The following is a 54,544-nucleotide window of genomic DNA, read 5'->3' as shown; positions in this document are numbered from 1 at the left end:
AAGAAAGGACAGCCAGATAACCCATCGTCCCTGGCTGCGATATCGACTCAATTCTGGCCTCCGCGTGAGCGGGAAGCGGACCCTTGTGGGTTGCTTTCGCTACTGCCAGAAGCAGGCGTGGTGGTCTGGGTAGCAGGTGCAGGCGGGCCCATTTCACCCGCGGGAGGCAGAACCTGCGGCATCATCTGCATCAGGCGTTCATTAGCGACCCGGTGGACTTCGTCAGGTGCCATCGGCATATCACCGTTGTGATCCGCGCCCCACAGTAGCAACAGGTAACGCAGACGTTGCAGACCTGCGGTTGGATGTGCCTGGATGACCGTGTACGCGCGTTGCGTATCGACCTTAACCGATGAAACCACTCCTACCGGATAGCCCTCAGGGAAACGCCCACCTAAGCCCGACGTCACCAGTACGTCACCGACACGAATATCGGTATTGCCTGGCAAGTGTTCCAGTTGCAGATCTTCCGTACACCCGTTGCCTGCCGCGATCACACGAATATCATTACGCAGTACCTGGATAGGCAGCGCATGTGATGCGTCACAAATCAACAGTACACGACTGGTAAACTGGCCGACGGCGATGACCTGGCCCACGACACCTTTATCACTGATAACCGGCTGGCCTTCGTAAACACCGTTAGCACTGCCTTTATCGATAACCACTTGATCGGTGTAGGGATCGGTACCGGTGGAGATAACCTGAGTCACCATCTTATGCTCGTCCTGACGCAGCGGGGAACCCAGCAGCTCGCGCAGGCGCGCGTTCTCCTGCTTGTATTGCCCCAGCATAAGCAGGTCGCTGTTCTTCAGAAAAAGCTCTCGACGTAACGCTTTATTTTCCAGTTCGAGCTGCTGGCGAGAAGCCAGCGTGTCTGACACGCCATCAAGAAGCTGGCGCGGCCCATTGGCCAGGAAGTAAAACGGACTGACCGACGTGTCCAGATAGTTGCGTATTTGAGTAAATGAACTCACGCGACTATCAGCGATGATAATGGCAATCGCCACAATCACCGCCAAAAATAGACGCAATTGCAGAGAAGGCCCTCTGCTAAAAATCGGCTTCATATAATCTGCGTGTTCCTCGACTACAAGGTAAGAAAGTACGGGCGAGCCGCACTTTCCTGGGCTGGTCACATCATACCGATGCGTGCAGCGCCGGTTTACACGCTACTCCCTGCGCACTGTTACAACGATTCCAGCCGGTTGAGGCAATTATTCTTCGCTGAATAAATCGCCGCCATGCATGTCGATCATTTCCAACGCTTTTCCGCCACCGCGCGCAACGCAGGTCAGTGGATCTTCAGCGACGACAACAGGAATACCCGTTTCTTCCATCAGCAGGCGATCCAGGTTACGCAGTAATGCGCCGCCACCGGTCAGGACCATGCCGCGCTCAGAAATATCAGACGCCAGTTCCGGTGGGCACTGTTCCAGCGCAACCATTACCGCACTTACGATACCGGTCAGTGGCTCTTGCAGGGCTTCGAGAATTTCATTGGAGTTGAGTGTAAAGCCGCGTGGCACACCTTCCGCCAGGTTACGACCACGCACTTCAATTTCACGCACTTCATCACCCGGATAAGCCGAGCCGATTTCATGCTTGATACGTTCTGCTGTCGCTTCACCAATCAATGAACCGTAGTTACGGCGCACATAATTAATAATGGCTTCGTCAAAACGGTCACCGCCGATACGAACGGATGAAGAGTACACAACGCCATTCAGGGAAATCACGGCAACTTCAGTGGTACCACCACCGATATCCACGACCATTGAGCCCGTGGCTTCAGAAACCGGTAAACCTGCACCAATCGCGGCCGCCATTGGCTCTTCAATCAGGAAAACTTCTCGTGCGCCCGCGCCTTGAGCCGATTCACGAATCGCGCGGCGTTCAACCTGGGTTGCGCCTACAGGCACACAGACCAGCACGCGCGGACTTGGGCGCATGAAGCTGTTGCTGTGAACCTGTTTGATGAAGTGCTGCAACATTTTTTCAGTCACAAAGAAATCGGCAATAACGCCGTCTTTCATTGGACGAATAGCTGCGATATTGCCTGGCGTACGGCCAAGCATCTGTTTGGCGTCATGACCCACAGCCGCCACGCTTTTCGGTGAACCTGCACGATCCTGGCGGATAGCAACCACGGAAGGCTCGTTCAGCACGATGCCTTGTCCTTTTACATAAATCAGGGTGTTCGCGGTACCCAGGTCAATGGACAAGTCATTTGAAAACATGCCACGAAATTTTTTAAACATACTAAAGGATAATCCTGCAAGCTGGAGGCGGAAAATAAAATCCGCTTACTTTACCAACCACACGAAGCTGCCACAAGGCGCAAAAACGTTCTGCTTCGGTGAAAAAATAGACGGCATTCGTTTTACATCATTTAAGCCTGTTACGCATACGAGCGGAACAGCGATATCACGGCATCAGAGCAGCATGTTAAAGAATTTTCTTAACTTTACTCCGACATAAAATCTAACATTTCAGGCGACGTATTCTGCACGTTTATCGTTCCATATTCATCAAAAGCTGAGGCGAAGAACGTAAAACCGGTCAAACGGTTAAAAACGGTAACGCTGGGAGTACTTTTTTACGTTACTGTTAACCGGCTGTGAAGGTGAAAAAAAGTCACCCTGTCCACCTTCTACCCCTAATCCTACCAGGGTTTGCCACTCTGCATTGGTGCGCACGCCCGCGGCATACAGCTGCGTCCCGGTGGGCTTACAGACGTCCAGCAAGCTTCGCACAAACAGCTGGTTTTCCGTACGCCGCTCAATGTTGCGCACCAGTCCTGCATCCAGCTTGATTAATTCAACCGGTAACTGCCGGATGTAAGCACTGCTGACCACCGTCAGACCGGCCTGATTAACCGCGATACGACAGCCAAATGCCTGCAATGAGTGGAAGATCGGAATCAAATCGCTGATGTGTTGACAGACATCCCCTTCCGCAAGTTCAAATAAAAATCGCTTTCTTTGAGATTTTGGGCACTGCAGCAACATATTGTACAACCAGACAATAAACGGACGTTTCAGCAGCGAGTCGATATTAATGGGGATGACCAGTGTCTCTTCTGGCCACAGTTCAGATAAGGCGGCAACGCGTAATACCATCTGGCGGTCCCAGCTTTCGGCCATGCCGAGCTGCTGCACCAATGGCATATATTCAGCCGACAGCACCTCTTTGTCCCCATCATAAATGCGCGTGAGCAGTACCCGATGTCGCACCTTACCCTCTTTGTCCACCGCAGGCTTCTGATATAAACGTGGTCCGCCGCGACTTAAGGTATTTTCCAGCAAGGTCCGCCAACGAACGCTGCCGCGTCCTGCATCCAGAGGGTTTCCTGCGCCATTAGACCAGTTATTGCCGCCTGACAATGTCGCGCGGCGCGTGGCCATTTCGACATTTTCCATGACCTGCGGCACCGTCTGTCCGCTGTGCCAGGCACTGATGCCGATGTGAATAAAATCGTCGCGGTTAACCTTGCGCATAGGCGGCAACGCGTCAACCGCATTGATGAGGTGATCAGCGATACTGTTTGCCTCTTTCAGGCTACGATGCGGCAGTAATACCGCGAAATCACTGCGAAAATAGCGCGCCAGAAGTGCGCCAGGATAACGCATGACAAACGTGGACAGCATGTTGACGACGTTAAACAGGTACTCTTCGACCAGCACTGGCCCCAGTGAATCATCGTGGGTGTCGAGCTCAGGAAAACGTATCATCATGACCACGCCATGCGTCCCGACATCTTCCTGATCCTCAAGCAGCGTTGCCAGCTGACTATCGAAGAAAAGGCGGTTATTCAGCCCCGTCCGGCCATCCTGAGCCGCAAAGGTTCGAATCAGCGTATCGATGCGGACGCGCTGCTCGCCCGCTTCCTGTAAATCGGACAGTAACAGGTCGATCGCACGGCTGGCTCTGGGCGGCCACTCATCAGCATGCTTTTGCCGACAATGCCGACGTTCTCCACCAAGTATTAATGCTGAGCGGCTTTCCAGTTGCTCCATCCCGCGCCATTGACGTACCAGCCAACGATGAGTAATGGACAGCATAACGGCCACGATCAGTACGACCAACAGCAGCGCGGCAAGCGTATATGTCGCAGGAATAGAGTGCAGCCAGGTTTGTGCGGGATCGAGTATCGTCAGTTGCAATCGCATACCCGGCTGGTGCATCAGCGCAATGTCAAAATGGATATAGCGATTTTTTTGATGCTGCAGCATTTGGTTTTCATGGCGGGAAAGCGTGAAAACAGTCTGCCGACCATTATATAAGGAGAGCTGTTCGGCGTTAATCACGGGCAATACCGGCGTAAGCCAGGCTTCCAGCGCTTCGGGAGGCTGTTTCAGCAGGACTTTATCCACTTCGGTTGCCAAAACCTGTACCCGATTTTCTACACGCTGATGGGTGAGCCAGAAAACACTAAAAGCACAGCCCACCAGCATTAAAACCATTGCCAGTACGCTAATAAATGTAATAAATGCAGAAAGTTTGGTAGTTAATCGCATCCCTGTGCCTGTTTCACTACGGTTGCCGCCGGATCACGCCGCCTCTCTGCACGTTAGCCGGAAGAATTTTGAGCAAAATAACACAAATTGTTTCCGGCAACAGCGAGGTCATACGCGAAGCCGCAGTATAACGTTGAGAAAGGCGCAGAGCGCTTAATTATCCTTTTTTCAGCGCATTCTCATTGGAAGCTTCAGCCAGGAAATTTCACATTTTTGCAGCAAAATTCGCCAGCTTAAGCAATAGTCATCATGCTGATTGTGAAAATCGAGCTGGAGAAGAGACGATGAAGCCGACAAAACGCCTGACCGAAGCAGATGTAACGCCAGAAAGCATCTTTAATATGAATCGTCGTCGGGTGCTTCAGACCCTGGGACTGGGGGCTGCTGCAATCAGCGTCCCGGGCATGGCCAACGCCGATATTCTGAGTTGGTTCAAAGGTAATGACCGCCCGCCCGCGCCGGCGGGTCGGGCGCTGGACTTTACCAAGCCCGCACAATATCAGGCCAACCTGCCGTTAACGCCTGCGGATAAGGTTTCCGGCTATAACAATTTCTACGAATTTGGCCTGGATAAAGCCGATCCGGCAGCGAACGCGGGAACGTTAAAAACCGATCCCTGGAAGCTGACGATAGAAGGCGAAGTGGCAAAGCCCGTGACGTTAGACATGGATGATATTTTTAAACGCTTTGCCATGGAGCAACGTATCTACCGGATGCGTTGCGTTGAAGCCTGGTCGATGGTGGTGCCGTGGATAGGTTTTGAACTCAATAAACTCCTGAAGCTGGCGGAACCCACCAGCAAAGCGCGCTTTGTTGCTTTTCAGACACTTTATGCCCCCGATCAGATGCCGGGTCAAAAGGACCGCTTTATCGGGGGTGGGCTAAATTATCCTTATGTAGAAGGCTTACGGCTGGATGAAGCCATGCATCCCCTGACCATTCTGACGACGGGCGTTTACGGTAAAGCCCTGCCGCCACAGAACGGTGCGCCAATTCGGCTTACCGTACCCTGGAAATATGGCTTTAAGGGCATTAAGTCTATTGTGAAAATTACGCTGACGCACGACCAGCCGCCTACCACATGGAACCAGATTGCGGATAATGAGTACGGCTTCTATGCCAACGTGAACCCGCATGTGAATCATCCTCGCTGGTCGCAGGCCACCGAACGTTTTATTGGTCCGGGTAGTGCTTTTAATGTTGATCGTCAGCCCACATTACTGTTCAACGGTTATGCCGATCAGGTTGCATCACTCTATCGCGGTATGGATTTGCGGGAGAATTATTGAGTGCGCCTGTCAATAAAGCAGATCGGCTGGCTTAAAGTGCTACTGCATCTGGCGGCTTTCTTACCGCTGGTTTACTTGATTATGGCCGCGATGCAGGGAGGACTCAGCGCCGATCCTGCCAAAGATATCCAGCATTTTACCGGCCGTATGGCGCTGAAACTGCTGTTAGCAACCTTGCTTGTCTCGCCGTTAACACGCGTGGCCAGGCAACCGCTGCTCATTCGGACCCGTCGCCTGTTGGGTATCTGGACTTTTTTCTGGGCCAGCCTGCATCTAACCAGTTACTACCTGTTGGAGCTGGGCGTGAATAACCTCGGCCTGCTCGGAAGCGAATTGATTTCACGTCCTTATCTGACACTGGGCATTATTTGCTGGTTTATTCTGCTGGCGCTGGCGATCACCTCTTTTCAACGCATGCAGCGCAAACTGGGCAGGCGCTGGCAAACCTTGCATAACTTTATCTATCTGGTCGCTATTTTGGCGCCGATTCACTATATGTGGTCGGTAAAAATCCTGTCTCCCCAACCGATCATTTATGCGCTTTTAGCCCTGATATTGTTAGCCTGGCGCTATAAAAAGTTCATTAAATGGTGGCCGCGCTAGTCTCTTCTTATTGCCGATCGTCTGCGAAAAATGCGGCCTGCGAGCCGCATCCGATCAACTTCGCAGATAAGACCAGTATTTTGCTGCGAAATGCCACGAAACGGATATAATGCCCGGCTTTATTGCGATGTGACGCTTCTTTTTCACTGTGACGGGTGACAAATGGAAAGCGGCAAGGTATTTTACGCGATGCCTCAATGATTGCGGGAGATGGCAGCAAGATGGCCGATAAATTACATATTCTGCTTTTGAACGGTCCCAACCTTAACCTGTTAGGGACGCGTGAGCCTGATAAATACGGGGATGTTACCCTGGATCAGATTGTTTCCAGTCTGAGCCATCAGGCAGACCAGTTGAATGTAAGGTTAAGCCATTTGCAATCCAATGCTGAGTATCAGCTCATTGATCGCATTCATGAGGCAAAAGGCAATGTGGATTATATCATTATCAATCCTGCCGCGTTTACGCATACCAGCGTAGCAATGCGTGATGCTCTGTTAGCGGTGAACATTCCATTTATTGAAGTTCACCTGTCAAATGTGCACAGCCGCGAGCCTTTTCGCCATCACTCCTATTTTTCTGATGTCTCTGCTGGCGTCATTTGTGGGCTTGGCGCTGACGGTTACTCGTGGGCATTACAAACGGCAGTGAAGCGCCTGTCTCATACTAATTAATCAAACTGAGTACGGAACCCCATTCATGGATATTCGTAAAATTAAAAAACTGATCGAACTGGTTGAAGAATCTGGCATTTCTGAGCTGGAGATCTCCGAAGGCGAAGAGTCTGTTCGTATCAGTCGTGCACCTGCAAATACTGGTTATCCGATGATGCAACAGGCTTATGCTGCGCCCATCGCTCAGCAGCCTGCTCTGGCGAACGCCGTCGCACCTGTTGCCGCCGTCGCAGAAGCCGCGCCTGCTGAAATCAGTGGCCACATCGTACGTTCACCTATGGTAGGGACCTTCTATCGCACACCAAGCCCGGATGCGAAAGCATTTGTGGAAGTGGGCCAGAAAGTCAATGCAGGTGACACACTGTGCATTGTTGAAGCCATGAAAATGATGAACCAGATTGAAGCCGATAAATCTGGCGTAGTTAAAGCCATTCTGGTGGAAAGTGGTCAGCCGGTAGAATTTGACGAGCCACTTGTTGTCATCGAATAACGGGGCGAACCATGCTGGATAAAATTGTTATTGCTAACCGCGGTGAGATTGCGCTGCGCATTCTGCGTGCCTGTAAAGAACTGGGCATTAAGACTGTTGCGGTTCACTCAAGCGCGGATCGTGACCTTAAGCACGTGCTGCTGGCAGACGAAACAGTTTGCATCGGCCCGGCGCAGTCGGTCAAAAGTTACCTTAATATCCCGGCGCTGATTTCTGCCGCCGAGATCACCGGCGCGGTGGCGATTCACCCCGGTTACGGCTTCCTTTCTGAGAATGCCGATTTCGCCGAGCAGGTTGAACGCTCTGGCTTTATCTTTGTTGGTCCAAAAGCCGACACCATTCGCCTGATGGGCGATAAAGTGTCCGCGATTACGGCGATGAAGAAAGCCGGTGTGCCTACCGTTCCCGGCTCCGATGGCTCACTGACCGATGACATGGAAAAGAACCGTGCTTTCGCCAAGCGCATCGGCTATCCGGTCATCATCAAAGCCTCTGGCGGCGGCGGCGGTCGCGGCATGCGCGTTGTGCGCAGCGATAAAGATCTGGAACAGTCCATCAACATGACGAAAGCGGAAGCCAAAGCGGCTTTCAACAACGACATGGTTTACATGGAAAAGTATCTGGAGAATCCTCGCCACATTGAGATTCAGGTACTGGCAGACGGTCAGGGCAATGCCATCTATCTGGGCGAACGTGACTGTTCAATGCAGCGTCGTCACCAGAAAGTGGTGGAAGAAGCGCCAGCACCGGGCATCACGCCAGAATTACGTGGATTTATCGGTGAGCGTTGTACCCGCGCCTGTATTGATATCGGCTATCGCGGTGCAGGTACCTTTGAGTTCCTGTACGAAAACGGCGAGTTCTATTTCATTGAAATGAACACCCGTATTCAGGTTGAGCATCCGGTTACCGAGATGATCACGGGCGTTGACCTGATTAAAGAGCAGTTGCGCATTGCTGCGGGTCAACCGCTGTCGATTAAACAGGAAGACGTGGTCATTCGTGGTCATGCGGTCGAGTGCCGTATCAACGCAGAAGATCCGGTGAGCTTCCTGCCAAGTCCTGGTAAGATTACCCGCTTTCATGCGCCGGGTGGTTTTGGCGTACGTTGGGAGTCCCATATTTATGCCGGCTACAGCGTGCCGCCTTATTATGACTCCATGATCGGCAAGTTAATCACCTACGGTGAAACCCGTGATATCGCCATTGCACGTATGAAAAATGCCCTGGCGGAGCTGATTATCGACGGGATTAAAACCAACATCGAACTGCAGATGCGAATCATGTCCGATGAGAACTTCCAGCAGGGTGGAACCAATATCCACTATCTGGAGAAAAAGCTCGGCCTGCACGAGAAGTAATCGCAACGCTGAGTCAGTTTGAGGCCGGATATTCCGGCCTTTTTCTTTTCCCGCAGGCGTTAAGGTCACACTATGGACGCGCGTTATTTACAGGCTCACAAAGAAGCTCGCTGGTCACTCTATCTGACACTGGCATGGTTAGCCGTCTGGGGCGGTTCGGCCTGGTTAGGGGGAAATGCGATGGGCATAACCGGCTTGCCGCGCTGGTTTGAGCTCTCCTGTATTTTTGCTCCTCTGCTGTTCATTTTTTTATGCTGGATGATGGTGCGTAAGGTCTTCCGGAATATGTCGCTGGAGGATGACAATGAACACTGAAATCATTCTTCCGCTACTGGCTTATTTGGCCGTCATTGCTGGCTTGTCCGTGTTTGCGATGCGCAAACAACGCAAAGGCAACTTTCTGACCGAGTATTTCCTGGGCAGCCGCTCAATGGGCGGATTTGTCCTGGCAATGACCATCACGACCACCTATATCAGCGCCAGCTCGTTTATAGGCGGCCCGGGTGCGGCCTATAAATACGGTTTGGGCTGGGTGTTGCTGGCAATGGTGCAGGTTCCCGCGGTCTGGCTGTCGTTGGGCGTACTGGGTAAAAAGTTTGCCATTCTGGCACGCAAGCACAATGCGGTAACACTCAACGATATGCTCTATGCACGCTATGGCAGCACGCTGCTGGTCTGGTTAGCCAGCCTGAGCCTACTGATTGCCTTTGTGGGCGCGATGGCCGTGCAGTTTATTGGTGGCGCACGTCTGCTGGAAACCGCTGCCGGCATCCCTTACGATACCGGACTGCTTATTTTTGGTGGCACTATCGCACTCTATACCGCCTTTGGCGGCTTCCGTGCCAGTGTCCTCAATGATGCGATGCAGGGCATTGTGATGCTGATAGGCACCTTCTTACTGCTGTTTGCCGTCATTCATCACGCTGGCGGTATTCATTCGGCCGTAGACAAGCTGCACGCGATCGACCCCAAACTGCTGTCTCCTGAGGGCCCGGGCGATATTATTACGCCGACGTTCCTGAGCTCGTTTATTGTGCTGGTCTGCTTTGGCGTCATCGGCCTGCCCCATACGGCGGTGCGCTGTATCTCCTATAAGGACAGTAAAGCGCTGCATCGGGCCATTATTCTTGGCACCATTGTTGTTGTGCTCCTGATGCTGGGGATGCACCTGGCTGGCGCACTCGGTCGGGCGATATTACCGAATCTGACCGTGCCGGACAGCGTCATCCCCACACTGATGATCACCGTGTTACCGCCTCTGGCTGCAGGGCTGTTTTTAGCGGCACCGATGGCGGCGATTATGTCCACCATCAACGCCCAGCTGTTGCAGGCCTCCGCTACGCTGGTCAAAGACCTGTATCTGCGCATCGCCCCGCAGCAAAGTGATAATGAGCCACGCCTGCGGATTTTATCGGGAACGGTGACCTTTTTGCTCGGGATCATACTGCTTTTCGTCGCCTGGCATCCGCCAGACATGATTATCTGGCTCAACCTGCTGGCTTTTGGCGGTCTGGAAGCGGTTTTCCTCTGGCCACTGGTTCTGGGTTTATATTGGGCGCGCGCCAATGCGGTCGGTGCGCTCAGCGGCATGGTGGTGGGCGGAGGCTGCTATGCCGTTCTGGCGACCCTGGGTCTGCAACTGTTGGGTTTTCATCCCATTGTGCCTTCATTATTGTTAAGTCTGCTGGCGTTCCTGGTCGGCAACCTGTTTGGGCGTTTACCGCATGCGGTCAGCGCACCACAACACTGAATTAAGAGAGACGTTATGCCGTGGATTCAAATCAAAATTAACAGTTCTGGCGCAAACGCTGAAGAACTAAGCGATGCGTTAATGGAAACAGGTGCCGTATCTGTCACCTTCCAGGATACGCACGATACACCGGTCTATGAACCTATGCCGGGCGAAACCCGCCTGTGGGGCGATACCGACGTTATCGGGTTATTCGACGCGGAAAGCGACATGGAGGGCGTAATTGCTGAACTTTCTCAGCATCCTCTTCTTGGTGAGAATTTCCGTCACAAGATCGAACAGATCGAGGACAAAGACTGGGAACGTGAGTGGATGGCAAACTTCCATCCTATGCGTTTTGGTGAGCGCCTGTGGATCTGCCCGAGCTGGCGCGATGTGCCCGATCCGGATGCCGTCAATGTGATGCTCGATCCCGGACTTGCTTTCGGTACCGGTACTCACCCTACCACCTCGCTTTGCCTGACCTGGCTCGATGGTCTGGATCTGGCCAGTAAAACCGTGATCGATTTTGGCTGCGGTTCAGGAATACTTGCGATCGCGGCGCTTAAGCTCGGCGCGGCACAGGCGATCGGTATTGATATCGATCCTCAGGCGATCCAGGCCAGCCGTGACAATGCAGAGCGTAATGGCGTTGCCGATCGTTTATCGCTGTTCCTGCCGCACCAGCAGCCGGAAAACCTTCAGGCCGATGTTGTGGTGGCTAATATCCTTGCCGGGCCGCTACGTGAGTTGGCACCGCTTATCAGCGTGCTGCCTAAATCGGGCGGGCATCTTGGTCTATCCGGCGTGCTGGAGAGCCAGGCCGAGAGCGTCTGTGAAGCCTACGTGGCGCACTTTGCACTCGATCCTGTTGCGGTCAAGGAAGAGTGGTGTCGTATTACGGGCGTCAAAACCGCCTAGTCTTTAAGACGTTGCCCGTCACAGAAGCAGTCCTGCCAGTTCGACAGGACTGCCTGAATGTCTGTGCCGTCGGTTCCGCGTTTCGCTTACAGCCGTTACCGACAGCACCGAAGGCTGTAACACTCAGCAGCACAGCTTTTGCCGTCGCTTAAGCCGTTGCTTGTATCGTTAATCACGGTATGTGACGTTTTTTATCTGGCAAATGCCGAATCTTCGTCGGAAAAACCTTTGTTCACAAAATAAACACAAATGTTTAAACTACTGATTTATAGATAAATTAATTCATATGTCCGCGATAAGATGAGGGCGAAAGCCGTTTTCTTATGAATTGTTCAAAGTTTGGCCTTTCATCTTCCTAAAAAAATGCGTAATATACGCCGCCTTGCAGATACAGTATGGCATTACGACTTCATGCGCATTGGAAACCTCCAACTGAGAAATCGACTGATTGCAGCGCCGATGGCCGGTATTACTGACAGGCCTTTCAGAACGCTTTGTCACGAGATGGGTGCAGGAATGGCGGTTTCTGAGATGTTGTCATCGAATCCCGAAGTCTGGGCCAGTGACAAATCTCGTTTACGCATGGTGCACAGTGATGAACCCGGCATTCGTGCCGTCCAGATTGCAGGGTGCGATCCCAGTGAGATGGCCCAGGCTGCGCGTATTAATGTCGATGCTGGTGCACAGGTTATTGATATTAATATGGGTTGCCCGGCAAAAAAGGTGAACCGCAAAATGGCGGGTTCCGCCTTATTGCAGTATCCCGCAGTAGTGGAGTCTATTCTCTCTGCCGTGGTGAATGCCGTTGATGTTCCGGTAACATTAAAAATTCGTACCGGATGGGATCCAGAAAACAGAAACTGTGTCGCGATTGCCCAATTGGCTGAACGCTGTGGCATTCAGGCTTTGACGATACATGGCCGCACTCGTGCCTGCCTGTTCAACGGAGACGCTGAATACGACAGTATTCGGACAGTTAAGCAGAGTGTTTCTATTCCGATTATCGCGAATGGAGACATAACTGACCCGCATAAAGCCAGAGCAGTGCTCGACTACACCGGAGCCGATGCTCTGATGATAGGACGCGCTGCTCAGGGAAGACCGTGGATCTTCCGGGAAATCCAGCATTATCTGGACACTGGGGAGCTGCTTGCCCCGCTGCCACTGGCAGAGGTCAAGCGTTTGCTTGTTTCGCATATACGTGAGCTGCACGACTTTTACGGTTCAGGCAAGGGATACCGTATAGCGCGAAAGCACGTCTCCTGGTATCTCCAGGAACATGCCCCAAATGACCAGTTTCGGCGCACATTCAACGCCATTGAGGATGCCAGCGAACAGCTGGAGGCGTTGGAGGCATACTTCGAAAATCTTGCGTAACGAAATAAAGAGCTGAAAGAACTATGTTCGAACAACGCGTAAATTCTGACGTACTGACCGTTTCTACCGTTAACTCACAGGATCAGGTAACTCAAAAACCTTTGCGTGATTCGGTTAAACAGGCACTGAAGAACTATTTTGCTCAACTGAATGGTCAGGATGTGAGTGACCTGTATGAGCTGGTTTTGGCTGAAGTCGAGCAGCCTCTGTTGGACATGGTGATGCAGTATACCCGTGGCAACCAGACCCGTGCTGCCCTGATGATGGGTATCAACCGCGGTACGCTGCGTAAGAAACTGAAAAAATACGGCATGAACTGATTCAGTTCAGACCGTTAATCTCGCCAGCCTCAGGGCTGGCGTTTTTATTTGTGCGCTAACGCGCAAATTGTTTTAAATCCTGTGAAACAGTTGCGTCAAATATGGTAACTGTAGTTGCAGTCGCCAGCGTGATTTTTACAGGCCGTCCTTTTTAAACTGTCTCCCGCTACACGCTCATCTTTTTCTGATCGCCTGCCTTTCAACCCTGTCATAACAGCCTTTTGTGAGCCTGATTAACATTTTACGCAACACCTCAATCGCTTACAGCCACCACCTGCCATGCAGCTCACAATGTTGCTAAATAGTGAAACAATTTGCACTAAATGTGATCCCTTCGACTCGAAATGCTTCCTTTTGGTGCGTCATATTATTGCAGCCCTCCAGATGATTCAGATTATTACCCGATCTTTCAGGTGACTTCAGGATTATGCAAACCTGGCACTGGCTTTGCAAAGTCGTGGATGGCCGATCGCCACAGACAGGAACGCACATCAAAGTGCGCAATACATAACAACACAACACGACATGCCACACAGGATGCTTTATGAAAAAGATGATGCTCTCTACTCTGGTTGCTGCGGCTTCTCTGCTTGCCGTTGCTCAGCAGGCTCATGCAGGTACCACACTTGATGCGATTAAAAAGAAAGGGTTCGTTCAATGTGGTATCAGCGATGGCCTGCCGGGTTTCTCTTATGCAGATGCCAGCGGCAAATTTACCGGCCTTGATGTGGATATCTGTCGTGCAGCCGCCGCCGCCGTGTTTGGTGACGCAACAAAAGTGAAATATACCCCGCTGACCGCAAAAGAACGTTTTACCGCTTTGCAGTCAGGGGAAGTCGATATTCTTTCTCGTAACACCACCTGGACTTCATCACGTGACGGCGGCATGGGCTTCATGTTTACCGGCGTTAACTACTACGATGGCATTGGCTTCCTGACCCATAAGAAAGCCGGCCTGAAGAGTGCGAAAGAGCTGGATGGTGCGACCGTCTGTATCCAGGCTGGTACTGATACCGAGCTGAATGTGGCTGACTTCTTCAAAGCCAACAAAATGCAGTACACGCCGGTCACCTTTGACCGCTCGGATGAATCCGCCAAAGCACTGGATAGTGGCCGCTGCGATACGCTGGCATCTGACCAGTCTCAGCTGTACGCTCTGCGCATTAAATTAGGTAAACCAGATGACTTCATCGTCTTACCTGAAGTGATCTCTAAAGAGCCACTGGGCCCGGTTGTGCGTCGCGGTGATGATGACTGGTTCACCATCGTTAAATGGTCGCTTTTCGCCATGCTGAACGCAGAAGAAATGGGCATCAGCTCTAAAAACGTTGATGAGATGACGGCTAAACCTACCACACCTGATATGGCGCACCTGCTGGGCGCTGAAGGCGACTTTGGCAAAGATTTGAAGCTGGATAACAAATGGGCTTACAACATCATTAAACAGGTTGGTAACTATCAGGAAAGTTTTGATCGTAACGTCGGTAAAGACAGCCCGCTGAAAATTGCCCGTGGTCAGAATGCGCTCTGGAACAAAGGCGGCATTCAGTACGCACCACCGGTACGTTAATCACGCCTCACCCGTCGGGCACCGTTTTCTACGGTGCCCCAGCAAAGCTTTCGTTACTGAGGTTTAAACATGTCACAACGCCCAACCGTGAAAAGGGATTTTTCGTTCGGTAATCCCACGGTTCGAGCCTGGCTTTACCAGATAGTTGCGATCATTACCGTACTTGCTGTGGTGGGCTATCTCATCCACAACACCGTTATCAATCTCGCTAATCGCGGTATTACTTCCGGCTTTGGTTTTCTGGAACGCAATGCTGGTTTCGGCATTGTGCAGCATCTTATTGATTATACTGAAGGTGACACCTACGCACGCGTCTTTTTGGTGGGCCTGACTAACACGTTACTGGTGTCGGCACTCTGTATTGTTTTTGCTTCAATACTGGGGTTTTTTATTGGTCTGGCGCGTCTGTCCGATAACTGGTTACTGCGTAAAATCGCCAATATCTACATTGAAACCTTCCGCAATATTCCCCCTTTGCTGCAGATTTTCTTTTGGTACTTTGCGGTATTACGTAATCTGCCCGGTCCACGTCAGGCGCTTAACGCTTTTGATCTCGCCTTTGTCAGTAACCGCGGTCTGTACGTACCCTGGCCGACCTATGCGCCAGGCAGCTGGCCTTTTGTTATTGCCCTTGCACTGGCTGTTGTAGCGATTTACGGCCTGTTCCGTTTTAATCGTCAGCATCAGCTTAAAACCGGTCAATTACGTCGCACCTGGCCTGCCGCCATTGCGATGTTATTGGTGTTCCCTTTCATTGCACATCTGGGCTTTGGCGCAGCGATGCACTGGGATATACCTGAGTTACGCGGTTTCAACTTCAGGGGCGGCTTTGTCATGATTCCTGAACTGGCCGCCCTTACGTTGGCGCTGTCGATCTATACCTCCTCTTTTATTGCGGAAGTGATTCGCTCAGGTATCCAGGCCGTGCCCTATGGGCAGCATGAAGCGGCCCGCTCGCTGGGGCTGCCGAATCCCGTTACGCTGCGTCAGGTCATTATCCCGCAGGCCATGCGCGTAATTATTCCGCCCCTTACCAGCCAGTATCTGAATATTGTGAAGAACTCTTCACTGGCTGCTGCAATTGGTTATCCCGATATGGTGTCGTTGTTTGCCGGCACGGTGCTCAATCAGACCGGACAAGCCATTGAGACCATTGCTATCACCATGAGCGTTTACCTGATTATCAGCCTGCTGATTTCAATGTTGATGAACTTCTACAACCGCAAAATCGCGCTGGTTGAGCGTTAAGAGAACGGGATAATTATGTCTGTCACTGCACATGAAACACCGCTGATAGCCTCCTCGCCGTTGAATCGGGCATGGCGATGGGCACGCAAGAACCTGTTTTCAGGTTGGTTTAATACCTTATTGACCCTGTTCTGTATCTGGCTTATCTGGCATGTGATTCCACCTGCTCTGAACTGGCTGATCTTTGATGCGAACTGGTTTGGCACAACACGGGCTGACTGCACCAAAGAGGGCGCATGTTGGGTCTTCATTCATGCTCGCTTCGGTCAGTTTATGTATGGGCTCTATCCTCATGAACTGCGCTGGCGCATCAATCTTGCGCTGATCATTGGGCTCGCGTCTCTCGTTCCGATGTTTGTTAAACGTCTGCCTTACCGTGGGCGCTATATTGCCGCCTGGGCAGTATGTTATCCCCTCGTTGTCTGGTTTCTGTTGTATGGCGGCTTCTTAGGACTCGACCGGGTCGAAACCCGCCAATGGGGTGGGCTCACGCTGACGTTAATCATCGCGTCTGTTGGTATCTCGGGGGCATTACCTCTGGGTATTTTGCTGGCGCTGGGGCGACGCTCCCGGATGCCGGTGGTACGAACGCTGTCAGTGATTTTTATTGAGTTCTGGCGTGGCGTGCCGCTGATAACGGTGCTGTTTATGTCATCGGTTATGTTGCCGCTGTTTATGGCAGAAGGGACGACCATCGACAAACTGGTGCGCGCATTGGTTGGCGTCATTTTGTTCCAGTCGGCCTATGTGGCCGAAGTGGTACGTGGTGGGTTACAGGCGTTACCAAAAGGGCAGTTTGAAGCCGCTGAATCATTGGCGTTGGGATACTGGAAGACCCAGATGCTGGTCATCCTGCCGCAGGCATTAAAGCTGACTATTCCGGGACTGGTGAATACCATTATTGCGTTATTCAAAGATACCAGCCTGGTGATCATTATTGGTTTGTTCGATCTGTTTAGTAGCGTGCAACAGGCTACCGTCGATCCCGCCTGGTTAGGCATGTCTACTGAAGGCTATGTCTTTGCCGCGCTGGTCTACTGGATTTTCTGTTTTAGCATGTCGCGTTACAGCCAGTATCTGGAAAAACGTTTTCACACCGGGCGCAAATCGCACTGAGGTTTCTATGACACAAATAATAACTGATTCAACCAATGCGATGATTTCGCTTGAAAATGTGAACAAGTGGTACGGGCAATTTCACGTGCTGAAAGATATTAATCTGCAGGTAAAACCTCGTGAACGTATCGTGTTGTGTGGTCCCTCTGGTTCAGGTAAATCCACCACAATTCGCTGCATCAATCATCTTGAAGAGCATCAGAAGGGCCGTATTGTTGTAGATGGTATTCATTTGAATGAGGATGTGCGCAATATCGAGCGAGTTCGTACTGAGGTCGGTATGGTGTTTCAACACTTCAATCTTTTCCCTCATCTTACCGTTTTACAAAACTGTACGCTGGCACCGATGTGGGTTCGTAAGATTGCCAAAAAAGAGGCTGAAGAGCTTGCTATGCATTACCTGAAGCGGGTGCGTATTGAAGAGCATGCACATAAGTTCCCAGGTCAACTGTCTGGGGGACAGCAGCAGCGTGTCGCTATCGCACGTTCGTTATGTATGAAACCCAAGATCATGTTGTTTGACGAGCCGACATCTGCCCTGGATCCAGAGATGGTGAAAGAAGTACTCGATACGATGATTGGGCTGGCAGAAGACGGTATGACGATGTTGTGTGTGACACATGAAATGGGCTTTGCGCGTACGGTGGCCGACAGAGTGATCTTTATGGATCGCGGTGAGATCGTAGAAGTTGCGCCGCCGCAGGAGTTTTTTGCGAATCCCCGGTCAGAGCGCACCCGCGCTTTCCTGTCTCAGGTTATTCACTGACCCTGCTTCATCTCTCAGCACCTCCGTCATACGGAGGTGCTGTTCTGCCGCGCCTGACAACTGCATACAGCGCGTCTATTCCCCGTATATTCTCACTTCGCTAACGCTGATTACACAAAGCTTCAACTGCCAGAGTTGCCTGTCCGCAATCATACTTCATTGCGCCAGCGGTCCTTCTTCTGGCCGGTTACATAGCTTTTATTGGCCCTTTTACAGGTCAGGTGAGAGCCACCCGGCTGTTTTAAGTGCATCAACAGTGTTTGTGGTGACCCATATACGTTTAACAGAGACTTTTTACCGAATAACAGACGTAAAAAAGCCCTGAACTTTCGTTCAGGGCTTCTTCACTTGTTTGATGCCTGGCAGTTCCCTACTCTCGCATGGGGAGACCCCACACTACCATCGGCGCTACGGCGTTTCACTTCTGAGTTCGGCATGGGGTCAGGTGGGACCACCGCGCTACAGCCGCCAGGCAAATTCTTTATTTGCCGAACTCTAGCCATATATAACTGGTGCTGATACCCAGAGTCGAACTGGGGACCTCACCCTTACCAAGGGTGCGCTCTACCAACTGAGCCATATCAGCACGCAACAGGTACTCCCGGCACTTTTATGCTGATGCTCGGGTCTTTCAATTTGATGCCTGGCAGTTGATGAATCACGCGGTGATTCACCCTTCGGGCCGCTGCTCTGCAGCGTTCAAAAGCATTCGCTTTTGTCCTACTCTCTTTTGAGTAGAGAACTGCCCGAAGTAACGTGCAGGTTTTCAATTTGATGCCTGGCAGTTCCCTACTCTCGCATGGGGAGACCCCACACTACCATCGGCGCTACGGCGTTTCACTTCTGAGTTCGGCATGGGGTCAGGTGGGACCACCGCGCTACAGCCGCCAGGCAAATTCTTTGTGCACGAAACGACTCTTTTACGCCATGAACGCGTTGCATTCGCTCTGCCGCACCGGTCACATACTTCAGTATGCTCCCGCTGACGTCATCGCTCTGCGCCTTCTCATGCCGCAAAATCTGTCGTTTCCGCAAATTCTTTTCCGGTAAACAATGCTGAAAATTCAATCGTCTCTCAACCAAAACGCCTCTGGCGTTGTAAGGTTAAGCCTCACGGGTCATTAGTACCGGTAAGCTCAACGCATCGCTGCGCTTACACACCCGGCCTATCAACGTCGTCGTCTTCAACGTCCCTTCAGGACCCTTAAAGGGTCAGGGAGAACTCATCTCGGGGCAAGTTTCGTGCTTAGATGCTTTCAGCACTTATCTTTTCCGCACTTAGCTACCGGGCAGTGCCACTGGCGTGACAACCCGGACACCAGCGGTGCGTTCACTCCGGTCCTCTCGTACTAGGAGCAACCCCCCTCAATTCTCCAGCGCCCACGGCAGATAGGGACCGAACTGTCTCACGACGTTCTAAACCCAGCTCGCGTACCACTTTAAACGGCGAACAGCCGTACCCTTGGGACCTACTTCAGCCCCAGGATGTGATGAGCCGACATCGAGGTGCCAAACACCGCCGTCGATATGAACTCTTGGGCGGTATCAGCCTGTTATCCCCGGAGTACCTTTTATCCGTTGAGCGATGGCCCTTCCATTCAGAACCACCGGATCACTATGACCTGCTTTCGCACCTGCTCGAGCCGTCACTCTCGCAGTCAAGCTGGCTTATGCCATTGCACTAACCTCCTGATGTCCGACCAGGATTAGCCAACCTTCGTGCTCCTCCGTTACTCTTTAGGAGGAGACCGCCCCAGTCAAACTACCCACCAGACACTGTCCGCAGCCCGGATTACGGGCTTACGTTAGAACACCAAACATTAAAGGGTGGTATTTCAAGGATGGCTCCACGCAGACTGGCGTCCACGCTTCAAAGCCTCCCACCTATCCTACACATCAAGGCTCAGTGTTCAGTGTCAAGCTGTAGTAAAGGTTCACGGGGTCTTTCCGTCTTGCCGCGGGTACACTGCATCTTCACAGCGATTTCAATTTCACTGAGTCTCGGGTGGAGACAGCCTGGCCATCATTACGCCATTCGTGCAGGTCGGAACTTACCCGACAAGGAATTTCGCTACCTTAGGACCGTTATAGTTACGGCCGCCGTTTACCGGGGCTTCGATCAAGAGCTTCAGCTTGCGCTTAACCCCATCAATTAACCTTCCGGCACCGGGCAGGCGTCACACCGTATACGTCCACTTTCGTGTTTGCACAGTGCTGTGTTTTTAATAAACAGTTGCAGCCAGCTGGTATCTTCGACTGCCTTCGGCTCCGTCAGCAAGTGACTTCACCTGGTGGCAGCGTGCCTTCTCCCGAAGTTACGGCACCATTTTGCCTAGTTCCTTCACCCGAGTTCTCTCAAGCGCCTTGGTATTCTCTACCTGACCACCTGTGTCGGTTTGGGGTACGATTTTGTGTTACCTGATGCTTAGAGGCTTTTCCTGGAAGCAGGGCATTTATCACTTCAGCACCGTAGTGCCTCGTCGTCACGCCTCAGTGTAAAGTGAACCGGATTTGCCTGGAACACACACCTACACGCTTAAACCGGGACAACCGTCGCCCGGCTGATATAGCCTTCTCCGTCCCCCCTTCGCAGTAACACCAAGTACAGGAATATTAACCTGTTTCCCATCGACTACGCCTTTCGGCCTCGCCTTAGGGGTCGACTCACCCTGCTCCGATTAACGTTGAACAGGAACCCTTGGTCTTCCGGCGACAAGGTTTTTCACCTTGTTTATCGTTACTTATGTCAGCATTCGCACTTCTGATACCTCCAGCATGCCTCACAGCACACCTTCAACGGCTTACAGAACGCTCCCCTACCCAACAACACATAGTGTCGCTGCCGCAGCTTCGGTGCATGGTTTAGCCCCGTTACATCTTCCGCGCAGGCCGACTCGACCAGTGAGCTATTACGCTTTCTTTAAATGATGGCTGCTTCTAAGCCAACATCCTGGCTGTCTGTGCCTTCCCACATCGTTTCCCACTTAACCATGACTTTGGGACCTTAGCTGGCGGTCTGGGTTGTTTCCCTCTTCACGACGGACGTTAGCACCCGCCGTGTGTCTCCCGTGATAACATTCTCCGGTATTCGCAGTTTGCATCGGGTTGGTAAGCCGGGATGGCCCCCTAGCCGAAACAGTGCTCTACCCCCGGAGATGAGTTCACGAGGCGCTACCTAAATAGCTTTCGGGGAGAACCAGCTATCTCCCGGTTTGATTGGCCTTTCACCCCCAGCCACAGGTCATCCGCTAATTTTTCAACATTAGTCGGTTCGGTCCTCCAGTTAGTGTTACCCAACCTTCAACCTGCCCATGGCTAGATCACCGGGTTTCGGGTCTATACCCTGCAACTTAACGCCCAGTTAAGACTCGGTTTCCCTGCGGCTCCCCTATACGGTTAACCTTGCTACAGAATATAAGTCGCTGACCCATTATACAAAAGGTACGCAGTCACCCCCGTTAAGAAGGCTCCCACTGCTTGTACGTACACGGTTTCAGGTTCTGTTTCACTCCCCTCGCCGGGGTTCTTTTCGCCTTTCCCTCACGGTACTGGTTCACTATCGGTCAGTCAGGAGTATTTAGCCTTGGAGGATGGTCCCCCCATATTCAGACAGGATACCACGTGTCCCGCCTTACTCATCGAACTCACAACCTGTGCACCTTTGTGTACGGGAGTATCACCCTGTACCCTGCGACTTTCCAGACGCTTCCACTGATGCACAAGCTGATGATGGTTCTGGGCTCCTCCCCGTTCGCTCGCCGCTACTGGGGGAATCTCGGTTGATTTCTTTTCCTCGGGGTACTTAGATGTTTCAGTTCCCCCGGTTCGCCTCATGCAGCTATGTATTCACTGCATGATAGTGTGACGAGTCACACTGGGTTTCCCCATTCGGGTATCGCCGGTTATTGCGGTTCATATCACCTTACCGGCGCTTATCGCAGATTAGCACGCCCTTCATCGCCTCTGACTGCCAGGGCATCCACCGTGTACGCTTAGTCGCTTAACCTCACAACCCACAGGCGTTTTACGCTGCGTGTCATGAGCTTTTGAGAGACTCGATCACACGTCATCATTCTTTATTACGGAAGAATGCGACCATGTGTCGTTTCAAATTTTCAGCTTGTTCCGGATTGTTAAAGAGCAATATCTTAAACACGACTCGTAAGTCATCTTTAAGATATGTGGGCAACACCTTTCACCTGTCACCAAGCAAGTGGCGTCCCCTAGGGGATTCGAACCCCTGTTACCGCCGTGAAAGGGCGGTGTCCTGGGCCTCTAGACGAAGGGGACGTGAAATACTTGTGCAACAGACACGGGTAATTTCACGTGAAGGTGAGATTATATAATCAGGCGACAATAGTTATTGTTACCGCACCCCAACGCGTAGACGCTTTGCTCATTACTTTTCTATCAGACAATCTGTGTGAGCACTTCGCGGGAAAGTATCTTCAGGTAAGGAGGTGATCCAACCGCAGGTTCCCCTACGGTTACCTTGTTACGACTTCACCCCAGTCATGAATCACAAAGTGGTAAGCGCCCTCCCGAAGGTTAAGCTACCTACTTCTTTTGCAACCCACTCCCATGGTGTGACGGGCGGTGTGTACAAGGCCCGGGAACGTATTCACCGTGGCATTCTGATCCACGATTACTAGCGATTCCGACTTCACGGAGTCGAGTTGCAGACTCCGATCCGGACTACGACGCACTTTATGAGGTCCGCTTGCTCTCGCGAGGTCGCTTCTCTTTGTATGCGCCATTGTAGCACGTGTGTAGCCCTACTCGTAAGGGCCATGATGACTTGACGTCATCCCCACCTTCCTCCGGTTTATCACCGGCAGTCTCCTTTGAGTTCCCGACCGAATCGCTGGCAACAAAGGATAAGGGTTGCGCTCGTTGCGGGACTTAACCCAACATTTCACAACACGAGCTGACGACAGCCATGCAGCACCTGTCTCACGGTTCCCGAAGGCACTAAGGCATCTCTGCCGAATTCCGTGGATGTCAAGAGTAGGTAAGGTTCTTCGCGTTGCATCGAATTAAACCACATGCTCCACCGCTTGTGCGGGCCCCCGTCAATTCATTTGAGTTTTAACCTTGCGGCCGTACTCCCCAGGCGGTCGACTTAACGCGTTAGCTCCGGAAGCCACTCCTCAAGGGAACAACCTCCAAGTCGACATCGTTTACGGCGTGGACTACCAGGGTATCTAATCCTGTTTGCTCCCCACGCTTTCGCACCTGAGCGTCAGTCTTCGTCCAGGGGGCCGCCTTCGCCACCGGTATTCCTCCAGATCTCTACGCATTTCACCGCTACACCTGGAATTCTACCCCCCTCTACGAGACTCAAGCCTGCCAGTTTCAAATGCAGTTCCCAGGTTAAGCCCGGGGATTTCACATCTGACTTAACAGACCGCCTGCGTGCGCTTTACGCCCAGTAATTCCGATTAACGCTTGCACCCTCCGTATTACCGCGGCTGCTGGCACGGAGTTAGCCGGTGCTTCTTCTGCGGGTAACGTCAATCACTGCGGTTATTAACCACAATGCCTTCCTCCCCGCTGAAAGTACTTTACAACCCGAAGGCCTTCTTCATACACGCGGCATGGCTGCATCAGGCTTGCGCCCATTGTGCAATATTCCCCACTGCTGCCTCCCGTAGGAGTCTGGACCGTGTCTCAGTTCCAGTGTGGCTGGTCATCCTCTCAGACCAGCTAGGGATCGTCGCCTAGGTGGGCCGTTACCCCGCCTACTAGCTAATCCCATCTGGGTTCATCCGATAGTGAGAGGCCCGAAGGTCCCCCTCTTTGGTCTTGCGACGTTATGCGGTATTAGCCACCGTTTCCAGTGGTTATCCCCCTCTATCGGGCAGATCCCCAGACATTACTCACCCGTCCGCCACTCGTCACCCGAGAGCAAGCTCTCTGTGCTACCGTCCGACTTGCATGTGTTAGGCCTGCCGCCAGCGTTCAATCTGAGCCATGATCAAACTCTTCAATTTAAGTTTGATTTGCTGAAACCAGTTCAGCGGTGCTCATCTGTAAAACGTCATAATGAATTTCATTATGTGTTCACTCGTGAGACTTGATATTTTTTACGTCCGGAGACGCTGATATCAATCCTGCGAGTGCCCACACAGATTGTCTGATAAATTGTTAAAGAGCAGTGCGAACAGCGGGTTAACCGCCTGTCGCGAGGTGGCGTATATTACGCTTTCCTCCTTCAGAGTCAACTTCTTTTTCAGAAGTTTTTCTCCGGCGGCTCAGTTTCCCGAACCTCCCGACACCGCATTCCGTAAGCCGTTGTGCCGTGTCAGTGGAGGCGCATTATAGGGATCCGAATAAATTGCACAACCCTTTTTTTGGATCTTTTTTCTGACTGTCGAGAAAACATTCATATTGGTTAGATCGCCAACGATCCGGGGCAAAATCCCCTTGCCAGCAGGTCAGAATCACAGCAGGCTGCCGGTAAACTCAGTAAAGGAGAATACAATGACTGTAGCATTACGCCCTTATAAACATCTTTTCCCGCAGTTGGGTCTGCGCGTCATGGTTGATTCCACAAGCGTAGTGGTGGGCGACGTCATTATCGAAGATGATGTAGGTATCTGGCCTTTAGTGGCTATTCGTGGTGATGTGAATCAGGTTCGCATCGGTGCCCGTACCAATATTCAGGATGGCAGCGTACTTCATGTAACCCATAAGTCTGATGCCAATCCAGCAGGTTTTCCACTGGTTATCGGTCAGGATGTTACCGTTGGGCATAAGGCGATGCTGCATGGCTGCACCATCGGTAATCGCGTGCTGGTTGGGATGGGTTCAATCGTGCTGGATGGCGTGATTGTTGAAGATGATGTTCTGATTGGTGCCGGGAGTCTGGTCCCGCCGGGTAAGAGACTGGAAAGCGGTTATCTTTATGTAGGGAGCCCGGTAAAACAAATTCGACCGCTGAATGAAAAAGAAATTGAAGGATTGCTCTACTCTGCCCGCAACTATGTTAGCTGGAAGAACGACTATCTGGCAGGCGACAGCCAGACCCATCCTTCATTATCTACCTGATCGTTACGGATACAGTCTTCAGCCACATCTTCCAGATCCCAGCGATGGTCACGAAACAGGGCCATCGCGTCTCCCTCCCCGAACTGCTGGTGTAACGCATCCACGCTGATAGCACAGGTCAGTCCCATGCCATTAACCAAAACGGGAAAACAAACAGCCTTTAATGTGACATCCAGCGTTTCACGGTCTGGAAACTGGATAGCCTGATTCATGACTGTATCTCGGCTTTTAAGGACGCAATGACAGGCGCAATCTCCGGCATGATGCCATGCCACAGATGAAAGGCATGCGCGGCCTGACCCACCAGCATGCCTAACCCATCAGCCAGATGAGATGAACCCTGCTGGTGACACCAGCGCAAAAAAGCGGTCAATCCATTCTGGTAGAACATGTCATAACAGCGTAAATCCGCATGAATTAATGAAGACGATAACGGTGGCACATCGCCATTGATGCCGCTCGACGTTGCGTTAATCAGCAAATCAAAATGTTTACCTTCAAGCTCCTCAAAAGAAAGGGCACTCACCGCCCCACGGTGCGCAAACGTCTTTGCCATGCTCTGGGCATTAGCAGCCGTACGGTTTACCACCGTAATTGACGTGCCCAGCGAAAGCAGAGGAAGGATGACGCCACGTGCCGCCCCTCCCGCCCCCACCAGTAAAATATGATCGCCAGGTTTGATCATCGACAGACGCTGCAGATCGCTGACTAAACCGATGCCATCCGTATTATCGCCAAGAATCTGACCATCCTGGCATTTCTTCAACGTGTTGACGGCACCAGAGAGAGAGGCACGTTCGGTGAGCTGGTCTGCATATTCCCAGGCCTGTTGTTTAAAAGGTAACGTGATATTAGCGCCTGCCCCACCCTGAGAGAAAAAAGTGGTGATAGCCTGGGGAAAGGCATCGACAGGCGCTTCAATACGATCGTATTGAAGCGCAATACCCGTTTGCCTGGCAAAGGCCTGATGAATTTGCGGGGATTTGCTGTGACTGATCGGATGTCCGAAAACTGCAAAATATGCCATCTGCTAGCCCTGCCGTATCTGGTTGCCGCTAACCACGTCACGGATCTCAGAAGGGTTTAGCCTTCCTCCCGTCTCTCCATTGAGTACGGGAAACGCAGCACCAAACTGCAGTTTAACCTCTTCTACTGAACGGCAAGGTGGCTGACCAGAAAGATTCGCGCTGGTTGAAACCAGAGGTTTACCAAACGCCCGGCACAACGCCTGAACGTCAGGATGGTCGCTGACGCGAATAGCCAGGGAATCAAACTGTCCGGTTAACCAACGTGGCGTTTGCGGTGCTGCTGGCACAACAAAGGTGACCGGGCCTGGCCAGCAGGCAAACATACGTTCACGCTGCATCGCCGTTAAGACATGATCGGAGACGTAGGGCATAAGCTGGCCGTAATCGGCCGCTATCAGAATCAACCCTTTTTCCACTGGGCGTCTTTTCAATGCCAGCAGAGCCATCACTGCCGATTCATCGTCGGGGTCGCAGCCCAGGCCGAATACCGCTTCAGTGGGATAAGCAATCACGGCATGTTGCTTCAGATGGTTCACACAATCCTGTAGTGAGCCGGAAACTGGTTGATTTTGCATGGTTATGTCTTACGTCTCTTCAGTGATAGCTTTGCCACAACTTTTACTGGCGCAAAAAAGCCGGGTGCCCTGCGCCGTCTTTTTTTCAACTAAAAGCGGAAATTCACAATGCGGACAGCGTCCAGCGACTGGCGTCAGATTAACGGCAAACTGGCAGGCTGGATAGCGGTCACAGGAATGGAAGGTTTTGCCAAAACGCGATCGCCGCTGTACCAGTTTACCTTGCTGACACTGCGGGCAGTCGATGGTTGTCTCATCAGGTTTATCGATCGTTTCCGTGTAATCACACGCTGGATAGTCGCTACAGCCAATAAACATGCCAAAACGGCCCTGACGTAACACTTTATCAGCACCACATTGCGGGCAAGCATGACCTTCCAGAACTTTTACTACATGTCCGTCGGCCTGGTTTCCCAGGGGCCGGATGTAGTCGCAGGCAGGGTAGTTTGCACAGCCCAAAAAAGGGCCGTGTTTTCCTGAACGTATAACAAGTTCTGCCCCGCAAGCGGGGCAGGGGTCCTGTTTACGCGCAGTAAAGAGTGCGGTTTTACTCATAACGATAATGCATCAGTGAAAATTTAATGCAGCATACCTTCGTTGACGTCGAATAACAGTTCTTCCATTTGTTGATAGGCGTTTTCACATCCTGGGATGTTAAACAACACCATCAACACCACCCATTTAAGATCCTCAAGATCGAAATCAAGAGTATCAAGCGCCATGACACGTTCAATGACCATTTCTCGTGTTTCCAGACTCAAGACCTGGATTTGCTCCAGGAAAAGCAGGAAACCGCGGCTTTCGGCATCTAAACGCTTGCTCTCTTCATCTGTATAGATGCGCATGGAGAGCGGATCATTTGCCAGTAAAATTGGGGCGACCAGACCTTCCTGGTAGTCTGCCAATTTTTCTAACCAGTTCAACGCGTTATAGATATCTTCGCGATGAAAACCGGCATCCGTCAAGTCATCTGTCAATCTGTCCTGATCAACACCCATTTCTGCTTCGTTGTGGATATAGGTCTCAAACAAGTACATGAGTACGTCGAACATGGCATGCCCTCCTCAATCGGACATAGCCGCCGGGTACAGCTGCGATCCATCCTGCTAACTCCAGTTCCAGCAATTGAGCTGTAATAACTGGCACAGGTTGGCCGGCACGTTCAGCGACAACGTCAACAGGTGTAACCTCATCACCTACGTTAGCCAACAGCTCGGCAAATGGCAATGGAGCATCGTCACTGGCATCAGAATAAATTTCGTCTGATTGTGTAACAGGTAACCAGTTAAGCATAGCGCGTAAATCTTCAATGATGTTATTAGGATGTGCCACCAGCATCGCGCCCTGTTGAATCAGCCAGTTTGTTCCCTCACTGCCGCTGTTTCCTAATGCGCCGGGCAAGGCATAAACCGCGCGATTTTGCTCTAATGCATAACGGGCTGTGACTAATGAACCACTCTTTAATGACGCTTCTATGACTAAAACGCCCTGGCTCAGCCCACTGATAATACGGTTTCTGCGTGGAAAACGATGTGCCAGCGGTACGGCATCCAGCGGAAACTCAGATACCACGGCGCCGCCCTGCCCGACAATCTCCTGCGCCAATGCACCATGCTTTTTGGGATAAAGATGCTCCAGTCCGCTGCCCAGCACCGCAACGGTTTTCCCCTGAACCCTCAGCGCGGCGCGATGCGCAACGCCATCGATACCAATCGCCAGGCCGCTGGTGATAGTAAAGCCACTTAGCGATAACTGTTGAGTAAACCAGTCACACCAGTAGCGGCCAGAGTGGGAACATTGACGGCTGCCGACCACCGCTAACTGCGGTGCCCCCAACACGGCGGGGTCGCCTTTCACATACAGCAGCGGAGGAAAACAGGCCGTTTCAGCCAGTTGAGCGGGATAAAGCGGATCAAGTGCGGTAATCAGATGGTGCAACGGGTTCGTTGCCAGCCACGTCTTAACTGTCGCCAGCCAACGGGGGGAGATATGATGGTAATAGTGGCGTTGTGGAGCCTCAAACCCGTTCAGAGTTAACACATCATCAACATCTTTGCCTTCAGACAGTTGCTGTGCCGCGCTTAACCAGCGCCTGCCCGTTATGCCCGGAATGGCGGCCAGCCGCAGTAACTGCTCCCTTTTTTGCATCTTTACAGCCTCCTGATAACCGTTGCTTCCCTCCGCAGAATGCTGTCAATCAGGTGCTAAAAAGTCTACAATATGGGGCAGTAATCTTTCCCTTTTAGAATATATATCTGGATATTTATGTCAGTTTTACAGGTATTACATTTTCCTGACGAGCGCCTGCGCAAAATTGCCGCGCCTGTTAAAGAAGTTAACGCGGACGTTCAGCGTATCGTTGATGATATGTTCGAAACCATGTATTCCGAAGAAGGTATCGGCCTGGCTGCCACGCAGGTGGACATTCACCAGCGCATCATTGTGATTGATGTATCAGAGAACCGCGATGAGCGTCTGGTATTAATTAATCCTGAGCTTCTGGAAAAAAGCGGTGAAACAGGTATTGAAGAAGGCTGTCTGTCCATTCCTGAGCAACGCGCTTTTGTGCCACGTGCTGAGCGGGTAAAAGTCCGTGCGTTAGATCGTGACGGTAAAAGTTTCGAACTTGAAACCGGTGATCTGCTGGCTATCTGTATTCAACACGAAATCGACCATCTCGATGGCAAACTGTTTATTGATTATCTTTCGCCTTTAAAGCGTCAGCGCATCAAAACTAAGTTAGAAAAACTGGCGCGACAAAACGCCCAGGCTTCCTGAGATCTGAAAAAGGGATAAACGTGTCTGCTCCGCTTAAAATTATTTTTGCTGGCACGCCAGACTTTGCAGCGCGTCACCTTGACGCGCTGCTTGCTTCTGAGCATCAGGTGGTTGGCGTCTTTACCCAACCGGATCGTCCCGCAGGTCGCGGCAATAAGTTGACCGCCGGCCCGGTTAAATCCTTAGCCCTGGCCCAAAACATTCCGGTATTTCAACCCAAATCCTTGCGCCCTGCAGAAAACCAACAGCTGATTGCAGATTTGCAGGCTGACGTAATGGTGGTGGTCGCTTATGGGCTCATTCTGCCAAAAGCCGTGCTTGATATGCCCCGACTGGGCTGTATCAACGTACACGGTTCCCTGCTGCCACGCTGGCGTGGCGCCGCGCCCATTCAGCGCGCGCTCTGGGCGGGCGACAGTGAAACCGGTGTGACCATCATGCAGATGGATGTTGGGCTGGATACCGGTGATATGCTATTGAAACTGGCCTGTCCAATTAGCGCGGAAGATACCAGTGCCACGCTTTATGACAAGCTGGCAGATCTGGGCCCGGCAGGACTGCTGACAACCTTAGCTCAGTTACGTGATGGTCAAGCGCAGGCCATTCAGCAAGACGAAAGCCAGGCCAACTATGCGGAGAAGCTCAGTAAAGAGGAAGCGCGCCTTAACTGGACGCTGTCGGCCGAACAGCTGGAACGCTGCATCCGTGCCTTCAATCCCTGGCCGATAAGCTTTTTTATGGTGAATGATCAGCCGGTTAAAGTCTGGCAAGCCTGCGTCTTACCTCATGTGAACAAACAGCCAGGAGAGATTATCCAGGCTGACAAACAAGGCATTCAAATTGCCACTGCCGACGGCGTGCTGAATTTGCTTCAGCTTCAACCCGCCGGTAAAAAACCGATGTCGGCACAGGATCTGCTTAACTCGCGCCGAGAATGGTTTGAAGCCGGCACTCTTCTGGACTGACCCTCAGGCCCGGCAAAAACCGGGCCTTTTGCTTGATGGCACTATCTTATGACTAAACCAACCAATCTTCGTAGCCTGTCTGCTCAACTGATCGAGCGCGTTGTCGATAAAGGCGAGTCCCTGAATACCGTCTTGCCTGCGGCACAGAAAAAGCTCTCAGACAAAGATGCCGCGCTGGTCCAGGAGATCTGCTTTGGTGTGTTGCGCACCTTACCGCAGCTGGAAGCGCTTATCGGCAAATTGATGGAACGCCCGTTAACGGGTAAGCAGCGTACACTGCACTTCCTGATTATGGTGGGCTTATATCAGCTGCTCTATACACGTGTACCTGCTCATGCGGCATTAGATGAGACAGTTGCCGGTGCTGAAGTGCTGAAACGAGCAAACCTGAAAGGGCTAATTAATGGCGTATTACGTCAGTTCCAGCGTCGTCAGGAAGAACTGCTTGCCAGTATTCAGGATGGCCCACAGCGTCACCTGCATCCGGGCTGGTTACTGAACCGGCTTCAACAGGCCTGGCCAGCGCACTGGCAGCAAATTGTTGAGGCGAACAACCAGCGTCCGCCAATGTGGTTAAGGGTTAACCGTCAGCACCATTCGCGTGACAGCTGGCTGGCCCTGCTGACGGCGGATGAAAGGAACGCAGCTGTTGCTGACGATGTGCCTGAAGCCTTGCGTCTTGAATCGCCGGCATCCGTTAATGTGTTACCCGGCTTTGAGCAAGGCTGGATTACGGTACAGGATCTCTCCGCCCAGCGTTGTGCGCTTCTGCTTGAGCCCAAAAACGGTGAGCAAATTCTGGATCTCTGCGCGGCGCCGGGAGGTAAAACGACCCATATCCTCGAAATCGCCCCTGAGGCGCAGGTGCTTGCTGTCGATGTTGATGCCCAGCGCCTGAAACGCGTGCATGAAAATCTGGGCCGTCTTGGTATGACCGCAGAAGTGAAACAGGGGGATGGACGTACCCCGCAGCAATGGTGTGACCAACGTCAGTTTGATCGCATACTGCTGGATGCGCCCTGCTCAGCAACCGGCGTTATCCGCCGTCATCCTGATATCAAATGGTTACGTCGCGATCGTGATATTACTGAGCTGGCAGCCTTACAGCGTGACATTCTGGATGCGACATGGCCACTGCTTAAACCGGGCGGTACGATGATCTATGCAACCTGCTCTGTGCTGCCAGATGAGAATCAGCAGCAAATCAGCGACTTTGTACAGCGCCACTCGGATGCTCAGGCTGTGTCGCTGTCTGGTGCTCCCCTTAACGGCTGGCAGGTCTTTCCTGAAGCAGAAGGCGGAGACGGTTTTTTCTACGCTAAGCTTGTGAAGCTCGCGAGTCCACACTGAGAAGGCATTGAAAAGCGATGAAAATCATAATTCTTGGTGCCGGTCAGGTCGGCGGTACCCTGGCTGAAAACCTGGTTGGCGAAAACAACGACATTACCGTTGTCGATACGGACTCCACGCGTTTACGCCAACTGCAGGATAAGTTTGATTTACGCGTTGTACAGGGTCATGGTTCTCATCCGCGTATTTTACGCGAAGCCGGTGCAGAAGATGCCGATATGCTGGTCGCCGTCACCAGTTCTGATGAAACCAATATGATTGCCTGTCAGATCGCCTATTCGCTTTTCAATACACCGAATCGCATTGCCCGTATTCGTGCGGCAGACTATTTGCGTGATGCCGATAAGCTTTTTATCCCCGAGGCCGTGCCCATTGATCATTTGATTTCGCCTGAGCAACTGGTTATCGACAATATTTATCGTCTGATTCAGTATCCCGGTGCGCTGCAGGTGGTCAACTTTGCCGAAGGCAAGGTCAGTCTGGCCGTTGTAAAAGCCTATTACGGTGGCCCGCTCGTGGGTAATCCGCTGTCGATTCTGCGCGACCACATGCCGCATATTGATACGCGGGTTGCGGCGATCTTCCGACAGGATCGCCCTATCCGTCCGCAAGGCTCGACCATTATTGAGGCCGGCGATGAAGTCTTTTTCATTGCCGCCAGCCAACATATTCGCGCGGTAATGAGCGAAATGCAGCGTCTGGAAAAACCCTATAAACGCATAATGTTAGTGGGCGGCGGGAATATTGGATTTGGTCTGGCGCAGCAACTCGAAAAAAATTACAGCGTAAAACTCATTGAGCGCAATCCGCAGCGCGCTGCCGAGCTGGCTGAACAGTTGCACGATACTGTGGTGTTCTATGGCGATGCGTCCGATCAGGAATTGCTGGCAGAAGAACACATTGAGCAGGTCGATTTATTTATTGCCGTTACCAATGATGACGAAGCCAATATTATGTCCGCCATGCTGGCGAAAAAAATGGGTGCCAAGAAAGCGATGGTACTGATTCAACGACGGGCTTATGTTGATCTGGTTCAGGGCAGCGTTATCGATATTGCCATCTCGCCACAGCAGGCGACGATCTCGGCATTGCTGGGACATGTACGTAAAGCGGATATTGTTGGCGTCTCGTCATTACGTCGTGGTATCGCCGAAGCCATTGAGGCGATTGCGCATGGTGATGAAACTACGTCACGGGTTGTGGGCCGTTCCATTGATGATATCAAGCTGCCACCGGGCACAATTATTGGCGCAGTGGTCCGGGGCGATGATGTGATGATAGCGAATGACAATTTGCGCATCGAACAGGGCGACCACGTGGTGATGTTTTTAACCGATAAGAAATTTGTACCGGACGTCGAGCGCCTGTTCCAGCCAAGTCCGTTCTTCCTGTAATAAAAGGTCGCGCGTTGTCTGGCATAATCCGGCTAATTGCTCGCAGCGATGGCAAATATGGCAAGCTTTGTTAAACTTTATGGCATTGGCTAAGGCAAGGAGAGAAGTATGAGTTTATTCAAAGAGTTTCGTGATTTTGCGATGCGCGGCAATGTTGTTGATCTGGCCGTGGGTGTCATTATTGGTGCGGCATTTGGTAAAATTGTTTCATCATTAGTGGCAAATATCATCATGCCACCGCTGGGCTTATTGATCGGCGGCGTTGATTTCAAATCATTCGGCTGGGTACTTAAACCCGCTGTGGGTGATGCGCCAGCGGTTGTAATGCAATACGGCATTTTTCTGCAGACCGTTTTCGACTTTATCATCGTTGCGTTTGCCATTTTCATGGCGATTAAACTGATGAATAAACTCTACCAGAAAAAAGAAGTCGAAAAGCCTGCGCCGAAACCCTCTAATGAGGAAGTTCTGTTAACGGAAATTCGTGACTTGCTCAAACAGCAGAATACAAAAATCTAAAACGTTAAAGCCGCAGACATTGCGGCTTTTTTGTCATTAAAAGCAGAAGGGCAGTGATAAGTCCTGCACTTATCACTGCCCTCCCATCCCCGACCTTTTGCATGTTTCTCTTTACGTTTAAAGCTGCCTTTCCCTTTTTGGTTCTGTTCAACACGCTGTCTAAATAAAGGGTCGTGCAGTAGTGCCTCAATCGCATTATCACGTATTTGCCCTTTGGTATGACGATAACGGGACATATCTCCTCCATCAGTTTAGGTGGACCGAACGTCCAACTGCGCGAAACCTTGCCGCAGTGAAAGAAATTATACTCGCCTTGACGCCAGATAAAAATAGCCGCTATTCAACCGTGAGCTTATGGGTAATGGCCGGACCGTATTCGCCCTCAAGAAACGCTGTGCTCATGCCCGCCTGACGCAGTTTCACTGTCAGGTGCCGCAATTTGCGCGCATGCATTTCTGCTGCAGGATCGCCCGGATCCAGTTGGCGTAAAAGATCGTTTACTTCCAGCGCTTCACGACGTAATTCAAGCTCAGGGGGAAGAAACCCCGCATTCTTGAGTAAACGATAGCCCGCGCGTAATTCAGGTGGAACATGGCTGTCATCGTCCAGCACTAATGGCGCACCTTCTCCGGTAAGGTTGCTGAGTTCGCCTTTCTCCTGCGCCGCTTTAATATGCTGTTCAGCCAGCTGATCGATTAACCACATTGTTAGCCTCCTTTGTTACACCACAAGCGTAGCAGAGGGCAAATAGCAGGCAATAAAAAACCCGCCGAAGCGGGTTTTTCACGTTGCAACAGATTACTCTGCTGCAGCCTCTGCTTGAGCTTCTGGACGATCAACCAGCTCGATGTATGCCATCGGAGCGTTGTCACCAGCGCGGAAGCCACACTTCAGAATGCGAGTGTAACCACCTGCACGGCTCGCGAAACGCGGGCCTAACTCATTAAACAGTTTTGCCACGATCTCGTTATCACGAGTGCGGGCGAATGCCAGACGACGATTAGCTACGCTGTCGGTCTTGGCAAGAGTAATCAGCGGCTCAACTACGCGGCGCAACTCTTTGGCTTTCGGCAGAGTCGTCTTGATGATCTCATGACGAACCAGAGAGCCAGCCATGTTGCGGAACATAGCCTGACGATGGCTGCTGTTGCGGTTCAGTTGACGACCACTCTTACGATGGCGCATGACCTTATCCTTCTCAGTGAAACCTTAACCTGTGATCGGGTTATTCATCAGCAATGCTTGCCGGTGGCCAGTTTTCCAGGCGCATGCCCAGAGACAGACCACGTGAGGCCAGCACATCTTTAATCTCGGTAAGAGATTTTTTACCAAGGTTAGGCGTTTTAAGCAGCTCAACCTCGGTACGCTGTACCAGATCACCGATGTAGTGGATAGCTTCTGCCTTAAGGCAGTTAGCAGAGCGGACAGTCAATTCCAGATCGTCAACAGGGCGCAGCAGGATCGGATCGAATTCTGGTTTCTCTTCTTTCACTTCCGGCTGACGTACATCACGTAAGTCAACGAAAGCTTCCAGTTGTTCTGCCAGGATGGTTGCCGCACGACGAATCGCCTCTTCAGGATCGATTGTGCCGTTGGTTTCCATTTCGATGACCAGCTTGTCCAGGTCGGTGCGCTGCTCTACACGCGCTGCTTCAACATTGTAGGCGATACGGTCTACAGGGCTGTAGCAAGCGTCAACTAACAGACGGCCGATCGGGCGCTCATCTTCTTCCGAATGAATTCGGGCAGAAGCCGGCACATAACCACGACCACGCTGAACTTTGATACGCATACTAATAGATGCGTTGTCATCGGTCAGATGGCAGATCACATGCTGCGGCTTGACGATTTCGACATCACCATCATGGGTAATGTCGGCTGCAGTCACAGGGCCAATGCCAGATTTATTCAAGGTAAGAATAACTTCATCTTTGCCCTGAACTCTTACCGCCAAACCTTTAAGGTTGAGCAGGATTTCCAGGATATCTTCCTGTACACCCTCTTTGGTGCTGTACTCGTGCAGTACACCATCAATTTCAACCTCGGTCACCGCGCAACCCGGCATTGATGAAAGCAGAATACGGCGCAGCGCGTTACCAAGAGTATGGCCAAAGCCACGCTCTAAAGGCTCAAGGGTCACCTTGGCGTGCGTCGAACTCACTTGCTCGATATCTACCAGGCGCGGTTTTAGAAACTCTGTCACAGAACCCTGCATTGTGTCCTCTCTTTGGTACTAAGCTTTACTTGGAGTAAAGCTCGACGATCAGGTGTTCGTTAATGTCCGCAGACAGATCGGTACGTTCAGGAATACGTTTGAACACACCTTCCATCTTAGTTGCATCAACTTCCAGCCAGGTTGGCTTTTCACGCTGCTCAGCCAGCTCCAGAGCGGCCTTCACGCGAGATTGCTTTTTGGCTTTCTCACGGATGCTAACGACATCATTCGGAGATACCTGATAAGAAGCGATGTTAACAACGCGACCATTGACCAGAACAGACTTATGGCTCACCAACTGACGTGCTTCCGCACGCGTGGCACCAAAGCCCATACGATAAACGACGTTGTCCAGACGACCTTCCAGCAGAGCCAACAGGTTTTCACCGGTGTTGCCTTTCAGACGTGCTGCTTCTTTGTAATAGTTACGGAACTGACGCTCAAGAACACCGTACATACGACGAACTTTTTGCTTTTCACGTAACTGGCCGCCGTAGTCAGACAGACGTGGCTTACGCGCACCGTGCTGACCAGGAGCTTGTTCAATTTTACACTTGGAATCAATCGCGCGAACGCCAGACTTAAGGAATAAGTCAGTGCCCTCACGACGGCTCAGCTTGAGCTTAGGACCCAAATATCTTGCCATTTTCTTTCTCCAACTATCCTAAAAAACGGGGCGTTATACGCGACGTTTTTTCGGCGGACGACAACCGTTATGAGGGATCGGAGTCACATCAGTAATATTCGTGATGCGGAAACCAGCGGCGTTCAGTGCACGAATTGTTGATTCGCGACCCGGACCCGGACCCTTAACCATAACTTCCAGGTTCTTAATACCGTAATCTTTTACCGCTTCTGCACAGCGCTCTGCAGCGACCTGAGCAGCAAACGGAGTGGATTTACGTGAACCGCGGAAACCGGAACCACCGGCGGTTGCCCAACCCAGTGCGTTACCCTGACGATCAGTAATGGTAACGATTGTGTTGTTAAAAGAAGCATGGACATGAGCCACGCCATCTGAGACTTGTTTTCTTACACGCTTACGTGCACGAACTGGTGCCTTTGCCATTATTTACTCACCCCGATTATTTCTTGATCGGTTTACGCGGACCCTTACGGGTACGTGCGTTGGTCTTAGTACGCTGACCGCGAACCGGAAGACCACGACGATGGCGCAAACCACGGTAGCAACCAAGGTCCATAAGACGCTTGATGCTCAGGGTGATTTCACGGCGCAGATCACCTTCTACAACGAATTTAGCAACTGCATCACGCAGTTGATCAATTTGTTCTTCAGACAGCTCACTGATCTTAACATTTTCAGCAATACCCGTTGAAGCGCAGATGGCTTTTGAGCGAGTCTTACCAATACCGAAGATCGAAGTTAATGCGATAACGGTATGTTTCTGATCAGGAATGTTAATGCCTGCTATACGGGCCACTATGCACTCCTACTATTTAATATGTACGTACCATGCCGAAAAGCCCGTTTTCAGGATACTCAAATGGAAACGTACAGACATACAAAAGATTGGCTGGCTAATCTAGCCAGCTCAACCCGACTTTGCAAGAAAAATATGTGAAAATCAGCCTTGGCGCTGTTTATGCTTTGGCTCGGCGCTACAGATCACACGAACGACACCGTCGCGACGAATGATTTTGCAGTTACGACATAATTTCTTGACGGAAGCACGAACTTTCATTTTTACTCTCCGTAACTTCTCAACCACCTGAATTAACGGCCGTAGCCCTTCAGGTTAGCTTTCTTCAATGCAGACTCGTACTGACTTGACATCATCAGAGTTTGCACTTGAGCCATAAAGTCCATGATGACGACCACTACGATGAGCAGTGATGTACCGCCAAAGTAGAAAGGAACTTTCATCGCATCACGCATGAACTCCGGGATAAGGCAGATAAACGTAATATACAGGGCACCGATTAAGGTTAACCGCGTCATTACTTTATCAATATACTTCGCCGTTTGCTCTCCCGGACGAATTCCCGGTACGAATGCACCAGACTTCTTCAGGTTATCTGCTGTTTCACGCGGGTTGAAAACCAACGCCGTGTAGAAGAAACAGAAGAAGATGATAGCAGTCGCATAGAGTAGCACATAAAGCGGCTGTCCTGGCTGCAAATACATCGAAATTGTTGTCAGCCAGTTCCAACCGGTACCGCCCCCGAACCACGATGCAATCGTTGCCGGGAACAGAATAATGCTGGAAGCGAAGATTGCCGGGATAACCCCTGCCATATTCACTTTCAACGGTAAATGTGTGCTCTGTGCAGCGTATACACGGCGACCTTGTTGACGTTTCGCATAGTTCACCACAATGCGGCGTTGACCACGCTCAACGAAAATAACAAAGAAGGTCACTGCAAATACGAGAACTGCAACCAACAGCAACAGAAGGAAGTGCAGGTCACCTTGCCGCGCTTGCTCGATGGTATGGCCAATGGCCGGCGGGAGACCCGCAACAATACCTGCGAAGATAATGATCGAAATACCGTTACCGATACCACGTTCAGTAATCTGTTCGCCCAGCCACATCAGGAACATTGTCCCGGTAACCAGACTCACAACAGCGGTAAAATAGAATGCAAAGCCTGGATTCATCACCAGGCCCTGCATACCAGGCATATTCGGTAAACCGGTAGCAATACCGATTGACTGGAATACGGCCAATACCAACGTACCGTAACGGGTGTACTGGCTAATCTTACGACGGCCAGCCTCCCCTTCTTTCTTGATTTCAGCTAACGCAGGATGAACCACCGTTAACAGCTGGATAATAATCGATGCCGAAATGTACGGCATGATACCCAGAGCAAAAATAGAAGCACGGCTGAGAGCACCACCAGAGAACATGTTAAACATTTCAATGATGGTGCCACGCTGTTGCTCAAGCAGTTTGGCAAGTACAGTGGCATCAATACCAGGGATCGGAATGAAAGAGCCAATACGGAAGACAATCAGTGCACCGATAACAAACAGAAGTCTGCGTTTCAGTTCACCAAAGCCACCTTTGGCACTTTGAAAATCTAATCCCGGTTGTTTAGCCATCTGCTACTTATTCCTCGATTTTACCGCCAGCAGCTTCGATTGCAGCACGCGCACCTTTGGTGACACGTAAGCCGCGAACCGTTACCGGTGCAGAAACTTCACCAGAAAGAATAACTTTAACGTATTCAATCTGAACACCGACAATGTTGGCTGCTTTCAGCGCGTTCAGGTCGACTATACCGCCTTCAACTTTCGCCAGATCAGACAGACGAATCTCTGTGGTGATCATTGCTTTGCGAGAGGTGAAACCGAACTTCGGCAGACGACGGTACAGAGGCATCTGACCACCTTCGAAACCGCGACGTACGCCACCGCCAGAACGTGAGTTCTGACCTTTGTGACCACGACCACCGGTTTTTCCGAGGCCAGAACCAATACCACGACCCAGACGCTTGCTAGCGTGCTTAGACCCTTCGGCCGGAGACAGAGTATTTAAACGCATCTCTTACTCCTCCACTTTAACCATGTAGGAAACCGCGTTGACCATGCCGCGTACAGCTGGCGTATCTTCACGCTCTACGGTATGACCAATACGACGCAGACCCAGGCCAACCAGAGTGGCTTTATGCTTAGGCAAGCGGCCGATTGAACTACGGGTTTGGGTGATTTTAATAGTGTTAGCCATCGTGATTACCCCAGAATTTCTTCAACGGATTTACCACGCTTAGCAGCGACCATTTCCGGAGACTTCATATTGCCCAGACCGTCAATAGTTGCACGAACCACGTTAATCGGGTTAGTAGAACCATAGGCTTTTGCCAGAACGTTATGTACTCCAGCGACTTCCAGAACGGCGCGCATTGCACCACCGGCGATGATACCGGTACCTTCTGAAGCCGGCTGCATGAACACACGGGACCCAGTGTGCGCACCTTTAACAGGGTGCTGCAGGGTGCCGTTGATCAGCGCGACATTTACCATGTTGCGACGGGCTTTCTCCATCGCTTTCTGGATCGCTGCTGGAACTTCGCGCGCTTTACCGTAACCAAAACCAACGCGGCCGTTACCATCACCCACTACAGTCAGTGCGGTGAAGGAGAAAATACGACCACCTTTTACAGTTTTAGAAACACGGTTTACCGCGATCAGTTTTTCCTGCAGTTCGCCAGCTTGTTTCTCGATGTGTGCCATCTTAGACCTCTACCTTAGAACTGAAGGCCAGCTTCACGGGCAGCATCTGCCAGTGCCTGGACGCGACCATGATATTGGAAACCGGAACGGTCGAAAGAAACACCAGTGATGCCTTTTTCGATTGCGCGTTCTGCAATAGCTTTACCTACAGCAGCTGCGGCTTCTTTATTACCGGTAAACTTCAGTTGTTCAGTGATAGCTTTTTCTACAGTAGAAGCAGCAACCAGAACTTCGGAACCGTTCGGGGCGATTACCTGTGCGTAAATGTGACGCGGGGTACGATGTACCACCAGGCGAGTAGCACCCAGCTCTTTGAGCTTGCGACGTGCACGGGTCGCACGACGGATACGAGCAGATTTCTTATCCATAGTGTTACCTTACTTCTTCTTAGCCTCTTTGGTACGCACGACTTCGTCGGCGTAACGGACACCCTTGCCTTTATAAGGCTCAGGACGACGGTAGGCGCGCAAGTCAGCTGCAACCTGGCCGATCACCTGCTTATCAGCGCCTTTCAGCACGATTTCAGTCTGAGTCGGACACTCTGCAGTGATACCCGCGGGCAGCTGGTGATCAACTGGATGAGAAAAGCCCAGAGACAGGTTAACTACGTTGCCTTTTACGGCAGCACGATAACCAACACCAACCAGCTGCAGCTTCTTAGTGAAGCCTTCGGTAACACCGATAACCATCGAGTTCAGCAGCGCGCGAGATGTACCCGCCTGCGCCCAGCCGTCAACATAACCTTCGCGCGGGGCGAAAGTCAGAGCGTTGTCAGCATGCTTAACTTCAACAGCATCATTGATAGTACGAGTCAGCTCGCCGTTTTTACCTTTAATCGAAATTACCTGACCGTTGAGTTTTACCTCTACGCCGGCAGGAACAACGACAGGTGCTTTAGCAACACGAGACATAGTATCCTCCGATTACGCTACGTAGCAGATAATTTCGCCACCAAGACCTGCCTGGCGCGCTGCACGATCAGTCATGACACCTTTCGATGTAGAAATTACAGCGATACCCATACCAGCCATTACCTTTGGCAGCTCATCTTTTTTCTTATAGATGCGCAGGCCGGGACGGCTTACTCGCTGAATGCTTTCTACAACAGCTTTACCCTGGAAATACTTAAGAGTCAGTTCCAGTTCCAGCTTGATGTCGCCTTCGATTTTAAAATCTTCAATAAAGCCTTCTTCCTTCAGCACGTTGGCAATTGCCAATTTCAGCTTGGAGGAGGGCATGGTGACCGCAACTTTGTTCGCGGCCTGACCGTTACGGATACGGGTCAGCATATCCGCGATCGGATCTTGCATGCTCATCTGTGTTACTCCCGTGATTCAATTGGTGACAATTACCAGCTAGCCTTTTTCAGACCCGGGATTTCACCGCGCATTGCGGCTTCACGGACCTTGATACGGCTCAACCCAAACTTCCGCAGGAAACCGTGCGGACGACCTGTTTGACGGCAGCGGTTACGCTGACGTGAAGGGCTGGAATCACGCGGCAGACTCTGCAGCTTGAGAACGGCATCCCAACGGTCTTCGTCGGAAGCGTTCACATCAGAAATGATCGCTTTCAGTTCAGCGCGTTTTGCGAAGAATTTGTCTGCTAATTTCACACGCTTAACTTCGCGTGCTTTCATAGATTGCTTAGCCATTAAGTAACCCTACCTTACTTACGGAACGGGAAGTCAAAGGCAGCCAGCAGAGCACGGCCTTCATCATCAGATTTCGCAGTAGTGGTAATGGTAATATCCAAACCACGAACGCGATCGACTTTGTCATAGTCGATTTCTGGGAAGATGATCTGCTCACGTACACCCATGCTGTAGTTGCCACGACCATCGAATGACTTAGCGGACAAGCCACGGAAGTCACGGATACGCGGTACAGCAATGGTGATCAGACGCTCAAAGAACTCCCACATGCGTTCGCCACGCAGAGTTACTTTACAGCCGATCGGATAGCCCTGACGGATTTTGAAGCCTGCAACTGATTTGCGTGCTTTGGTGATCAACGGTTTTTGACCGGAGATTGCTGCCAGGTCAGCTGCTGCGTTATCCAGCAGTTTCTTGTCAGCGATCGCTTCACCAACACCCATGTTCAGGGTGATCTTCTCGACCCGAGGGACTTGCATGACAGAATTGTAGCCGAACTCACTCATGAGTTTCTGGACTACCTCGTCTTTGTAGTAATCATGCAGTTTCGCCATCGTACTACTCCAAATTACTTGATAGTTTCGCTATTAGACTTGAAGAAACGGACTTTTTTGCCGTCTTCGAATCTAAAGCCTACACGGTCAGCCTTACCGGTTGCCGCATTGAAGAGTGCAACGTTAGAAACCTGAATTGCAGCTTCTTTTTCAACGATGCCGCCTGGTTGGTTCAGGGCCGGGACAGGCTTCTGATGTTTCTTAACCAGGTTGATACCTTCAACGATGACCTTGCCAGAAGACAGGACGTTCTTAACTTTACCGCGCTTACCTTTATCTTTACCGGTTAACACGATAACTTCGTCGTTACGACGGATTTTAGCTGCCATTGTTAGCTCCTTAGAGTACTTCTGGTGCCAGAGAGATAATTTTCATGAACTTTTCAGTACGAAGTTCACGAGTTACCGGCCCAAAAATACGCGTACCGATAGGCTGCTCACTGTTATTGTTTAAAATAACGCATGCATTACCATCGAAGCGAATGACAGAACCGTCCGGGCGACGAACACCCTTCCTGGTGCGCACCACTACCGCCTTCAGGACATCACCTTTTTTAACTTTACCACGTGGAATTGCTTCCTTGATGGTAACTTTAATGATGTCGCCGACGCCTGCGTAGCGACGGTGCGAGCCACCCAGAACCTTGATACACATTACGCGACGTGCACCGGAGTTGTCGGCGACGTTCAGCATAGTCTGTTCTTGGATCATTTCAGTGCTCCGCTAATGTCAACTACTACTTCGGGACCCAGACCTCAGGTCGTTTGAAAGCCCCATAATTGAGGGCGCGGCATTATAACACCGGTTCTCGCAGATGGGTAGAAAAAATGAACGGCTCATCCGAGCCGTTCATTCGATTTTTAAAGAGGGCAGATTCTATTACAGAATTGCTTTCTCTACAACGCGAACAAGTGTCCAGGACTTAGTCTTAGACAGTGGACGGCATTCGCGGATTTCTACCACGTCACCGATTCCACATTCGTTGTTCTCGTCATGGATGTGCAGCTTAGTCGTACGCTTAATGAATTTTCCATAAATTGGATGCTTCACGAAACGCTCGATAGCAACAACCGCAGATTTCTGCATTTTGTCACTAACGACACGACCCTGCAGAGTACGGATTTTATCGGTCATTACGAACCCGCCTTCTCAGTCAGTAAAGTCTTAACGCGCGCAACATCACGGCGAACCTGCTTCAGCAGATGAGACTGCTGCAGTTGGCCAGATGCTGCCTGCATGCGCAGGTTAAATTGCTCACGCAGCAGATTAAGCAGCTCAGTGTTCAGCTCTTCAACGCTTTTTTCACGCAGCTCTGTTGCTTTCATTACATCACCGTCTTAGTTACAAAGGTGGTTTTGATAGGCAGTTTTGCTGCTGCCAGCTTGAATGCTTCACGGGCCAGCTCTTCTGGTACGCCGTCCATTTCATACAGGACTTTACCAGGCTGGATCAGGGCAACCCAATACTCGACGTTACCCTTACCTTTACCCATACGCACTTCCAGCGGCTTCTCGGTGATCGGTTTGTCCGGGAATACACGGATCCAGATCTTACCTTGACGCTTAACTGCACGGGTCATAGCACGACGTGCTGCTTCGATCTGACGGGCAGTCAGACGACCACGGCCAACAGCTTTCAGACCGAAAGTCCCGAAGCTAACATCCGTACCCTGCGCCAGACCACGGTTGCGGCCTTTATGCACTTTACGGAATTTTGTACGCTTTGGTTGTAACATAGCGACTCTCCTTACTTACGGCCTTTACGCTGCTGCTTTTTAGGTTGAGCAGCCGGTTCCGGTTGTTCAACAGCAGCCATACCACCCAGGATCTCGCCTTTGAAGATCCATACCTTAACGCCGATTACACCATAAGTGGTGTGCGCTTCAGAGGTGTTGTAGTCAATGTCAGCACGCAGAGTGTGCAACGGCACGCGACCTTCACGATACCATTCGGTACGTGCGATCTCGGCGCCGCCCAGACGGCCGCTAACTTCAACTTTAATACCCTTCGCGCCCAGACGCATGGCGTTCTGAACCGCACGCTTCATAGCACGACGGAACATCACACGACGCTCCAGCTGTGAAGTGATGCTGTCAGCAACCAGTTTCGCGTCCAGTTCCGGTTTACGGACTTCGGCGATATTGATCTGTGCAGGAACGCCAGCGATTTTCGCTACGACCGTGCGCAGTTTTTCAACGTCTTCACCTTTCTTACCGATCACGATGCCAGGACGAGCAGTGTGAATAGTCACACGGATGCTCTTAGCCGGACGCTCGATAACGATACGAGATACAGACGCCTTCGCCAGTTCCTTAGTCAGGTACTGACGTACTTTAAAGTCGCTGTCCAGGTTGTCAGCGAATTCTTTGGTGTTCGCAAACCAGGTAGAGTTCCATGGTTTTACAATACCCAGGCGAATACCATTAGGATGTACTTTCTGACCCATTGCTAGTCTCCAGAGTCTCAGCGATCGGACACAACCACAGTAATGTGGCTGGTGCGCTTCAGGATGCGATCTGCACGACCTTTTGCACGAGGCATAATGCGCTTCATGCTTGGGCCTTCGTCGACGAAAATTTTCGCGACTTTGAGATCGTCGATATCAGCGCCATCGTTGTGTTCAGCGTTAGCAATGGCAGATTCCAGAACTTTCTTGACCAGTACAGCCGCTTTCTTGTTGGTGTAGGTCAAAATGTCCAGTGCCTGCGACACTTTCTTACCGCGGATCAGGTCAGCAACAAGGCGAACCTTCTGAGCAGAAGAACGAGCGTGGCGATGTTGAGCTAAAGTTTCCATCTCTTCCTCCTACTTATTTCTTCTTGGCTTTTTTATCAGCCGCGTGACCGCGATAAGTACGTGTCGGCGCGAATTCACCCAGTTTGTGACCAACCATTTCGTCGGAAACAAAGACAGGAACGTGCTGACGACCATTATGGACAGCGATGGTCAAACCGATCATGTTAGGAAAGATCGTTGAACGACGGGACCAAGTGCGCAAAGGCTTCTTGTCACCGCTTTCCACCGCTTTCTCTACCTTCTTCAGCAAGTGCAGGTCAATAAAAGGACCTTTCTTGAGAGAACGTGGCATGGCTTATCCTCTAATATTATTTGCTACGGCGACGTACGATAAACTTATCGGTACGCTTGTTGCTACGGGTCTTCTTACCTTTGGTCTGAACGCCCCACGGGGTTACCGGGTGCTTACCAAAGTTACGACCTTCACCACCACCGTGCGGGTGATCTACTGGGTTCATCGCGGTACCACGAACGGTCGGACGAACACCACGCCAACGGGTTGCACCGGCTTTACCCAGAACGCGCAGCATATGCTCAGCGTTACCGACTTCGCCCAGAGTTGCGCGACAGTCAGCTTCGACTTTACGCATTTCACCTGAACGCAGACGCAGGGTTACGTAGGAACCATCACGCGCAACGATCTGCACGTAAGCACCGGCTGAGCGAGCAATCTGACCGCCTTTGCCTGGTTTCATTTCTACGTTGTGAACGGTAGAACCCACCGGGATGTTACGCATCGGCAGTGTGTTACCTGCTTTGATCGCAGCATCAACGCCAGATTGGATCTGGTCGCCGGCTTTCAGGCCTTTAGGGGCCAGGATGTAACGGCGTTCGCCGTCTTTGTACAGAACCAGTGCGATGTTCGCAGAGCGGTTCGGATCGTACTCAAGACGTTCAACGGTTGCCGGGATACCATCTTTGTTGCGTTTGAAATCAACCAGACGGTAAGCCTGCTTATGACCACCACCGATGTGACGGGTAGTGATGCGACCGTTGTTGTTGCGGCCACCGGATTTGCTGTTCTTTTCCAGCAATGGAGCAAACGGCTTGCCCTTGTGCAACTCTGGGTTCACCACTTTAACGACGTGGCGACGACCCGGAGATGTCGGTTTACATTTAACAACTGCCATTGTCTTTCTCCTCCGACTTACTCAGCGCCGCCGACGAAGTCCAGATTCTGGCCTTCCTTCAGGGTGACGTAAGCTTTTTTCCAGTCGCTACGACGACCGATACGCTGTCCGTGACGCTTAACTTTACCTTTAACTACCAGGGTGTTTACGTCTTTAACTTCTACTTCGAACAGCTTCTCAACAGCAGCAACGATCTCTGCTTTAGTCGCGTCTTTAGCTACTTTGAGTACGATGGTGTTGGTTTTTTCCATCGCGCTAGATGCCTTTTCAGATACGTGCGGCGCGCGCAGTACTTTCAGCAGACGTTCTTCACGGATCATGCCAGCATCTCCTCAACTTGCTTAACTGCATCAGCAGTCATAACGACTTTGTCGAAGGCGATCAGGCTAACTGGGTCGATACCCGCTGCATCACGCACGTCAACCTTGTACAGGTTACGCGCAGCCAGGAACAGATTCTCATCCAGTTCACCGGTGATGATCAGCACGTCTTCCAGCGCCATGTCTTTCAGCTTCTGTGCCAGCAACTTGGTTTTCGGTGCTTCGACAGAGAACTGCTCGACGACGATCAGACGGTCTTGACGTACCAGTTCGGACAGGATGCTTTTCAGCGCGCCGCGGTACATCTTTTTATTAACTTTTTGACTGTGGTCTTGTGGCTTCGCAGCGAAGGTTACGCCACCAGAACGCCAGATTGGGCTCTTTACAGAACCTGCTCGCGCACGGCCGGTACCCTTCTGACGCCAAGGCTTTTTGCCTGAACCAGTGACTTCGGCGCGAGTTTTCTGCGCACGACTACCCTGGCGGGCGCCTGATGCGTAAGCAACAACAACCTGGTGAACCAGCGCTTCGTTGAAATCACGACCGAAGGTAGTTTCGGAAACAGTCAGCGCGCTCTGCGCGTCTTTCAATACTAATTCCATTGCTATCCCCTTACGCCTTCACAGCTGGTTTAACGATCAGGTCGCTACCGGTAGCACCGGGAACTGCACCTTTAACCAGCAGCAGGTTGCGCTCAGCGTCAACACGTACTACGTCCAGGCTCTGAACCGTTACGCGCTCATTACCCAGCTGACCTGCCATTTTCTTGCCTTTGAACACTTTGCCCGGAGTCTGGTTCTGACCGATAGAACCCGGAACGCGGTGAGACAAGGAGTTACCGTGGGTCGCGTCCTGGGTACGGAAGTTCCAGCGCTTAACGGTACCTGCGAAACCTTTACCTTTAGAGGTGCCAGTTACGTCTACTTTTTTAACGTCAGCGAAAATTTCAACGCTGATGCTCTGACCTACGGCATACTCATCACCTTCAACGGTGCGGAATTCCCACAGGCCACGGCCGGCTTCAACGCCAGCTTTAGCAAAATGACCAGCTTCAGGTTTGGTCACACGGTTTGCTTTTTTAGCACCGGTGGTAACCTGAATTGCCTGGTAACCATCGTTTTCCAGGCCTTTGACCTGAGTAACGCGGTTCGCTTCAACTTCGATTACGGTTACTGGGATAGAAACGCCATCTTCAGTGAAGATGCGGGTCATTCCCACTTTTTTACCGACTAAACCAATCATTGTTTCAACCTCTCAATCGCTCGATGACCTGATTAACCCAGGCTGATCTGCACGTCAACACCGGCAGCCAGGTCCAGACGCATCAGAGCATCAACGGTTTTTTCAGTTGGCTCAACGATGTCTACCAGACGCTTGTGAGTGCGAATTTCGTACTGATCACGCGCATCTTTGTTAACGTGCGGAGAGATCAGAACGGTAAAGCGCTCTTTGCGGGTTGGCAGCGGGATCGGACCACGTACCTGCGCACCAGTGCGCTTGGCAGTCTCGACGATTTCCGCGGTTGATTGATCGATCAGACGATGATCAAACGCTTTAAGACGGATACGGATTCTTTGGTTCGACATGAGACCAAGGCTCCAAACATTTTATAGACGAAAAAAATTACTACTCGAGCCCATTACGATTGATGGGAGAGTGTAATCGTTCAGCATATAACTCCACAGTTGGGAGTATTGTCAGACGGCCCAAAATTCTGCCGTCTGCGATTCAGCTCGAATCGCGCCCACCAATATCTGTAGGCCCGCGCATTATACGTATATTTGCTCAGGAAGCAACCCATGTTGCGTTTTTGCCCGTGAAAAGTGCAATCGGGTTGTTTGCGAAAGCCAGCACAAGATGATGAAGAGTAAATGCAAAACTGTAATTTCTCTGTGAGAGACCTTCCGCGTTGCTGATCTTGCCCATGACGGCGAATCAGCCTTCAGTCAGGCTGTAGCGACATTTCCGGTCTCTTCGAGGTGACAAGCGGTGCTCATCATCCTGTTTACTGTTACGGCGCTCGGTGCCGCACTCGGCAGCTTTCTTGCGTTGGCCTGCCAGCGCTATCATCCGGCCATATCGCCAGACGACTGGTTCACTTCCCTCTGGACGCCGCCCTCGCATTGTACGCACTGCCAGGCTCCAGTCTTATGGCGAGACAGAATCCCGGTGATAAGCTGGCTGCGCCTGCACGGCCGCTGTCGGTTTTGCCGACGTCCTGTCGGCCTGCTCCCGCTGCTGTTTGAGTTAACGGGCGCCCTGCTCTGCCTGTTACTGGCTATGTTGTTCAGTGACCACCTCATCGTGGCCGCTTTTATTCTGACGGCATCCTGCCTGTTATTGTTACTTGCAGCCATCGACCAGCGTCATCTCTTGCTACCGGACGTGCTGACAGGCGCGTTACTTTGGCTGGGACTTGCACGCTTCTTTTTCTATAAGCCAGTCACTGTATCTGCGGCAGTGGGTGGCGCAATTGCAGGTTATGGCTCGCTGTGGCTACTTGCCTGGCTATATCGTCAGATAAAGAATCAGGTGGGATTAGGCTACGGGGATATTAAACTTTTTGCCGCGCTGGGCACATGGTGCGGTTGGCAGGCCCTACCCTGGATTGCACTGGTTGCCAGCCTGACGGCTCTGCTTGCCTTTATCGCACTGGTCGTCATCAACAGGACGTTGTCTGTAAGCAGCCCGCTTCCCTTTGGTCCATTCCTGGCCGTCGCGGGCTGGGGAGTGATAGTGATTCAAAGCCTCACTCGTCTCTGATTTGCGCCTGAAGGTAGTTTTGAATGCCCATTTTATTGATCAGCTCCAGCTCGGTCTCGATCCAGTCAATATGATGCTCTTCGTCTGCCAGGATTTGGATCATCATATCCCGACTCACGTAGTCATGAATTTTGTCGGCATATGCGATAGCTTCACGCAGATCTTTTGCACCTTCGAGTTCAAGATTGAGATCGGACTGCAACATCTCTTCCACATCCTCACCAACCCTGAGCCGTCCCAGATCCTGCAGATTCGGGATGCCTTCAAGAAACAGGATACGTTCAATGTATTTGTCCGCATGCTTCATTTCATCGATGGACTCATGGTACTCAACATCATTAAGACGCATCAGCCCCCAGTTTTTGAACATCCGTGCGTGGAGAAAATACTGATTGATTGCAACCAGTTCATTCCCCAACAGTTTATTGAGATGACTTATGATTTTCGCATCGCCCTTCATTTCACGTCCTCCGCTCATGTTTATTTGAGCGTAGATGCGGTTAAAAAGAAGTCAAAAAAACGCGATGAAAATTGTGGGTATTATCATGTCCGATGACGAAAGCCTTCAGGCTATCTCTTTATACTGCGGAACCTGCTGCATCTCATCGTCCATGATTTCACGGGCGACACGAATGCATTTACCGCATTGCTTTCCTACTGGCACGATTTGGCGCAACTGCTGAATAGATTTTGGCTGATAGCGGCGCACGACTTCACGGAGGGTTTTATCACTGATGGCATTACACAGACAGACGTACATTTATTCATCACTCAGTCTATTTCGTGCACACAGTGTAAATGCGAATCGTTTTTATTTCAAACCTACCCTTTGTAAGGGAAAATGCGTTTTGAACGATTTAAAGCAAAAAAAAAGAGCACCGAAGTGCTCTTTTTATTTTGCCGTGACCGCGTAAGCAGTCACATCAAATATCACAATTAAGCGATAACTTTAGCAACAACGCCCGCGCCAACGGTACGGCCGCCTTCGCGGATGGCGAAGCGCAGACCTTCGTCCATTGCGATTGGGTGAATCAGGGTAACAACCATTTTGATGTTGTCGCCCGGCATGACCATCTCAACGCCTTCTGGCAGCTCTACTGAACCGGTCACGTCTGTGGTACGGAAGTAGAACTGTGGACGGTAGCCCTTGAAGAACGGAGTATGGCGGCCACCTTCGTCTTTAGACAGAACGTAGACTTCTGACTCAAACTTGGTGTGTGGCTTAATTGAGCCCGGCTTAGCCAGTACCTGACCACGCTGGATGTCTTCACGCTTGATACCGCGCAGCAGAACACCACAGTTTTCGCCTGCCTGACCCTGGTCCAGCAGTTTGCGGAACATTTCAACGCCGGTACAGGTTGATTTCGCAGTATCTTTGATACCCACGATTTCAACTTCGTCGCCGACTTTAACGATGCCGCGCTCTACACGACCGGTCACAACGGTACCACGACCAGAGATTGAGAATACGTCTTCGATTGGCAGCAGGAATGGCATATCGATTGCACGTACCGGGTCCGGGATGTAGTTATCCAGGTGACCAGCCAGCTCAACGATTTTCTCTTCCCACTCTGGGTTGCCTTCCAGCGCTTTCAGAGCTGAACCGCGAACGATTGGAGTATCGTCGCCCGGGAAGTCGTACTGTGACAGCAGGTCACGGACTTCCATCTCAACCAGTTCCAGCAGCTCTTCGTCATCAACCATGTCACACTTGTTCAGGAACACGATGATGTAAGGAACGCCTACCTGACGACCCAGCAGGATGTGCTCACGGGTCTGCGGCATTGGGCCGTCAGTCGCAGCAACAACCAGGATCGCGCCGTCCATCTGCGCAGCACCGGTGATCATGTTTTTCACATAGTCGGCGTGGCCTGGGCAGTCAACGTGCGCATAGTGGCGAGACGGGGTTTCATACTCAACGTGTGCAGTGTTGATGGTGATACCACGTGCTTTTTCTTCCGGGGTGCTGTCGATCTGGTCGAATGCACGCGCCTGGCCACCGTTGGTTTTAGCCAGAACGGTAGTGATAGCTGCAGTCAGGGTGGTTTTACCGTGGTCGACGTGACCGATGGTGCCCACGTTTACGTGCAGTTTGTTACGTTGAAATTGCTCTTTCGCCATGGCGATATTCCTTACGTTATGCCTTCATCACTTTGGATGAAGGCATCAGTTCAAATTTAAACCGTAGCTTATTTGCTACGAGCTTCAATAACGGCCTGCGCAACGTTGTTCGGCGCGTCGTCATACTTCAGGAACTCCATGGAGTACGAAGCACGACCTTTGGTCAGAGAGCGCAGCTGAGTTGCATATCCGAACATTTCAGACAGCGGGACTTCAGCGTGGATCTGAACGCCAGTAGCGTTAGATTCTTGCCCTTTGAGCATACCACGACGACGGCTAAGGTCACCGATTACGTCACCGGTGTTCTCTTCTGGGGTCTCGACTTCAACCTTCATGATAGGCTCAAGCAGAACTGGCTGCGCTTTCTTAAAGCCATCTTTAAAGGCAATAGACGCGGCTAGTTTAAACGCCAGCTCAGAGGAGTCAACGTCATGGTAAGAACCGAAGTGCAGACGAACACCCAGATCCACAACCGGATAACCGGCCAGTGGGCCTGATTTCAACTGCTCCTGGATACCTTTATCAACCGCAGGGATGAATTCGCCAGGAATTACACCACCTTTGATATCGTTGACAAATTCGTAACCTTTCGGGTTCGAACCTGGCTCCAGTGGGTACATGTCGATAACAACATGACCGTACTGACCACGACCACCAGACTGCTTGGCGTGCTTACCTTCAATACCGGTAACTTTAGAGCGGATCGCTTCACGATAAGCAACCTGTGGTTTACCCACGTTTGCTTCAACGTTGAATTCACGCTTCATACGGTCAACGATGATGTCGAGGTGCAGCTCACCCATACCGGCGATGATGGTCTGGTTGGTTTCTTCATCAGTCCATACGCGGAATGATGGATCTTCCTTCGCCAGACGACCCAGAGCCAGACCCATTTTTTCCTGGTCAGCTTTGGTTTTCGGCTCAACGGCGATAGAGATTACCGGCTCAGGGAATTCCATGCGCTCAAGAATGATGACGTTGTCTGGATCACACAGCGTGTCACCCGTGGTTACGTCTTTCAAGCCGATCGCTGCTGCGATGTCGCCCGCACGAACTTCTTTGATCTCTTCACGTTTGTTGGCGTGCATCTGAACAATACGGCCCAGACGCTCACGGTTTGACTTAACCGGGTTGAACACGGTGTCGCCAGTGTTAACCACACCAGAGTAAACGCGGAAGAAGGTCAGGTTACCAACAAACGGGTCGGTAGCGATTTTGAACGCCAGTGCAGCAAACGGCTCTTTGTCGTCTGAGTGACGCTCAGCCGGCGTGTCTTTACCGTCGTCCAGCATACCGTTAATCGCGGTAACGTCAGTCGGTGCTGGCAGGTATTCAACAACCGCATCCAGCATCGCCTGAACACCTTTGTTCTTAAATGCAGAACCACAGGTAACCAGGATGATTTCGTTCTTCAGAACGCGTTTGCGCAGAGATGTTTTGATCTCTTCTTCTGTCAGTTCTTCACCGCCGAAGAATTTCTCCATCAGCTCATCAGAACCTTCAGCTGCAGCTTCAACAAGCTTCGCACGCCATTCTTCAGCCAGTTCCTGCATATTAGCTGGGATATCTTCGTATACGAAGGTAACGCCCTGATCGGCATCGTTCCAGTTGATAGCTTTCATTTTCACCAGGTCAACAACACCGGTAAAGCCGTCTTCTGCGCCGATGGCCAGCTGAAGTGGAACTGGGTTTGCACCCAAGCGCGCTTTCATCTGATCAACAACTTTCAGGAAGTTAGCACCCATGCGGTCCATTTTGTTAACGAACGCAATGCGTGGAACTTTATATTTGTTCGCCTGGCGCCATACGGTTTCAGACTGTGGCTGAACACCACCAACAGCACAGTAAACCATGACTGCGCCATCAAGCACACGCATAGAACGCTCAACTTCGATGGTGAAGTCAACGTGTCCCGGGGTGTCGATGATGTTTACGTGGTGTGGTTCAAACTGCTTAGCCATACCAGACCAGAAACAGGTGGTCGCAGCAGACGTGATGGTAATACCACGTTCCTGCTCCTGCTCCATCCAGTCCATGGTTGCTGCGCCGTCATGGACTTCACCGATTTTGTGGTTTACACCGGTGTAGAACAGAACACGTTCGGTAGTTGTAGTCTTACCGGCGTCGATGTGGGCACTGATACCAATGTTACGGTAGCGCTCAATGGGTGTTTTACGAGCCATTTGATTCCTCTGATTCTTAGACGTTCTAAGTTAAAAAAGCCCAGCAGGTGAGTCACTGGGACGCCCGCTGGGTTAATAACAACTACGAAGCTGTTACCAGCGGTAGTGTGCGAACGCCTTGTTGGCTTCTGCCATGCGGTGAACGTCTTCACGTTTCTTAACTGCAGTACCTTTGTTTTCTGCAGCATCAGAAAGTTCGTTCGCCAGGCGGAGAGCCATAGATTTATCACCGCGTTTACGAGCAGCTTCTACGATCCAACGCATTGCCAGGGCATTACGACGAACCGGACGGACTTCAACTGGAACCTGGTAGGTAGACCCACCAACGCGACGTGACTTAACTTCGACAGTCGGACGCACGTTCTCGAGAGCAACCTCGAACGCTTCCAGGCCATCTTTACCAGCGCGTTGAGCCAGGGTCTCAAGCGCGGTGTAGACGATAGTTTCGGCAGTAGACTTTTTACCATCTACCATCAGGATGTTTACAAATTTAGCCAGCAGCTCTGATCCGAACTTAGGATCCGGCAGAATTTTACGCTGACCAATGACGCGACGACGTGGCATGGAAATACTCCGTTGTTAATTCAGGATTGTCCAAAACTCTACGAGTTTAGTTTGACATTTAAGTTAAAACGTTTGGCCTTACTTAACGGAGAACCATTAAGCCTTTGGCTTCTTCACGCCGTACTTGGAGCGTGACTGCTTACGGTCTTTAACACCTGAGCAGTCCAGCGCGCCACGGACGGTGTGGTAACGCACACCTGGCAAGTCTTTAACACGACCGCCACGGATCAGGATCACGGAGTGTTCCTGCAGGTTATGACCTTCACCGCCGATGTAGGAGGTAACTTCAAAACCGTTAGTCAAACGCACACGGCAAACTTTACGCAGTGCTGAGTTTGGTTTTTTAGGAGTGGTAGTGTACACACGAGTACAAACACCACGTTTCTGCGGGCAAGCTTCCAGCG

At 51.4% G+C, this 54,544-nt stretch carries 67 protein-coding genes, 2 tRNA genes and 4 rRNA genes (2 of these 73 running past the window's edge); 21 read left to right on the top strand and 52 right to left on the bottom strand.

The window, feature by feature from the left end:
- The 4 genes from mreD to csrD all read right to left on the bottom strand — a co-directional run.
- Positions 1-51, bottom strand: the beginning of a protein-coding gene (gene mreD / locus QNH99_RS02490) for a rod shape-determining protein MreD (RefSeq protein ID WP_006120976.1). 438 nt of this gene lie to the left of the window's left edge; the window shows 51 of its 489 coding nt (coding positions 1-51); the start codon lies at positions 49-51; the stop codon falls past the left edge of the window.
- On the bottom strand, positions 48-1,070 hold the full coding sequence (gene mreC, locus QNH99_RS02485; RefSeq protein WP_063877434.1) for a rod shape-determining protein MreC: 1,023 nt from the start codon (positions 1,068-1,070) through the stop codon (positions 48-50). The genes mreD and mreC overlap by 4 nt, the downstream gene beginning before the upstream one ends.
- 147 nt (positions 1,071-1,217) lie before the next feature.
- Positions 1,218-2,261, bottom strand: a complete 1,044-nt coding sequence (mreB, locus tag QNH99_RS02480) for a rod shape-determining protein MreB (RefSeq protein WP_003855260.1) — start codon at positions 2,259-2,261, stop codon at positions 1,218-1,220.
- Positions 2,262-2,570: 309 nt separating this feature from the next.
- Positions 2,571-4,520 carry an RNase E specificity factor CsrD gene (csrD, locus tag QNH99_RS02475; protein WP_109716812.1) on the bottom strand — a complete coding sequence of 650 codons (1,950 nt, stop codon included), beginning with the start codon at positions 4,518-4,520 and terminating at the stop codon, positions 2,571-2,573.
- 284 nt (positions 4,521-4,804) lie between these two features.
- Here csrD and msrP point away from each other — a divergent pair, with 284 nt between their 5' ends.
- The 14 genes from msrP (at position 4,805) to QNH99_RS02405 (ending at position 17,984) form a co-directional block, all read left to right on the top strand.
- Entirely contained in the window at positions 4,805-5,809 is a 1,005-nt protein-coding gene (gene msrP / locus QNH99_RS02470) for a protein-methionine-sulfoxide reductase catalytic subunit MsrP (protein ID WP_096011265.1), read from the top strand.
- Complete coding sequence (gene msrQ, locus QNH99_RS02465; protein ID WP_063877437.1) at positions 5,810-6,412, top strand: protein-methionine-sulfoxide reductase heme-binding subunit MsrQ; 603 nt, start codon at positions 5,810-5,812, stop codon at positions 6,410-6,412.
- Positions 6,413-6,633: 221 nt separating this feature from the next.
- The gene (gene aroQ / locus QNH99_RS02460) at positions 6,634-7,086 is read left to right on the top strand and encodes a type II 3-dehydroquinate dehydratase (protein WP_063881046.1); all 453 of its coding nucleotides are present in this window, start codon (positions 6,634-6,636) and stop codon (positions 7,084-7,086) included.
- Positions 7,087-7,111: 25 nt separating this feature from the next.
- On the top strand, positions 7,112-7,576 hold the full coding sequence (gene accB, locus QNH99_RS02455) for an acetyl-CoA carboxylase biotin carboxyl carrier protein (protein ID WP_096011267.1): 465 nt from the start codon (positions 7,112-7,114) through the stop codon (positions 7,574-7,576).
- Between the two features lie 11 nt (positions 7,577-7,587).
- On the top strand, positions 7,588-8,937 hold the full coding sequence (gene accC, locus QNH99_RS02450; RefSeq protein WP_096011268.1) for an acetyl-CoA carboxylase biotin carboxylase subunit: 1,350 nt from the start codon (positions 7,588-7,590) through the stop codon (positions 8,935-8,937).
- A 72-nt stretch (positions 8,938-9,009) separates the two neighbouring features.
- Positions 9,010-9,252, top strand: a complete 243-nt coding sequence (locus tag QNH99_RS02445; protein WP_063877440.1) for a YhdT family protein — start codon at positions 9,010-9,012, stop codon at positions 9,250-9,252.
- Entirely contained in the window at positions 9,242-10,687 is a 1,446-nt protein-coding gene (gene panF, locus QNH99_RS02440; protein ID WP_283378261.1) for a sodium/pantothenate symporter, read from the top strand. Before QNH99_RS02445 ends, panF begins: the two co-directional genes overlap by 11 nt.
- Before the next feature lie 15 nt (positions 10,688-10,702).
- Positions 10,703-11,587 carry a 50S ribosomal protein L11 methyltransferase gene (gene prmA, locus QNH99_RS02435; RefSeq protein ID WP_410517252.1) on the top strand — a complete coding sequence of 295 codons (885 nt, stop codon included), beginning with the start codon at positions 10,703-10,705 and terminating at the stop codon, positions 11,585-11,587.
- Positions 11,588-11,998: 411 nt separating this feature from the next.
- The gene (gene dusB, locus QNH99_RS02430; protein ID WP_283350675.1) at positions 11,999-12,964 is read left to right on the top strand and encodes a tRNA dihydrouridine synthase DusB; all 966 of its coding nucleotides are present in this window, start codon (positions 11,999-12,001) and stop codon (positions 12,962-12,964) included.
- 23 nt (positions 12,965-12,987) lie between these two features.
- On the top strand, positions 12,988-13,284 hold the full coding sequence (gene fis, locus QNH99_RS02425; protein ID WP_003855228.1) for a DNA-binding transcriptional regulator Fis: 297 nt from the start codon (positions 12,988-12,990) through the stop codon (positions 13,282-13,284).
- Between the two features lie 544 nt (positions 13,285-13,828).
- Positions 13,829-14,854, top strand: a complete 1,026-nt coding sequence (locus QNH99_RS02420) for an amino acid ABC transporter substrate-binding protein (protein WP_063877444.1) — start codon at positions 13,829-13,831, stop codon at positions 14,852-14,854.
- 69 nt (positions 14,855-14,923) lie between these two features.
- Positions 14,924-16,102 carry an amino acid ABC transporter permease gene (locus tag QNH99_RS02415; protein WP_063877445.1) on the top strand — a complete coding sequence of 393 codons (1,179 nt, stop codon included), beginning with the start codon at positions 14,924-14,926 and terminating at the stop codon, positions 16,100-16,102.
- A 15-nt stretch (positions 16,103-16,117) separates the two neighbouring features.
- The gene (locus QNH99_RS02410) at positions 16,118-17,218 is read left to right on the top strand and encodes an amino acid ABC transporter permease (RefSeq protein WP_410517251.1); all 1,101 of its coding nucleotides are present in this window, start codon (positions 16,118-16,120) and stop codon (positions 17,216-17,218) included.
- 7 nt (positions 17,219-17,225) lie between these two features.
- Entirely contained in the window at positions 17,226-17,984 is a 759-nt protein-coding gene (locus QNH99_RS02405; RefSeq protein ID WP_063877447.1) for an amino acid ABC transporter ATP-binding protein, read from the top strand.
- Between the two features lie 357 nt (positions 17,985-18,341).
- On the opposite strand, the gene rrf (QNH99_RS02400) is transcribed toward QNH99_RS02405, so the two are convergent.
- From rrf (QNH99_RS02400) to QNH99_RS02375, 6 genes are all read right to left on the bottom strand, one after another.
- A 5S ribosomal RNA gene (rrf, locus tag QNH99_RS02400) occupies positions 18,342-18,457 on the bottom strand.
- A gap of 37 nt (positions 18,458-18,494) precedes the next feature.
- Positions 18,495-18,570 (bottom strand) — tRNA-Thr (locus tag QNH99_RS02395).
- 190 nt (positions 18,571-18,760) lie between these two features.
- A 5S ribosomal RNA gene (gene rrf, locus QNH99_RS02390) occupies positions 18,761-18,876 on the bottom strand.
- A gap of 208 nt (positions 18,877-19,084) precedes the next feature.
- Positions 19,085-21,990, bottom strand: a 23S ribosomal RNA gene (locus tag QNH99_RS02385).
- 208 nt (positions 21,991-22,198) lie between these two features.
- Positions 22,199-22,274, bottom strand: a tRNA-Glu gene (locus QNH99_RS02380).
- 163 nt (positions 22,275-22,437) lie between these two features.
- Positions 22,438-23,977: ribosomal RNA gene (locus QNH99_RS02375) — 16S ribosomal RNA — on the bottom strand.
- Together the 16S, 23S and 5S rRNA genes with 2 tRNA genes alongside form the textbook arrangement of a ribosomal RNA operon.
- A 490-nt stretch (positions 23,978-24,467) precedes the next feature.
- On the opposite strand from QNH99_RS02375, the gene QNH99_RS02370 reads away from it, so the two are divergent.
- Positions 24,468-25,034: a gamma carbonic anhydrase family protein gene (locus tag QNH99_RS02370; protein ID WP_063877448.1), complete on the top strand. Its 567-nt coding sequence runs from the start codon at positions 24,468-24,470 to the stop codon at positions 25,032-25,034.
- Here the strand turns inward: QNH99_RS02370 and QNH99_RS02365 are convergent.
- From QNH99_RS02365 to dprA, 6 genes are read right to left on the bottom strand one after another with little or no spacing between them, the layout of a single operon-like run.
- Complete coding sequence (locus tag QNH99_RS02365) at positions 24,989-25,246, bottom strand: DUF1488 domain-containing protein (protein WP_145395234.1); 258 nt, start codon at positions 25,244-25,246, stop codon at positions 24,989-24,991. The two genes, QNH99_RS02370 and QNH99_RS02365, sit on opposite strands and share 46 nt — an antisense overlap.
- Entirely contained in the window at positions 25,243-26,061 is an 819-nt protein-coding gene (aroE, locus tag QNH99_RS02360; RefSeq protein WP_096012589.1) for a shikimate dehydrogenase, read from the bottom strand. Before aroE ends, QNH99_RS02365 begins: the two co-directional genes overlap by 4 nt.
- A gap of 3 nt (positions 26,062-26,064) precedes the next feature.
- The gene (tsaC, locus tag QNH99_RS02355; protein ID WP_096012590.1) at positions 26,065-26,637 is read right to left on the bottom strand and encodes an L-threonylcarbamoyladenylate synthase type 1 TsaC; all 573 of its coding nucleotides are present in this window, start codon (positions 26,635-26,637) and stop codon (positions 26,065-26,067) included.
- Positions 26,638-26,646: 9 nt separating this feature from the next.
- Positions 26,647-27,192 carry a type I DNA topoisomerase gene (locus tag QNH99_RS02350; protein ID WP_096012591.1) on the bottom strand — a complete coding sequence of 182 codons (546 nt, stop codon included), beginning with the start codon at positions 27,190-27,192 and terminating at the stop codon, positions 26,647-26,649.
- Between the two features lie 23 nt (positions 27,193-27,215).
- Positions 27,216-27,689, bottom strand: coding sequence for a DUF494 family protein Smg (gene smg / locus QNH99_RS02345; RefSeq protein ID WP_013027451.1), 474 nt, complete (start codon positions 27,687-27,689; stop codon positions 27,216-27,218).
- Positions 27,661-28,785: a DNA-protecting protein DprA gene (dprA, locus tag QNH99_RS02340; RefSeq protein ID WP_410517250.1), complete on the bottom strand. Its 1,125-nt coding sequence runs from the start codon at positions 28,783-28,785 to the stop codon at positions 27,661-27,663. Before dprA ends, smg begins: the two co-directional genes overlap by 29 nt.
- A 117-nt stretch (positions 28,786-28,902) precedes the next feature.
- Here dprA and def point away from each other — a divergent pair, with 117 nt between their 5' ends.
- From def to mscL, 5 genes are all read left to right on the top strand, one after another.
- On the top strand, positions 28,903-29,415 hold the full coding sequence (def, locus tag QNH99_RS02335; protein ID WP_063877454.1) for a peptide deformylase: 513 nt from the start codon (positions 28,903-28,905) through the stop codon (positions 29,413-29,415).
- 20 nt (positions 29,416-29,435) lie between these two features.
- Positions 29,436-30,380, top strand: a complete 945-nt coding sequence (gene fmt / locus QNH99_RS02330) for a methionyl-tRNA formyltransferase (protein WP_063877455.1) — start codon at positions 29,436-29,438, stop codon at positions 30,378-30,380.
- Positions 30,381-30,428: 48 nt separating this feature from the next.
- On the top strand, positions 30,429-31,730 hold the full coding sequence (gene rsmB, locus QNH99_RS02325; RefSeq protein ID WP_410517249.1) for a 16S rRNA (cytosine(967)-C(5))-methyltransferase RsmB: 1,302 nt from the start codon (positions 30,429-30,431) through the stop codon (positions 31,728-31,730).
- A gap of 17 nt (positions 31,731-31,747) precedes the next feature.
- Positions 31,748-33,124 carry a Trk system potassium transporter TrkA gene (gene trkA, locus QNH99_RS02320; protein WP_063877457.1) on the top strand — a complete coding sequence of 459 codons (1,377 nt, stop codon included), beginning with the start codon at positions 31,748-31,750 and terminating at the stop codon, positions 33,122-33,124.
- A 108-nt stretch (positions 33,125-33,232) separates the two neighbouring features.
- Positions 33,233-33,643 (top strand): large-conductance mechanosensitive channel protein MscL, encoded by a 411-nt coding sequence (gene mscL / locus QNH99_RS02315; RefSeq protein ID WP_063877458.1) that lies wholly within the window; start codon positions 33,233-33,235, stop codon positions 33,641-33,643.
- On the opposite strand, the gene QNH99_RS02310 is transcribed toward mscL, so the two are convergent.
- The 30 genes from QNH99_RS02310 to rpsJ form a co-directional block, all read right to left on the bottom strand.
- Positions 33,640-33,879 carry an alternative ribosome-rescue factor A gene (locus QNH99_RS02310; protein ID WP_063877459.1) on the bottom strand — a complete coding sequence of 80 codons (240 nt, stop codon included), beginning with the start codon at positions 33,877-33,879 and terminating at the stop codon, positions 33,640-33,642. The genes mscL and QNH99_RS02310 overlap by 4 nt on opposite strands.
- Before the next feature lie 100 nt (positions 33,880-33,979).
- Positions 33,980-34,348: a DUF1992 domain-containing protein gene (locus QNH99_RS02305; protein WP_410517248.1), complete on the bottom strand. Its 369-nt coding sequence runs from the start codon at positions 34,346-34,348 to the stop codon at positions 33,980-33,982.
- Positions 34,349-34,441: 93 nt separating this feature from the next.
- Positions 34,442-34,828, bottom strand: a complete 387-nt coding sequence (gene rplQ / locus QNH99_RS02300) for a 50S ribosomal protein L17 (protein WP_003850180.1) — start codon at positions 34,826-34,828, stop codon at positions 34,442-34,444.
- 40 nt (positions 34,829-34,868) lie between these two features.
- Positions 34,869-35,858 (bottom strand): DNA-directed RNA polymerase subunit alpha, encoded by a 990-nt coding sequence (locus QNH99_RS02295; RefSeq protein ID WP_033741519.1) that lies wholly within the window; start codon positions 35,856-35,858, stop codon positions 34,869-34,871.
- A gap of 25 nt (positions 35,859-35,883) precedes the next feature.
- Positions 35,884-36,504, bottom strand: a complete 621-nt coding sequence (rpsD, locus tag QNH99_RS02290; RefSeq protein ID WP_063877461.1) for a 30S ribosomal protein S4 — start codon at positions 36,502-36,504, stop codon at positions 35,884-35,886.
- 33 nt (positions 36,505-36,537) lie between these two features.
- The gene (gene rpsK / locus QNH99_RS02285; protein ID WP_004160563.1) at positions 36,538-36,927 is read right to left on the bottom strand and encodes a 30S ribosomal protein S11; all 390 of its coding nucleotides are present in this window, start codon (positions 36,925-36,927) and stop codon (positions 36,538-36,540) included.
- A gap of 16 nt (positions 36,928-36,943) precedes the next feature.
- On the bottom strand, positions 36,944-37,300 hold the full coding sequence (gene rpsM / locus QNH99_RS02280) for a 30S ribosomal protein S13 (protein ID WP_003850176.1): 357 nt from the start codon (positions 37,298-37,300) through the stop codon (positions 36,944-36,946).
- A gap of 144 nt (positions 37,301-37,444) precedes the next feature.
- On the bottom strand, positions 37,445-37,561 hold the full coding sequence (gene rpmJ / locus QNH99_RS02275; RefSeq protein ID WP_004160566.1) for a 50S ribosomal protein L36: 117 nt from the start codon (positions 37,559-37,561) through the stop codon (positions 37,445-37,447).
- A 32-nt stretch (positions 37,562-37,593) separates the two neighbouring features.
- On the bottom strand, positions 37,594-38,925 hold the full coding sequence (gene secY, locus QNH99_RS02270) for a preprotein translocase subunit SecY (RefSeq protein ID WP_063877462.1): 1,332 nt from the start codon (positions 38,923-38,925) through the stop codon (positions 37,594-37,596).
- 7 nt (positions 38,926-38,932) lie between these two features.
- On the bottom strand, positions 38,933-39,367 hold the full coding sequence (rplO, locus tag QNH99_RS02265; RefSeq protein WP_063877463.1) for a 50S ribosomal protein L15: 435 nt from the start codon (positions 39,365-39,367) through the stop codon (positions 38,933-38,935).
- Positions 39,368-39,370: 3 nt separating this feature from the next.
- Entirely contained in the window at positions 39,371-39,550 is a 180-nt protein-coding gene (gene rpmD, locus QNH99_RS02260; RefSeq protein WP_013027462.1) for a 50S ribosomal protein L30, read from the bottom strand.
- 5 nt (positions 39,551-39,555) lie between these two features.
- Positions 39,556-40,056: a 30S ribosomal protein S5 gene (gene rpsE / locus QNH99_RS02255; RefSeq protein WP_006120595.1), complete on the bottom strand. Its 501-nt coding sequence runs from the start codon at positions 40,054-40,056 to the stop codon at positions 39,556-39,558.
- Positions 40,057-40,070: 14 nt separating this feature from the next.
- Positions 40,071-40,424: a 50S ribosomal protein L18 gene (rplR, locus tag QNH99_RS02250; protein WP_013027463.1), complete on the bottom strand. Its 354-nt coding sequence runs from the start codon at positions 40,422-40,424 to the stop codon at positions 40,071-40,073.
- 9 nt (positions 40,425-40,433) lie between these two features.
- Positions 40,434-40,967, bottom strand: coding sequence for a 50S ribosomal protein L6 (gene rplF / locus QNH99_RS02245; protein WP_063877464.1), 534 nt, complete (start codon positions 40,965-40,967; stop codon positions 40,434-40,436).
- Positions 40,968-40,979: 12 nt separating this feature from the next.
- Positions 40,980-41,372, bottom strand: a complete 393-nt coding sequence (rpsH, locus tag QNH99_RS02240) for a 30S ribosomal protein S8 (RefSeq protein ID WP_013027465.1) — start codon at positions 41,370-41,372, stop codon at positions 40,980-40,982.
- A gap of 32 nt (positions 41,373-41,404) precedes the next feature.
- Positions 41,405-41,710 (bottom strand): 30S ribosomal protein S14, encoded by a 306-nt coding sequence (gene rpsN, locus QNH99_RS02235; RefSeq protein ID WP_006120592.1) that lies wholly within the window; start codon positions 41,708-41,710, stop codon positions 41,405-41,407.
- Between the two features lie 14 nt (positions 41,711-41,724).
- The gene (rplE, locus tag QNH99_RS02230) at positions 41,725-42,264 is read right to left on the bottom strand and encodes a 50S ribosomal protein L5 (RefSeq protein WP_006120591.1); all 540 of its coding nucleotides are present in this window, start codon (positions 42,262-42,264) and stop codon (positions 41,725-41,727) included.
- Between the two features lie 14 nt (positions 42,265-42,278).
- Positions 42,279-42,593 carry a 50S ribosomal protein L24 gene (gene rplX, locus QNH99_RS02225; protein WP_003850150.1) on the bottom strand — a complete coding sequence of 105 codons (315 nt, stop codon included), beginning with the start codon at positions 42,591-42,593 and terminating at the stop codon, positions 42,279-42,281.
- A gap of 10 nt (positions 42,594-42,603) precedes the next feature.
- Positions 42,604-42,975 (bottom strand): 50S ribosomal protein L14, encoded by a 372-nt coding sequence (gene rplN, locus QNH99_RS02220; protein ID WP_006120590.1) that lies wholly within the window; start codon positions 42,973-42,975, stop codon positions 42,604-42,606.
- 168 nt (positions 42,976-43,143) lie between these two features.
- A complete protein-coding gene (gene rpsQ, locus QNH99_RS02215; RefSeq protein WP_006120589.1) occupies positions 43,144-43,398 on the bottom strand; it encodes a 30S ribosomal protein S17 in 255 nt (84 codons plus the stop codon).
- Positions 43,398-43,589, bottom strand: coding sequence for a 50S ribosomal protein L29 (rpmC, locus tag QNH99_RS02210; protein ID WP_006120588.1), 192 nt, complete (start codon positions 43,587-43,589; stop codon positions 43,398-43,400). Before rpmC ends, rpsQ begins: the two co-directional genes overlap by 1 nt.
- Entirely contained in the window at positions 43,589-43,999 is a 411-nt protein-coding gene (gene rplP / locus QNH99_RS02205; protein WP_002438716.1) for a 50S ribosomal protein L16, read from the bottom strand. Before rplP ends, rpmC begins: the two co-directional genes overlap by 1 nt.
- An 11-nt stretch (positions 44,000-44,010) precedes the next feature.
- Complete coding sequence (rpsC, locus tag QNH99_RS02200) at positions 44,011-44,709, bottom strand: 30S ribosomal protein S3 (RefSeq protein WP_006120587.1); 699 nt, start codon at positions 44,707-44,709, stop codon at positions 44,011-44,013.
- A 17-nt stretch (positions 44,710-44,726) separates the two neighbouring features.
- Entirely contained in the window at positions 44,727-45,059 is a 333-nt protein-coding gene (gene rplV, locus QNH99_RS02195; protein WP_002919773.1) for a 50S ribosomal protein L22, read from the bottom strand.
- 13 nt (positions 45,060-45,072) lie between these two features.
- Positions 45,073-45,351: a 30S ribosomal protein S19 gene (gene rpsS / locus QNH99_RS02190; RefSeq protein WP_001138115.1), complete on the bottom strand. Its 279-nt coding sequence runs from the start codon at positions 45,349-45,351 to the stop codon at positions 45,073-45,075.
- 16 nt (positions 45,352-45,367) lie between these two features.
- On the bottom strand, positions 45,368-46,189 hold the full coding sequence (rplB, locus tag QNH99_RS02185) for a 50S ribosomal protein L2 (protein ID WP_063877465.1): 822 nt from the start codon (positions 46,187-46,189) through the stop codon (positions 45,368-45,370).
- Between the two features lie 17 nt (positions 46,190-46,206).
- Positions 46,207-46,509 (bottom strand): 50S ribosomal protein L23, encoded by a 303-nt coding sequence (gene rplW, locus QNH99_RS02180; RefSeq protein WP_006120585.1) that lies wholly within the window; start codon positions 46,507-46,509, stop codon positions 46,207-46,209.
- Positions 46,506-47,111, bottom strand: coding sequence for a 50S ribosomal protein L4 (gene rplD / locus QNH99_RS02175; RefSeq protein ID WP_063877466.1), 606 nt, complete (start codon positions 47,109-47,111; stop codon positions 46,506-46,508). Before rplD ends, rplW begins: the two co-directional genes overlap by 4 nt.
- A gap of 10 nt (positions 47,112-47,121) precedes the next feature.
- Positions 47,122-47,751: a 50S ribosomal protein L3 gene (gene rplC, locus QNH99_RS02170; protein WP_013027467.1), complete on the bottom strand. Its 630-nt coding sequence runs from the start codon at positions 47,749-47,751 to the stop codon at positions 47,122-47,124.
- A 32-nt stretch (positions 47,752-47,783) separates the two neighbouring features.
- Positions 47,784-48,095, bottom strand: a complete 312-nt coding sequence (gene rpsJ, locus QNH99_RS02165) for a 30S ribosomal protein S10 (RefSeq protein ID WP_006120582.1) — start codon at positions 48,093-48,095, stop codon at positions 47,784-47,786.
- A 403-nt stretch (positions 48,096-48,498) separates the two neighbouring features.
- Here rpsJ and QNH99_RS02160 point away from each other — a divergent pair, with 403 nt between their 5' ends.
- On the top strand, positions 48,499-49,272 hold the full coding sequence (locus QNH99_RS02160) for a prepilin peptidase (RefSeq protein WP_410517247.1): 774 nt from the start codon (positions 48,499-48,501) through the stop codon (positions 49,270-49,272).
- On the opposite strand, the gene bfr is transcribed toward QNH99_RS02160, so the two are convergent.
- From bfr to rpsL, 6 genes are all read right to left on the bottom strand, one after another.
- Positions 49,259-49,732: a bacterioferritin gene (gene bfr / locus QNH99_RS02155; protein ID WP_063877468.1), complete on the bottom strand. Its 474-nt coding sequence runs from the start codon at positions 49,730-49,732 to the stop codon at positions 49,259-49,261. The two genes, QNH99_RS02160 and bfr, sit on opposite strands and share 14 nt — an antisense overlap.
- A 105-nt stretch (positions 49,733-49,837) precedes the next feature.
- Positions 49,838-50,032, bottom strand: coding sequence for a bacterioferritin-associated ferredoxin (gene bfd, locus QNH99_RS02150; protein WP_063877469.1), 195 nt, complete (start codon positions 50,030-50,032; stop codon positions 49,838-49,840).
- Positions 50,033-50,208: 176 nt separating this feature from the next.
- The gene (gene tuf, locus QNH99_RS02145) at positions 50,209-51,393 is read right to left on the bottom strand and encodes an elongation factor Tu (RefSeq protein ID WP_013027471.1); all 1,185 of its coding nucleotides are present in this window, start codon (positions 51,391-51,393) and stop codon (positions 50,209-50,211) included.
- Positions 51,394-51,461: 68 nt separating this feature from the next.
- Positions 51,462-53,576, bottom strand: coding sequence for an elongation factor G (gene fusA, locus QNH99_RS02140; protein WP_063877470.1), 2,115 nt, complete (start codon positions 53,574-53,576; stop codon positions 51,462-51,464).
- Between the two features lie 93 nt (positions 53,577-53,669).
- Positions 53,670-54,140: a 30S ribosomal protein S7 gene (gene rpsG / locus QNH99_RS02135; RefSeq protein ID WP_063877471.1), complete on the bottom strand. Its 471-nt coding sequence runs from the start codon at positions 54,138-54,140 to the stop codon at positions 53,670-53,672.
- A 96-nt stretch (positions 54,141-54,236) separates the two neighbouring features.
- Positions 54,237-54,544 carry the 3' portion of a 30S ribosomal protein S12 gene (gene rpsL, locus QNH99_RS02130; RefSeq protein ID WP_006120575.1) on the bottom strand. Its footprint extends 67 nt past the window's final position, so 308 of the gene's 375 nt are visible here — the last part of the coding sequence; its start codon lies beyond the right edge, outside the window; the stop codon is at positions 54,237-54,239.

The organism is Pantoea allii (assembly GCF_046529425.1).
GTDB classification, from domain to species: domain Bacteria; phylum Pseudomonadota; class Gammaproteobacteria; order Enterobacterales; family Enterobacteriaceae; genus Pantoea; species Pantoea allii.
This window is presented reverse-complemented; position numbering and strand designations above follow the sequence as displayed.

Excerpts from the sequence above, each read along its gene's own strand:
- trkA (WP_063877457.1), top strand. The coding sequence starts at position 31,748 with ATGAAAATCATAATTCTTGGTGCCGGTCAGGTCGGCGGTACCCTGGCT.
- rpsK (WP_004160563.1), bottom strand. The coding sequence starts at position 36,927 with ATGGCAAAGGCACCAGTTCGTGCACGTAAGCGTGTAAGAAAACAAGTC.
- QNH99_RS02445 (WP_063877440.1), top strand. The coding sequence starts at position 9,010 with ATGGACGCGCGTTATTTACAGGCTCACAAAGAAGCTCGCTGGTCACTC.
- rpmJ (WP_004160566.1), bottom strand. The coding sequence starts at position 37,561 with ATGAAAGTTCGTGCTTCCGTCAAGAAATTATGTCGTAACTGCAAAATC.
- rpsH (WP_013027465.1), bottom strand. The coding sequence starts at position 41,372 with ATGAGCATGCAAGATCCGATCGCGGATATGCTGACCCGTATCCGTAAC.
- QNH99_RS02410 (WP_410517251.1), top strand. The coding sequence starts at position 16,118 with ATGTCTGTCACTGCACATGAAACACCGCTGATAGCCTCCTCGCCGTTG.
- QNH99_RS02310 (WP_063877459.1), bottom strand. The coding sequence starts at position 33,879 with ATGTCCCGTTATCGTCATACCAAAGGGCAAATACGTGATAATGCGATT.
- mreB (WP_003855260.1), bottom strand. The coding sequence starts at position 2,261 with ATGTTTAAAAAATTTCGTGGCATGTTTTCAAATGACTTGTCCATTGAC.
- msrP (WP_096011265.1), top strand. The coding sequence starts at position 4,805 with ATGAAGCCGACAAAACGCCTGACCGAAGCAGATGTAACGCCAGAAAGC.
- panF (WP_283378261.1), top strand. The coding sequence starts at position 9,242 with ATGAACACTGAAATCATTCTTCCGCTACTGGCTTATTTGGCCGTCATT.
- rplO (WP_063877463.1), bottom strand. The coding sequence starts at position 39,367 with ATGCGTTTAAATACTCTGTCTCCGGCCGAAGGGTCTAAGCACGCTAGC.
- rplB (WP_063877465.1), bottom strand. The coding sequence starts at position 46,189 with ATGGCAGTTGTTAAATGTAAACCGACATCTCCGGGTCGTCGCCACGTC.
- secY (WP_063877462.1), bottom strand. The coding sequence starts at position 38,925 with ATGGCTAAACAACCGGGATTAGATTTTCAAAGTGCCAAAGGTGGCTTT.
- dusB (WP_283350675.1), top strand. The coding sequence starts at position 11,999 with ATGCGCATTGGAAACCTCCAACTGAGAAATCGACTGATTGCAGCGCCG.
- rplW (WP_006120585.1), bottom strand. The coding sequence starts at position 46,509 with ATGATCCGTGAAGAACGTCTGCTGAAAGTACTGCGCGCGCCGCACGTA.
- prmA (WP_410517252.1), top strand. The coding sequence starts at position 10,703 with ATGCCGTGGATTCAAATCAAAATTAACAGTTCTGGCGCAAACGCTGAA.
- smg (WP_013027451.1), bottom strand. The coding sequence starts at position 27,689 with ATGTTCGACGTACTCATGTACTTGTTTGAGACCTATATCCACAACGAA.
- rpsE (WP_006120595.1), bottom strand. The coding sequence starts at position 40,056 with ATGGCACACATCGAGAAACAAGCTGGCGAACTGCAGGAAAAACTGATC.
- rpsC (WP_006120587.1), bottom strand. The coding sequence starts at position 44,709 with ATGGGTCAGAAAGTACATCCTAATGGTATTCGCCTGGGTATTGTAAAA.
- fusA (WP_063877470.1), bottom strand. The coding sequence starts at position 53,576 with ATGGCTCGTAAAACACCCATTGAGCGCTACCGTAACATTGGTATCAGT.
- accC (WP_096011268.1), top strand. The coding sequence starts at position 7,588 with ATGCTGGATAAAATTGTTATTGCTAACCGCGGTGAGATTGCGCTGCGC.
- accB (WP_096011267.1), top strand. The coding sequence starts at position 7,112 with ATGGATATTCGTAAAATTAAAAAACTGATCGAACTGGTTGAAGAATCT.
- QNH99_RS02295 (WP_033741519.1), bottom strand. The coding sequence starts at position 35,858 with ATGCAGGGTTCTGTGACAGAGTTTCTAAAACCGCGCCTGGTAGATATC.
- QNH99_RS02365 (WP_145395234.1), bottom strand. The coding sequence starts at position 25,246 with ATGAATCAGGCTATCCAGTTTCCAGACCGTGAAACGCTGGATGTCACA.
- rplV (WP_002919773.1), bottom strand. The coding sequence starts at position 45,059 with ATGGAAACTTTAGCTCAACATCGCCACGCTCGTTCTTCTGCTCAGAAG.
- rpmD (WP_013027462.1), bottom strand. The coding sequence starts at position 39,550 with ATGGCTAACACTATTAAAATCACCCAAACCCGTAGTTCAATCGGCCGC.
- def (WP_063877454.1), top strand. The coding sequence starts at position 28,903 with ATGTCAGTTTTACAGGTATTACATTTTCCTGACGAGCGCCTGCGCAAA.
- rplR (WP_013027463.1), bottom strand. The coding sequence starts at position 40,424 with ATGGATAAGAAATCTGCTCGTATCCGTCGTGCGACCCGTGCACGTCGC.
- rplC (WP_013027467.1), bottom strand. The coding sequence starts at position 47,751 with ATGATTGGTTTAGTCGGTAAAAAAGTGGGAATGACCCGCATCTTCACT.
- QNH99_RS02350 (WP_096012591.1), bottom strand. The coding sequence starts at position 27,192 with ATGAGTAAAACCGCACTCTTTACTGCGCGTAAACAGGACCCCTGCCCC.
- aroQ (WP_063881046.1), top strand. The coding sequence starts at position 6,634 with ATGGCCGATAAATTACATATTCTGCTTTTGAACGGTCCCAACCTTAAC.
- fis (WP_003855228.1), top strand. The coding sequence starts at position 12,988 with ATGTTCGAACAACGCGTAAATTCTGACGTACTGACCGTTTCTACCGTT.
- rplQ (WP_003850180.1), bottom strand. The coding sequence starts at position 34,828 with ATGCGCCATCGTAAGAGTGGTCGTCAACTGAACCGCAACAGCAGCCAT.
- rplN (WP_006120590.1), bottom strand. The coding sequence starts at position 42,975 with ATGATCCAAGAACAGACTATGCTGAACGTCGCCGACAACTCCGGTGCA.
- rpsQ (WP_006120589.1), bottom strand. The coding sequence starts at position 43,398 with ATGACCGATAAAATCCGTACTCTGCAGGGTCGTGTCGTTAGTGACAAA.
- rplX (WP_003850150.1), bottom strand. The coding sequence starts at position 42,593 with ATGGCAGCTAAAATCCGTCGTAACGACGAAGTTATCGTGTTAACCGGT.
- QNH99_RS02405 (WP_063877447.1), top strand. The coding sequence starts at position 17,226 with ATGACACAAATAATAACTGATTCAACCAATGCGATGATTTCGCTTGAA.
- rpsS (WP_001138115.1), bottom strand. The coding sequence starts at position 45,351 with ATGCCACGTTCTCTCAAGAAAGGTCCTTTTATTGACCTGCACTTGCTG.
- mscL (WP_063877458.1), top strand. The coding sequence starts at position 33,233 with ATGAGTTTATTCAAAGAGTTTCGTGATTTTGCGATGCGCGGCAATGTT.
- rplP (WP_002438716.1), bottom strand. The coding sequence starts at position 43,999 with ATGTTACAACCAAAGCGTACAAAATTCCGTAAAGTGCATAAAGGCCGC.
- rpsN (WP_006120592.1), bottom strand. The coding sequence starts at position 41,710 with ATGGCTAAGCAATCTATGAAAGCACGCGAAGTTAAGCGTGTGAAATTA.
- QNH99_RS02305 (WP_410517248.1), bottom strand. The coding sequence starts at position 34,348 with ATGTGGTTAATCGATCAGCTGGCTGAACAGCATATTAAAGCGGCGCAG.
- QNH99_RS02420 (WP_063877444.1), top strand. The coding sequence starts at position 13,829 with ATGAAAAAGATGATGCTCTCTACTCTGGTTGCTGCGGCTTCTCTGCTT.
- tuf (WP_013027471.1), bottom strand. The coding sequence starts at position 51,393 with ATGGCGAAAGAGCAATTTCAACGTAACAAACTGCACGTAAACGTGGGC.
- QNH99_RS02370 (WP_063877448.1), top strand. The coding sequence starts at position 24,468 with ATGACTGTAGCATTACGCCCTTATAAACATCTTTTCCCGCAGTTGGGT.
- QNH99_RS02415 (WP_063877445.1), top strand. The coding sequence starts at position 14,924 with ATGTCACAACGCCCAACCGTGAAAAGGGATTTTTCGTTCGGTAATCCC.
- csrD (WP_109716812.1), bottom strand. The coding sequence starts at position 4,520 with ATGCGATTAACTACCAAACTTTCTGCATTTATTACATTTATTAGCGTA.
- rplE (WP_006120591.1), bottom strand. The coding sequence starts at position 42,264 with ATGGCGAAACTGCATGATTACTACAAAGACGAGGTAGTCCAGAAACTC.
- bfr (WP_063877468.1), bottom strand. The coding sequence starts at position 49,732 with ATGAAGGGCGATGCGAAAATCATAAGTCATCTCAATAAACTGTTGGGG.
- rsmB (WP_410517249.1), top strand. The coding sequence starts at position 30,429 with ATGACTAAACCAACCAATCTTCGTAGCCTGTCTGCTCAACTGATCGAG.
- bfd (WP_063877469.1), bottom strand. The coding sequence starts at position 50,032 with ATGTACGTCTGTCTGTGTAATGCCATCAGTGATAAAACCCTCCGTGAA.
- dprA (WP_410517250.1), bottom strand. The coding sequence starts at position 28,785 with ATGCAAAAAAGGGAGCAGTTACTGCGGCTGGCCGCCATTCCGGGCATA.
- rpsJ (WP_006120582.1), bottom strand. The coding sequence starts at position 48,095 with ATGTCGAACCAAAGAATCCGTATCCGTCTTAAAGCGTTTGATCATCGT.
- rpsD (WP_063877461.1), bottom strand. The coding sequence starts at position 36,504 with ATGGCAAGATATTTGGGTCCTAAGCTCAAGCTGAGCCGTCGTGAGGGC.
- rpsG (WP_063877471.1), bottom strand. The coding sequence starts at position 54,140 with ATGCCACGTCGTCGCGTCATTGGTCAGCGTAAAATTCTGCCGGATCCT.
- rpmC (WP_006120588.1), bottom strand. The coding sequence starts at position 43,589 with ATGAAAGCAACAGAGCTGCGTGAAAAAAGCGTTGAAGAGCTGAACACT.
- tsaC (WP_096012590.1), bottom strand. The coding sequence starts at position 26,637 with ATGCAAAATCAACCAGTTTCCGGCTCACTACAGGATTGTGTGAACCAT.
- aroE (WP_096012589.1), bottom strand. The coding sequence starts at position 26,061 with ATGGCATATTTTGCAGTTTTCGGACATCCGATCAGTCACAGCAAATCC.
- rplD (WP_063877466.1), bottom strand. The coding sequence starts at position 47,111 with ATGGAATTAGTATTGAAAGACGCGCAGAGCGCGCTGACTGTTTCCGAA.
- mreC (WP_063877434.1), bottom strand. The coding sequence starts at position 1,070 with ATGAAGCCGATTTTTAGCAGAGGGCCTTCTCTGCAATTGCGTCTATTT.
- rplF (WP_063877464.1), bottom strand. The coding sequence starts at position 40,967 with ATGTCTCGTGTTGCTAAAGCACCTGTCGTTGTTCCTGCCGGCGTAGAG.